Genomic DNA, 44,813 nt, shown 5'->3' with positions numbered 1-44,813 from the left:
GAGACGAAGGCTCGAGTCATCATCTAATCCTGGCGAGTGAGAAGATGTAACTCTAGTGGAAGTCATGTTCGATGTTTGAACGACATTTCGCTCACGATTGCGCCAGGCCACCGCGGTGTTGTCTCGTCAGGAATGGAGGAAGGCTCTCAGAAGTCGGCGAGGGAGAGCTACCAGGCCATTGATCGCAGAACTGGTTACGTCAGTCTGCCGACTGACGTTCTTGGCGCACAACATTTCTAGTTAATGTCTTGCATATACGCGATGTCGAGTTCGCCGGCGAGCTGGGCAAGGCGCTTGTCCAGGGTCCAGAGTGACGCCCCTGGAGTCATCAAGGTTGACGCAAGCAGCGTAAGGTCGCTGCTGCCACAACCTCGACCGTAAAGCTGTCTTGCCTCGATCAACTCCATTACCTCGGCCCATGTCGCGTGCGTCGCATGTTGTAGCAACCCGATGTCGCGGAGCGTCCGTGCGCGGGGCGCAGGCGGCGTGCCGCAGGCGAGTTCAACAAGCACCACTGGATGCGTGAGCGCCTGATCGCTGGTAACCAGTTGTACAAGTCTCGTATTAACGCGGCGGAAGTGATCAATCCAGACGGATGTATCGATAAGGACGCTCATTGAGCCGACGGCTCCGATCGGCGCCGCGGAATTTCCGACATATCCGGCTCGATGCCACCCAAGGCTGCCAGCCGTTTACCGGCCTGAACGCGAACAAACGTCTGCATCGCAACCCGAAACAGTTCGGCCTTATCCATATCAGGATCGGCAAGCTCAAGGGCACGCTCGTAAAGACTGTCGTCGATCGTAACGGTGGTTCTCATTTCGACTCCGATTTGATGCGATATTGCATCAGTTATAGCATCATGCGTGGATGCGCGCCGACGCTGACTATCGAGCCTGACAACGGAAAGCAACCCGCAGGCATTATAAATCATCTACATACAGAAATGTTGATAAATTAAATTATGTAAAATCGAACCGCTAGATCGCCAGCGTAACCTTGACTTGCCGTAGAAATTCTCATAGCTTAGCCTTAACGAATTCCGTACAGGATCCATGATGTCATTCCGCACCCATGATGTGGTACCCATTACCGAGGCCCGCGCACGCCTCACCGAACTCGCCGAGGACGTCGTGGCAGGAGCCGAGAAGGTCTTGACGAAGAACGGCTCTGCATATGTGGCCCTCGTTGACGCACGGAAGCTGGATTACTACCACGCGCTCGAAGCCGAGCACGGTCGTCTGGTCATGCTGGATGATGCGGAGAAGGGCCTCACAGATGCGCTCGCTGGTCGGATCAAGCCGCTGCAGGAACTACGCGACACGATGCGCCGCCGCGCTGAGTCCAAGAAAAAATGACGCAAGTTGGTTTCGCAGAGACCCTTGAGGAGCGATTGGAGACCATTCAGGAATTCATGTTGCAGCAAGACCTAGCGTCGGCACCAGGCCGAATCGAACAATTGTGGAGCGAGATATATCGTTTTGGCGATCTCGTAGCTCTCCATCCCAAAATCGGTCGTCCCGCCGGCGCGCTCACCACCACTTCGATCGAGGGCCAAGTGCGGTTGGCGCGTGTGTTGCGGTTGGCCGTCGAAGCTGGGCTGCCTGAATTGCGCGAGTACGTGCTGCGATCCTATCTGATCTTGTATGCGCACTCGGATACCAATGTTTTGTTGTTGTCCATCCGTCACCAGCGGGAGCTGGGGTACGTTCGAGAGTAGCCGGATCTCCCGGTAGCGAAGACGCCGGGGGCGCCCTGCCCGCGGCGCGCACGGCCGACCGCAGGCCGTCTCTCAACGGGCGCGGCGCCTTACGCGAAGGAGCGCACAGGTGTCGAGTCCACGGGGACTGGAGCCTCTGGCTTATGCTGGTGCTGGTGCCGCCTGCTGCTCCACTCGCCCCTGAGAACGCCGGGTTCCGCCATGCGATGAGGAACGAATTGGCCACGTCCCATTTCCTCGACGATTTCGCTAACTCGTCTGCCTTTCATCTACGCTTCAGGCCTCCGTTCCAGTTTCCGCGTCGGACGATGACTCCCTAGACCTGGATCGTGGCCCGGCGGATCCAGGCGAGATGGTGTGACTTTGATTTGTGAGCAATTTTCCAGTTAGGGGCATCTAGGCGCGGCGCGGCTCTGCCTTGCGGCCCTGTTTAAATCCCCTTTGAATCAAACACGTGCTGACTACCTGGTTAAATCTCGGCAGCAGTCAGGCTGGCAGCCCACCTTCAGGCCCTGGAAGTGACAGCGACGTTACCGCTACTTCGAACGAACCTCCGGCCGAATTGATCGCGACAACGCCCGTTTGCGAGCAACAGACTGCTTGCCTGTGTCTGGAGGTATTCGCGCTTGCCGTCGGCCATCAGGAAGCCGTCTAAAATTTCCCTCGATACACGCAGCGGTGAGCCGGTCTCCGGTGGAACGAGATGGCAACGGGTAGACCGGGAGCTTGAGTCCATGTCTGCGCGGTGCATGTTGGGCGGCAGATCAACAGGTCGTTCGCGAGGTCACATCGCCGGGAGCACCACCGGATAGTCAAGGTGGCTGACGACCTGTTTGACGCCCGGGACGCCTTGCGCCGCGATGCACGCGGCTTTGCGCTCCTCCTCGCTAAGGATCACACCCCAGAGGTGTACCTCGCCTTCGTTGACGATCACCTGCCCTCGCGATAGCGCCCAACGTTGGCCAGACATCGCATTCAAGATGGCCTCGCGTATCTCTGCGTCGGCTCGTACGACCGGCGTCTGTTTGTTGTCGTGCGTGCTGCTTGCGAGCGCACGCACGAGGTCGGCGCGACTCACCAGACCTGTCATCTTGCCGTCTTTCAACACCGGAACGCGCTTGATGCGATGCCGCTCCAGCAGAGATGCAACTTCCGAGAGAGGCGTGTCCTCGTTTACGGTGATGACGTCGACAGTCATCAGATCTTTCACTATCTGAGCATGCTCTTTCACGTACTCGCCAGCCAGTTCACGGCTAGATGCGAGAAACTCCAACCACCAGGAGCGGCGCCGGCCGCCCGTGCCTATTTCGCCACGGTGCACCAGATCCCCCTCGCTGACGATGCCAATGAGCTTACCGTCGGCAGTCTTTACCGGCACCGCGCTGATCGAGTGTTCGACGAGGAGCCTTGCGGCCTCCCGTACGCTCATCTCGGGGGTAGCGAAAATGACCGACGTTGTCATCACGTCACGCGCCCACATGAATTCTCTCCTTCAACGCTTTAACCTCTGGCGGACTGTATTCGGGAGAAACACAGTCGTGGCACCCGCGCTCACCGGAAACAGGCTGGGTCAAGATGTATGGTCCACGTAGCAACGCATGATTCGCTTGATCCAGATCAAGTGGGAGTGTGTCGCGCAGCGAAGCGTGGTACCGCGTCGGTCATGGGGCGTCGTGGTGAGTGGGTATCTCCAGTGGAGAAATTTCGCTCAACACTCTTTCTCCACAACAAGCGGCGATCGCGTCGCGGGTGGCGTCGCGCAAATCTGCCGCAGCCTTCATGTCTTCTCCCGACGGTGCCAGAGCTGGAAGCACGGTAACTGTGATACCGGCTCGCATTGGCAACCACTGTCCATCCGGCAGCACAACGCGCGTGCCGGCGATTGCGACAGGAATCACGGGCCGGTGCGAAACGCATGCGGTAATAAAAGCGCCGAGCCGAAATTGCCGCAGACCCGCGGATCTGACGAAGGTTGCTTCGGGAAAGAAGAGCAGCGAAGTTCCGGCGATTGCGTGCTTTACCAGTTCACGCTCGTCGTCGGCCATGCGCCGATAGTCTGCGCGTTCGACGAAACGTACGCCTATTGCGCGAAGGAAGCGGCCGAGGAGCGGTGCGCTGGTCAGCTCACGTTTTGCAACAATACCGAGTGGGATGCGGAGGGCCGCGAGTAGCACCAGCCCGTCCAGATAACTCGCGTGATTGGCAACGAAAATCGCTGGCTGTGCGCTGTCAATGAGATCGGCGCCGCGTACGGTCACGCGAATTCCTGTCAGCCGCAGGGCTAGTCGTGCGGCGCGCGATGCAATCCTCCAGTTTCGCTTCGCGTCCGGGTGCCACACAGTCATCAACCATGCGGGTATCGCTACAAGCATGATGCTGATCCAGCACCATGCACCGTAAGCGAAGCGTCCGCCGGCAGTTCGGAGCCGTCGGCCGATCGGCAGTATCGTGTTCACGCCGATGTCGAGCCACTGGCGCCATGGCGGGCGTGGCAGGAGGTCCCCGCGACTGCGTAGATACAGATCAAGAGTGGCAGCGTGGCGGATCTTGCCGCTGGATGTCTTTAGAATGCTGTGCGGTGGAACCAGAGCGACTTCTTCTGGCGGAGCGCCTAGCAGGGCTACAGAGGCTTCGTTGATGCCAGTGCGTATCGACGCGAGCGTGGCCGGGGCAGTTGCGCGAGTCTCTGCGATGACGAGCAGTCGATCGGTACCTGTCTCAATGTCGGGCGTTCCACACACCGCCACGCAACCGGTTCGTACGCCAGGCAGACGCCCAACGGCCGCTTCCAGCTCATACGGAAAAAAGTGACGCCCGGCCCGAATCACCAGATCCTTCACGCGGCCCGTGATAAACAGCTCGTCATCGGCCATGTATCCCAGGTCGCCGGTATCGAGCCAACTATCGTGAATCAGCTTTGCAGTCAGAACGGGGTTCTGAAAATACCCACGTGTCGCGGAGGGACTGCGGAATTCAATCCTGCCGACCGATCTTTCGGATACCTCATTGCTGTCGGCATCGACAATACGAATCTGGTTGCCGGGCAACGCGCGTCCACACGACACCAGTTCGAGCACGTCATCAGGAGATTCTGCTTGTGCTGCACGCTGCGAGTCAGCCAGTCGGACGCGACTGATACAGTCTGTCCGCACGCCTCGGCCAGGCTCCGAAAACGCCAGTCCAAGCGTGTTTTCTGCGAGGCCGTAGACAGGGGTCAGGGCACTCTGCCTGAACCCATGGCTGGCAAAGCGCGCACTGAATGCGCGCATGGTGGACGCATTGACGGGCTCCGCGCCGCAGAATGCAAGGCGCAACGAGGACAAATCGACGCCTTCGAGATCGGCGTCCTCGATCCTGCGTGTGCAGCGCTCATAGGCGAAGTTGGGCGCTGCCGTAATGGTGGCATGGTAATGACTGATTGTCTGCAGCCAGCGCGCCGGACGTGCAAGAAACGTCAGCGGGGACATCAGAACCAATGGGATCCCAAAGTAGAGCGGGCCGAACCATGCTCCAATCAGACCCATGTCGTGATACAGGGGAAGCCAACTTGCGAAGATGTCGTGCTCCTCGATTCGGGCAGTCTGACCCATCGCCCGGATATTGGCGAGCAGATTCGCGTGCGTGAGCACGACGCCTTTTGGCGTGCCAGTGCTGCCGGACGTGTACTGAAGCAGGGCGACGTCTTCAGCGTGCGGGACATACCGTTCGGTATCCACCTCGCCCATTAGTTGAGGTGCCGCAACGATCTCATGTAATGTCGGTATCCTGGCCTTGGCCAGAAGGCCGGCTCCAAACGCGTGTGAAGGCACAATCATGACGCGTGCACGCGCATCAGAAAGAATCGCCGCGTGCCGCGCCAGGTGATCGTCGACCCGTGCGGATTGTGCGGGCGGATATACGGGCACCACGATGGCGCCGATGAGCAGTATGCCAGCGAAGCATGCGAAATAGTCGCTGCCTGTTGGCAGCATCAGTGCGACGGTATCTCCGGGATTGACGCCGAGCTGGCGCAACCCGCGCGATACCTGAAGGGCGGCCTGATGCAGCGCTGCGTAGGTCATCGTATGTGACGACGGCTCCTCGTCGAGAAACACGATGTGAGTGCGTTCGGGGCGTCGCGATGCATGCCATTGCAGTGCGTCGACCAGCGTTCTTGCATCAGTGGGCGGGTCCAGTGCACCGTCCGGCGCGCCAAGCTCGATGGCACCGATCGGGGATGTGGACCGCCCGGATGTTTCCCCCTCGAGGAAACGCAGTAAATCACGTGGCGTTACCGCCTGCCCAAACAGATCAAGTGGAAAGCGCACGCCGAGCGCTTTCTCAATGCGGCTGAGCAGTTCGGTCCGAGCGAGGCTGTCCAGCCCGAGATCACGTTCGAACTGGCTGTCCAGCGTGGCACGCGGCAGCTTGTGTCCACCCGGACTTATTTCTGCCGCGAAGGCATCGACTATCTCGAGCAACCGCGGGGCGCAGGCCGATGATTGGCAGGCAGCATCGTCGTTCATGTCTCGTAACCGCTTCGGCGTCGGGATGTCGGTATTGGCGTAGTGACAGGAGAGCGCATGAGCGTGGTCAATCGCGGAGTTCCACTCTTCGGTGAATTCGATCTTCGTTTTCCCTGCGGTTGTATCTCGCGCTCATCCAGTCAATGCGCCGCGCAGTACCTTGCCGAGTTGGTTCAGAGGCAAGGTATCGCGGAACTCAACGAATCTGGGAACCTTGTAGGCGCTCAAGCTAGCGCGGCAATGCGCCCGCACTTCAGCCGCGGTGAGGCCAGTCGAAGACGGGGCGACGAATAGTTTCACGGCCTGTCCCGTCCGCTCATCCGGCACGCCGATTGCCGCCGCGGCGGTTATGCCGGGGAGCGCGGACACCACGTCTTCCACTTCGGATGGATACACCTTGAAACCCGACACGATGATCACGTCTTTCTTGCGATCCACGAGCACGAGCATTTGCGTAGCAGTGAAGTAACCAACGTCCCCTGTGCGAAGCCAGCCATCGTGCGAGATGGCCTTGGCCGTTTCGTCAGGCTTCATCCAGTAACCGCGCATGACCTGCGGTCCCCGGACCCACACTTCGCCGATGCTCCCCGCGGCGACCAGGGCGCCGTCGTCATCGCGAATGCTGACTTCGGTTGAAGGCAATGGATATCCCACCGATCCGGAAAATTGCTTTGCATTCGCCGGATTTACACATACGACCGGTGATGCCTCGGTCAGCCCGTACCCTTCCACGATCGGCACTCCCGTTTCTGTCTGCCATCGTGCGGCAACGGACGGCTGAATCGCTGCGCCGCCACCGATGACCAGGCGCAGCCACGACCAGTCGATAGCGCGGAAATGTGGTGCATTCATAAGGACGCGGAACAGCGTGCTTACGCCCAACATGGCGGTGGGCCGGGTGCGGCGCAAGGTTCTTACGAGCCCAGCGATATCGCGCGGATCCATTACGAGCACATTATGTCCTCCAAGCTCGACGAACGTCAGCAGACTCGCAGTCAGCGCGAAGATATGAAAAAGCGGCAGCGGCGTGAGAACGGTCTGAGGCGTAGAACAAAACGCCTCACCCAGCCATGCGCGGATCTGAGCAACGTTGGAGCTCAGGTTACGGTGTGTGAGCATTGCACACTTCGGGGTGCCTGTCGTGCCTCCAGTGAACTGCAACAGCGCCACATCGTCGAGGGAGGCAGAGGGTCGATTTCGCGCTTTGGGGTACTGGCGCGACAAGGCGGCACTGAATGTCCAGTACCTACGCTTTGTTGGGCGAATCGAGTCTCGAACAACGCGCTGCACAAAGTCGATGGCGGCACGCTTTCGCAGCGGAAGCAGATCGCCCACCGCGACGGATACGACTGCTTTCGCCTGATTCTCATCAAGAATATCGTCGAGCTTCCAGGCGAAATTCTCGAGTACCACGATCGCTGAAACTGCCGCCGTAGATAGCTGGATCTGAATCTCACGGGGTGTTGCAAGAGGGTTGACGTTTGCGACGATAAGTCCAGCGTCGAGTACGCCAAAGAAAGCCACTACATAGGGCAAGCCGTTCGGCAAGATGAGCGCCACGCGCTCGGACGGCTCAAGTCTGAATTCGGTGATGAGAAACCCCGAGAAACGGCGCACATATTGCGCAACGTCCCGATATTCAATCGTATGATTGAATGAACTGAACGCCGGGCGTCTGGCGTAACGCGTGCAGGCCAGATCGAACATTGCGGGCAGCGTTCGAACGCTTTTGGAATCGATAGCTGCAACAGGCGGCTCTGCCCTATGGGGGTCTATCGTGTCTGCGTGAGTCATGGTTGGCGGGATGTGCTCGATGTGGCAGGCGCCGACGCAACAACGACTGTGCAACTGACGCACCACTTGTGCTTTTCACGTTCCGGTTTTCCTGGCGCGGTGCGCCCGATGCAACGGGAGTTTTGTACAGATTCCAAGATACGCATCCCGCGCCCGTGTTAATGGAGCGGATAGACCGCTGAGGCTGGCGATCTGCCTGCGAAGGCGTGGATGAATGCAGGCCACTCCGAGGACGAAGAAGGCTCCGGGCAGTATCAAAAGGCCAACGATCGCTGCGCTTTTCAACACGACTCCTCCAGAAACCGCATTTGTGTCGCCATGGACCTAGCATAGGTTTCATGTGTCCGGATGGATTGACGTGTGTCAAGACCCTCATAAACTCCGGGCTTATGCCCACGCAAAGTGTTCCTCGCATCCAATTCTCGCCGTCTGGCGGAGTCGGTCGTCGGAAGTCTAAATGGCGTGCCAGCGGAGCGTTGTGATTGATCTACCAACGCCAAACCATCAGGCTACTGGTGACGCGGCAGCTTTCTAAAGAATCTTCGGAGAAGGGCGGCGCCACCGACGATGACACCGGTCGCGAACAACCCTAGCAAAAACACGTAGCCGATTCGCTTGCGAAACTCGGCGACGCGTTCGTGGAGAACGAAACTTGTGTAAGAGGTTACGTCACTGGCGGCGTTGTGGTCTGTCGCCCGATATAGAAAGTACGAGCGGCAGATATCGTCGTCGGGTGGGGACGCGAAAAGCACGGAGCCCGGCACTATGCGTCCCACTTTTCGGCACTCAGGCGACATCATTCCCGTCACGATTGCGGTGTTGATTGGATGATCGACGATCGCACTCAGCCAGGTTGCGGCGATCGCCAACAACGTGCTTACAGCAATCGCAAAGGCCCATCTGGTTCGTCGACCCCGGCGGCGATTGTTTTCGACTTTCAAGGCGCTACTCCGTGACTACCCTTCTACGCTTCTTCGCCAGCAAGGAGGACATGAACGTACCAGGTCTGCGCTATGTAGCACATCGGGTGATCGACCAGGCTCGACCGACGTGCGGACCGCGCGTGTACCAGGCATAGTTACAAGCTGGCATCTTCCTCCCAGTTTGATCTGAATCAATAACTCGTGTAACTCCCGTGATAGCTTAAACTTGGCCGATGTAATCCGCGTGGTGATCGCCCCGGATCCAGTCGGGGCCCGTCTCCAAGGTGACGACATGGGCAGGTGGCTTCTTATCGGATGTGCCTTCATTGCATTGATCGCCATCGCGGCGTTTGCGGTGCTGCAGTACGTTATTTGGCAGAACGCGGATTGACACGCTAGCGGTCACTGCGGCAAAAATCGCGGGCTTCAGATATGTTGCGTCTATTCCCCAGTCTGCTTGCCACGTGCGGGCAGGCGGATGACATCAATATGGCCGGGAAGATTGCCGGCCAGTTCACTTTCTGTGTAAATAAAATAAAGCGCTACCATCCGCTCTGAATCGAGGACGCGGATCACGTGCAGAGCTTTGAAGATCGGGTCTTGCGACTCTTCAAACACTGTGGCCTGTTTTGGCACCTGCCTCGTTACGCTCACTTTCGCAACCTGATGACAGGAAGCATCGGCCTGGGATATCGATCCCGTTTGGGGATTACCGAACTGGTTATCTTCGTGGGTCCTTGAAAGGTAGCAGGTTACGCCCTTCAGGAGGGGATCATCATATGCCGATATTTCTACTTCGCCGCCATACCGTTGCGAATGAGTTGAAATTCTGGCAAGTTCTTCGCCGTGCGCTGCCAGGCTCGCGCATATCGCTACCGCTATCGGCAGAGTGCGTTGCAGCACAAGATATCGTTGCATGACATTCTCCTCAACACGGTTGGGTGCCGACGTCAAACCCGAACTTCTTTCACAGACCTTTAGAACGACACTACGTCGCGCCATCCATTGGAGCTTGACGCACGTCAAACGATGATTCGTCCCGGGCGCCATGCTGGTGTGGTGAACAATTTTTTACCAGGTCGGAGCCGCCGTGCGGGTATGCGTGACAAGTGCCACACGCTCGAGAAGCCGGGCCGGGAGGTAACCATGTCTATTTTTCGTGCGAGAGTATTTTCAACGTCACTTCTCGTTGGGGCAATACTGTGTGCCAGCGTGTCGGCGCAGCCGCTGCCGGCGCCAGCAGTGCAAAACGGGATCCGATATCTAACAGGCGGCATCGGAGAAGATGAAGTCAAGGCCTTCCATTCGGTCGCACCCAAATACAACCTGCGGGTCACGCTGTCGGCGAAGTCTGGTCATTACCTCTCCGATGTCGATGTAAGGATCTACGCTGGAACCCGATCTCTTCTGGCTGTAAGGACGGCAGGCCCATTCCTCTTCGCACATTTGCCTGCAGGCCAGTACCAGATCTCTGCGCGTGACAGACACGTAACAGAAACAAGGAAGGTCGTGGTTCCGGTGCGAGGCGGCATCGATGTTCATTTTTCCTGGGAGGATCCAGACAGGCACGACGTCATGCAGTTATGTACCGGGTGCCGCACACCTTGATCATCATGCGTGGCGTTGCCGCGCAGGCATTTCGCGGAGATTTGCACAGATTTACACAGTAACTCCGTGTCCGGTGGATCTGCGTCGGTTCCGCCAGCCTGAGCTCACTGACAAGGGGAAGCAGTGACGCAAATCAAACGGTGACGCGCGAGGAGCAGGGTTGCAATTCTAGATCTTGACTGGATCACGGAAGTGGTGACCAGTTGCCCGCCCTGACAGACCTTGCTGCTTTAATGTTGAGCGAATAATGGAGACCGTCTTCTCCGTCAATGCAGTCAGCAAGGTCTACCCGATGGGGAGCGTAAGCGTGCACGCGCTCAACGACGTGACGCTGGAACTGGAAGCTGGAGAGTTTGTGGTTCTGCTGGGCGCGTCGGGCAGCGGCAAATCCACGTTGTTGAACCTGATGGGCGGACTCGATACGCCGACGGCCGGCACTATCAATTACCGCGACCATCGCCTCGACTCTGTGCCCGACCGGGACCTTACCCGATTCCGTCGCGAACACGTCGGCTTCGTGTTCCAGTTCTATAACCTCATACCAGGTCTCACCGCACGTGAAAACGTGGCGCTCGTGACGGAGATTGCAGATCAGCCGCTTGATCCCGACGTCGCCCTGGATATGGTCAGCATCGGCACACTTGCCGATCATTTTCCTTCCCAGATGTCGGGCGGTGAACAGCAGCGGGTCGCGATCGCCCGTGCAATAGCGAAACGCCCCGATGTCCTGTTGTGCGACGAGCCAACGGGCGCGCTGGATTTCCAGACGGGGCGGGTTGTGCTCGAAGTACTCGAACGCGTCAACCGTGAGTTCGGGACCTTGACAATTGTCGTTACTCACAACGCTGTCATCGCTGACATGGCGAATCGGGTCGTGCGCATGAGCAGCGGCACAATCGTCGAAGATCGTCGAAACGCGAGGCGTTCGCGAGCCCGGGATCTGTCATGGTAAGTGTCCTGACACGTCTTCTATGGCGGGATCTTCGGCACATGCGGGCGCAAGCATGTGCTGCAGTGCTGATCGTGGCTTGCGGCGTGGCCACATTCGTCGCCATGCGCACGACGTATTTGAGTCTGCTGACGGCGCAGCAGGACTATTACATGTCTTACCGCTTCGCCGACCTGTTCGTAACGCTCAAGCGCGCCCCAGTCGCAGTCGCATCGCGTATCGCGTCGCTGCCCGGTGTCGCTCGCGTCGATCCGCGCGTCGTGTCTGATGTCACGCTCGACGTGCCCGGTCTCGATGAGCCAGCGACCGGGCATCTCGTCTCGATTCCCGAGTTTTCCTGGCCGGTGCTCAACCTGCTGCATCTGCGAAGTGGCCGATATGTGTCGCCGGGTCGTGACGATGAGGTGCTGATGAGTGCTGCTTTCGCGGAAGCAAACAATCTTGATGTGGGGCAGCACGTCGGGGCTGTATTGAACGGTCGCTGGAAAGAGCTCAAGATCGTCGGTATCGCGCTTTCGCCAGAGTATGTCTATGAAGCAGGAGCCGGGTCCATTTTTCCGGACAATCGGCACTACGGTGTCATCTGGATGGGGCGTGACGCCGCGTCGGCTGCATTCAACATGGATGGGGCGTTCAACGACCTGGCAATCGCACTCGACAACAGCAGCCGGGTATCGGACGTGATCGCCCGGGTCGACCGCGAACTGGCACGCTATGGCGGGCTCGGTGCAATCACGCGTGAAGATCAGCTATCGCATCGCTTCATCTCGGACGAAATCGCACAGAACCGCACCACATCTACGTATGTGCCTGCGATCTTTTTCTGCGTGGCCATGTTTCTGTTACAGAGTTTGCTGAGCAGGCTGATCGATACCCAACGCACACAGATCGGTTTGATGAAGGCATTCGGATACGGAAACGCGCGGGTCGCACTGCACTATCTCCATATGGCCTCGCTGATCGCGGCGGTGGGAACCGCGATCGGCGTGGCAGCCGGGCTCGGGCTCGGATCCTATCTCACGGACATGTACGCGAGATACTATCGCTTTGCCCGTCTCGAGTACCAGGCTGACGGATCAGTCATGATCTCTGTCATTGCCGTGAGTTTCGTCACCGCAGCTGCGGGCACGGCGGCAAGCGTGGCGAAGGCTGCGAGATTGATGCCCGTCGAAGCACTACGTCCCGTATTGCCACCCGCATTCGCCGCAGGCTGGGCGGAGCGGACTGGAATGTCCCGGCACCTCAGCGTGACCGGGCGAATGGTTGTGCGCAATATCGCGCGGCAGCCCGTCAAATCTGCGCTTTCCTGTCTTGCGATTGCCAGTGCGAGCGCGATCCTCGTGATAGGGGGATTCTTTTTCGATGCTATCGATTATCTCTTCGATGTGCAGTTTCAACGCGTTGAACGTCAGGACGTGACCATCACTTTTGCACAGCCACTGTCGCATCGGGCATTGTTCGCGCTCCAAAGCTTGCCCGGCGTGTTGACGGTCGAGCCGTTTCGCGATGTGCCGGTCAGACTTTCCTATGGATACCGCTCTCGCCGGATCAACCTCAGCGGAATCTCGACGACGGCAGCTATGCATCGCCTCGTCGATGAACAGGGTCGGCCGTTGCGCGTGCCCCCGGACGGGATGCTGATCTCGTCACAACTCGCGGACGCGCTGGGACTGCGCGCAGGTGACAGGATCACTGTGGAGTTGCTCGAGGGCAAGCGCCAGTCGCGACAGGTGATGGTGACGGGTAAGGTCGGAGAGCTGGTGGGCATTCGGGCGTACATGGATCAGCATTCCCTTGCGCGGCTGCTTGACGAGAGCGGCAACTGGTCAGGGGCGTGGCTGCAGACTGATGCGCGCGCGCTGGAGCCTCTGTACGGCACGCTCAAGCGTATGCCGGCCGTCAATACGGTGGCCGTCCGGCAAACGGTAATAGACAGTTTCCGCAAGATCATGGACGAAAGCGTGCGTCTTTCGACCACAATCAATTTTGTGTTCGCCTGCATCATCGCCTTCGGGGTTGCTTTCAACGGGATGCGTATCGCCTATTCGGAACGCGCACAGCAACTGGCATCGTTGCGCATACTTGGCTTCACCCGCGCAGAAGTCGCCCGGATCCTCCTTGGCGAACAAATCGTGCTTGCTACGGCATCAGCGCCTATCGGTCTGTTGCTCGGATATGGCATCTGCGCGTTGCTGGTCCGAGGCCTGGCCACCGATCTGTACCGTCTGCCGCTTGTCATCGAAGCTCCGACGTTCGCGTACGCGCTACTCGTCACCGGCGGCTCGGTGGCTTGCTCCGGATTGGTCGTGGCGTGGAAGATCAGGCGCCTCGATATCGTCGCGGTCCTCAAGGCGCGCGAATCATGAAGCGCAACGGGATCCGGTCGGCGTCACTGATCGCTGTCGCGACGCTTGCAGCTGCCGCGGTCCTGGCGGGCGCGTTCTGGCCGAAACCGGTCGTTGTCGATACGGCACAGGTGAGCCGGGGAGCGCTTCGCGTCACGATCGACGAGGACGGGGAAATCCGGGCACATGACCGCTATGTCGTCACGGCGCCGATTACCGGCCGCCTGCTGCGCGTCACCATGCGCGAAGGCGATCATGTGCGTGCGGGACAGGTGATCGCGGTGCTGGTGCCCGTCCCTATGACGCCCGGTGAAAGTGCGGAGCAGCGTGCCCATGTGGAGTCGGCGGAAGCCGCTTATGGGGAGGCTCAGGCGCACGTCGATCATGTTCGTGCCGATCTCGAACAGGCGCACAGGGAGTATCAGAGAGGCAAGGCATTGATCGAATATGGCGGCATCTCGAAGCAGGGGCTGGAACAACTCCGCGTCACCGAAGCATCGGGCATGAGCGATCTCGATGCGGCCCGCGCGCGCGCGACATCTGCGGCAGCAGAAGTGCGAGCCGCGAAGGCGAATCTGAGAGCACTGGAAGCCGGACAGCCCGTGGAAGTCCGCGCTCCTGTCGATTCCGTGCTCCTGCGGGTTGACGAACGGAGCGAACGGGTCGTGTCGGCCGGCGCTGCCGTGATGGTGCTCGCTGATCCATCGCGCTATGAAGTCGTCGTTGATGTGCTCTCAACGGACGCCGTCAAGATCAGTCCCGGGATGCGCATGTCAGTCGAGGACTGGGGCGGACCTGTGCCAATCGATGCAAAAGTGCGGGTGGTCGAGCCGGGCGCTTTTACAAAGGTTTCGGCGCTGGGGGTTGAAGAGCAGCGGGTGCATGTCATCGCGGACCTGTCGGGTCCCCCGGGCCGGCTGAACGACGGGTATCGGGTTCAGGGCAGGATTGTGGTCTGGGAACGATCTGACGTGATAAAACTTCCCATCGGCGCGCTATTCCGTTGTGGGGAGCAATGGTGCGTTTTCACCGTCGAGCGCAAGCGAGCTATACAGCATGTTGTGCAAATCGGACAGCGCAATTCCGAAGAAGCGGAGATGCTCGACGGTCCTGACGGCAATCAGATCGTGATCGTATATCCACCCGGCACTCTGACAAATAATGCCCGAGTTCTGCCACGCTAGAAAAGTCTTACGTGCTGCATGCTCCCTGCGGCTCGAGTGTTGTGTGGGCGGGTCGGTTCGATTATCCGCGCAATCAGTTTCAAGCTCGTCACATCGACGTTCAATGTTTCGCGGTGAGCCTGCAGTCTGATCTTCCCGGAAATATCGATTCGACGCAGGCCGGGTACCGCACGGATGCATTCATACCTTATGCTGAAAGCAGCGATTTCAAATCGGCTCCAGCTTTTTTTGTTTGAAACTCGAACCCCTTGTGATCTTTCCGCCATGCCACGTCCGTTTCACTCAGTCGAGCTTGTCCTGCTGGCCGTCTCGGCCGGAAGCCTCGTAACGGGCATCGTGCTTGCCGCGCTCGGACACGCCGCGCTCGCGCAGGTACTGTGGGCCGTTGGAACCTTGCCTGTCCTGCTGGCGCTGCTGGTGTCGACCGTCAAGACGCTGCGACGGCATGAAGCGGGCGTCGATGTGCTCGCACTTCTTGCCATCGGTTTCGCACTGGGCCTCAGCGAGTTTCTCACCGCCGCCGTGATCTCGCTGATGCTGGCGAGCGGACGGGCGCTCGAAGCGTACGCACAGGCGCGGGCACACCGCGAAATGACTGCCTTACTAAGTCGCGCTCCGCGTCACGCCAACCGCTTTGAGGGCGGTGAGTGGCGCCGTGTCGAACTGGATGCGGTACATCCCGGCGATCGTCTGCTGGTCCGAAGCGGTGATCTCGTTCCTGTCGATGGCTCGCTAATCGGCCACGCTCAACTGGATGAGTCCACGCTCACCGGGGAGTCCCTCATCCAGCAACGCTCACCCGGCGAACCGGTCAATAGCGGCGTCGTAAGTGTCGGCGCGGCGTTCGAGATGGTCGCTGCCGCGAGCGCGGCAGACAGTACGTTCGCCGGAATCGTGCGAATGGTGCAGTCAGCGCAGCGCGAGCGCAGTCCGGCAAGCCGTCTTGCCGATCGCTACGCGCTGTGGTTCGTGTTTGCCGCCCTTGCACTTGCCGCGGGTAGCTGGCTGATCTCCGGAGAAATCACCAGGGCGCTTGCGGTGCTTGTCGTTGCAACCCCGTGCCCGCTGATTCTTGCGGTTCCTGTGGCCATTGTTTCCGGCATGTCGCGTTGCGCGAAGCGCGGCGTGCTCGTCAAAGGTGGGGCTGCATTGGAAAGGCTCGCGCAAGCGAGCGTGCTGTTCTTCGATAAAACAGGAACGCTGACGGGAGGGCACGCACGCCTCGTCGCAATTGAAGCCGCTACCGGCACGTCTCCCGAGACGGTCCTGCGCCTTGCTGCATCTCTTGGCCAGGCATCTGCGCACGTCATATCCGAAGCGGTGACTGCGGCTGCACGCGAGCGCAATCTCGTCTTGTCACTACCCAGCCGGGTCGAGGAGCAGCCGGGTGCCGGGGTAAAGGGCGAAGTGGATGGCCATTTCGTCGCGATCGGCTCTTATGTCTTTGTGGCGTCGCTCGCGACGCCAGCACCCTGGAGCGAAGTTTTCCTTCAACGCCTGACGTACGAGGGCGCTTCCGCCGTATTCGTCGGGGTGGACGGCAGCATGGTCGGGGCGCTGCAGATGGCTGATCAGATCCGGCTTGAAACCCCACGCGCGCTGCGGCTGCTCAGGCACGAGGGCATCAAACGGCTTGTCATGCTCACGGGCGACAGACGCGATGTGGCCGAAACGGTGGGGGCAATGCTGGGCGTCACGGAGGTGCGATCCGAGCTGTCTGCGGCGGACAAGCTTGCAGCGATCCAGACGGCACGCCGTGAAGGGCCAGTCGTCATGGTTGGCGATGGCATCAACGACGCGCCCGCGCTTGCAGCTGCGGACGTCGGTGTTGCGATGGGCGCACGAGGCGCGGCGGCGTCCTCCGAGGCGGCGGACGTGGTGCTGCTGGTCGACCGGCTGGACCGGCTTGTCGAGGGATTTCGGGTGGCGAAACACACGCGGCGAATTGCCGTCCAGAGCGTGATGGCGGGCATTGCACTGTCGGTGGCGGCAATGATCGTCGCCGCGTTCGGGTTTCTGCCGCCCCTGCCGGGCGCGTTGCTTCAGGAGATCATTGATGTGGCCGTCATCGCGAACGCGCTACGCGCGTTGCGGATCCGTTCGACGGCAATGGTGGGCCGCCTTGCCCGTGATGACGAAGATCGCTTGAAGACCGAGCATGTTGAACTTGGCCCAGTAATCGAACAGATCAGGGAACTCGCGGACAAACTGCCCGGTTTGCCGGGACCATCCGTGGCGGGCGCCCTGGCCAGCATGAACGATTTGCTCGCACACAAGCTCGTTCCGCATGAACAGCACGACGACCTGGAAGTCTATCCGGGCCTTGCAACCCTTCTCGGTGGAGAAGACCCGATGGCGGCGATGAGCGCCATGCACCGAGAAATCTTCCGGATCTCCCGTTTACTTCGGCAGATGACGGACACAGTGCCGGCCGCGGGACCCGATCCCGATAGCATCCGCGAAATCCAGCGCCTGCTGTATGGACTCGATGCGATCGTACGCCTGCATTGTGCCCAGGAAGAGGAACTGTTCCATACGCTCGGGGAAGGAGCGTAAAGACCGATTTCCTGTATGTGTGCGCTGGTATCGTTGTGGGCAGCGAAATACATCAGGGTCGATTACCCGGCATCCTGACCGCGAATATAGGAATTCCGTCTGAATTCAACGGCACTGGCGCGGCAGTGCCGGTTTGGTCCGACGATAATTGAAATCACAATTGGTTTATGTGCGCTGCGGCTCAGGCGTCCTGTGTGCCGACGAGCAGTAGTGGCGATTGCGCAAGATGCGCGACTCGCCCCACAACGCTACCAAACAGCCAACGTGATATACCACGCCTGCCATGCGTGCCCATCACAATCAATTGCGCGTGACAGTTGCTGGCTTCGATGGTATGGGCCACATCGTCGCTGGTACGACGCGTCTTCACAAGTGCGGTACTCGACCGTATCGACACATGCGAAAGAACCGGCTCCGCGGCCGCGAGTGCATGCTTGCCTTCATCGAAGAAAGCGTCCTCCAGTGCGTCGATGGGAACGAAGTCGCTCAGCCACACCGCGCGATCGATCACATAGATGGCTCGCAAAGAAGCGTCGGGTGCCGCAAACCGCACTCCAAAGCGCAGCGCGGTTGCCGCATGTGGACTTCCGTCGACCGCGAACAGGATGCGCTCCGGCAGTGTTCGTTCTCGACGTGATAGCTTCGGGTACTACAAGCAGCGGGCAGTGCAGAAGTTTTGACAACGCCTCGGAGACGGTCCCCTCAATCCAGCGCGTCAGCCCATGGTGGTGGCGCGCGCCTACGACCATCAGCTCGGCTTGCCATGCATTGGCTGCATTCACCAACGCTTGAACAACGACCCCGCCGCGCTTCGAGAGGTCAACCACTTCCGTCTCGATGTGTACGTCACATGACGCCAGTAAAGCTTGCGCCTGTTCGAGCGCCGCGGCCGCATCCTTCAGCAGTTCTTCGCGCACTGAATCCAGCGTGTGGCTGACATGCCGACCGCTCGGAAAGAGTGTATGCGGATTCTCGGCCACGCTCACGAGCCGGACTTCGCCACCGTGCGGCAGGAGGTGACTCGCGTACGCGAGCGCGTTCCGCGATGCTTTCGATGAATCAACGGCGATGAGTACTCGGCGTGGCAATGCAGGATTGATGTCGTCGGGTCCGTTCGAATTCATGGTTTACCCAGTAAGGTTATCGACCGCCATCCGTCAAGCCGGACGCTTTTGCCGCGGCTCGCTCAAGCCGGCATAGCCGGGAGACATACCAACTTCAGAAGCGATGGTCGTAGTTGAACCGGATCTTTGTCGGCTTCGGCTGATCCTTCTGCGTAACAGTCAGATCAACGTGATAAATGCCACTCCACGGCATCTGAAAGTCGTTGTCGTAAGTGACGGCGCCGCCCACCTTGACGGCATCCAGACGCTTCTCGACAGGCTTCGTGTGAAGATGTGTATCGTGGGCGCGGGGGCCTTTGACGCTGGCAAGTACGGTGGCGTCGCTCACGCGTCTGCCCGTGGCCGCCTCAAAGATTGCGACGGTTAGATGGTACTGGTTGGGACTCGGAGCGGTGATGTTGCTTGCTGCGTTCGATCCGGATTCTCCCAGCTTGCTGGACGGAATCACGCCGTAGTGAACAGTGAGACCGTGTGCAGTGACACTGTGCGAGAGATCGTCTGCGTAAGCGACAGCGCATACGCCAAGAAGAAACGTCGTAAAAATCGCGCTGATCAGCTGTAGCCTGATTCGCATGTGCACCTCCCACCTGTTTGATCGTGCAGACTATGGATACCCTTGATCCAAGACTCCTCAATGGTATGGTCACGCCTTGTGGGTATGGCGCCTTGATTCAGATCAAGCATTGCCAGCATGCCACTTTACCTCGACTTCGAGACCCCCGAGGGACTTCGAGCGACGCACGTCGACGGTTGCCGCGTGAAGGTCGACAATTCGCTGGACGATCGACCAGCCAAGACCACTTCCGCTTTCGTTGGTACCCGGAACCCTGAAGAAGCGCTCACCCAACCGAGAGCGATCCGCATCGGCGAGTCCTGGACCGCTGTCTCCAACCGACAGGGAAGCGTTGGCGCCATCTGTCGTCGTTCTGATCAACACGGATGCGCCAGACGGGCTGTAACGGATGGCATTGTCCACGAGGTTGCGCACCAGGGCCGCGAGCAACATTTCGTCGCCTGTGACGTGGCAGGGTCTTTCGCCTTCGAATTCCAGTGACAGCTGCTTCGCGATCGCCGTTGGCGCCAGTTCTGCGACGACGCGCTGTGCAAGCGCACTCAGATCCACCTTCGTGAGTGCGAGGGTTGCCCCGGACTCGAGTCTTGAAAGCACCAGCAGCTGGTTCACGAGACGCGTCGCGCGATCACACCCTTCGAGAGTGGCGCGTAACGCGTGCTGACGAAGGGCGTCATCCGTTTCGGCCAGCGCAACCTGAGCCTGCGTCCGAATCGCCGCAATAGGCGTGCGCAATTCATGTGCGGCGTCCGCAGTGAACCGGCGTTCTGCTTCCCATACCGTCTGGATACGCTCGAAGAGCTGATTGAGCGCGTCGAGCACCGGGGACAGCTCGGCAGGGGGGTGGGGCATCACGACGGGAGCAAGATCATCCGGGCCACGCTGGGCAATGCTTCGGCCCAGTTTCTTGAGCGGCGTCACCCCTTGCCGCACGGCCCACCAGGTGGCAAGTCCAAGAAGGGGCAGAGCGGCAGCCATGGGCCACAGCGTACCGCGTAATACCGCTAGCAGTATTGCGGTGCGCGAATCGATACGCTCACCGACATAGACGCGCCGTCCCGCGCGCAGAAAATACGCGCCACGCGTCACCGCCTATCTGCACGGTCGCGAAACCCTGCCCGAACTCACCATTGGCGGGAATCATGGGCTCGGTCGGTGCATTGGCCGAACGCACGACTGCCTGCCCCTCATGAAAGATCTGGAAGGCGACACCAGCAGACCCAATCGATTGACGACGATGACGAGATCGATACACGGGTGCCTCATCCGTATGCACCCAAGGGACGATCAGCAACGCTGCTGCCTGTGCGAGGTGACTGTCGAGCAGTTCGTCGAGCTCGCTGCGGGCGTCACGCCAAATGACCTGCCTCGCTCATTGCAGGGACGTCTGCTCGTCCTGGTCATCGGTGGCGTGATCGGCGTATGGCTGATTACCGCGGTGTTCAGGATCATCACGTAACGCAGCCCTCTCGCATCAGTACGTACCCGACGCCACGAACTGTCCTGATCAGCTCGCTGCCGAGCTTGGCGCGCAGGCGATGGATGTGCACTTCAACTGCGTTGCTCTCCACTTCTTGACCCCAGCCGTACATGGCCTGTTCCAGCTGTTCGCGCGACATCACACGGCCCGCATTGAGCATCAGCACATACAGCAGATCAAACTCGCGCGTGGAGACGGTGACTGGTTCTCCATTCCGGTAGACAAGCCTTGCTGCCGGTTCGAGTGTGACGTCCTGCACCTCCAGTCTTTCCGCCGGCTGACCGTGTGCGCGGCGCACGAGCGCTCGCAGGCGGGCTGCGAGCTCCAGGAGATCGACGGGCTTGACGACGTAATCGTCGGCACCGATGTCGAGTCCACGGACGCGATCGGGGACCGTGTCGCGTGCGGTCAGCACCAGTACGGGCATGGTCACGCCCGCGCGACGGGCCGACGACAGCACGTCGATACCATCCTTGAGCGGAAGTCCGAGATCGAGCACTGCTGCAGCATAGGACTGGGTACGCAGTTCCGTTTCGGCCGCCTGGCCGTCGCGAACCCAGTCGACCTGGAACCCCGCTTGCCGGAGGCCCGCGCGAATTCCATCGCCAAGCAACGGATCGTCTTCGACGAGCAGGATACGCATTATGTCCTTGACCTTTGAGGGGCATCAATCGGCATCATCGCGGTCGGTCTGGTGTGAAGTCGCTGCGTTGCTACCGGGCGCTATTGGCGCAGGTGCGACTTGCCACTGCCACCACCAGAACGCAAGCACACTGGCGAGCACAATCGCCGCGACGGTTCGCCACACGCGCTTGATGCCTTCGTCGGGGTGCCCGGACTTATGTCCGCTCAGCATCGCGCCGACCAGGTTCTCCCGATGAAGCCAGCTGCTCACGACGACGCCGGCCACATGTACGCCAACCAGCGCAAGCATGATGCTGGCCAAAGCCTCGTGCACTTCACCTGGCCAGTTTCCTCCGACATCGTTATAGGTCGCCCAGCCCGTCATGGTCAATGCGCATGCCAAAGCTAGCATGGCGACGATGACGACGGCGCCGGCCGGGTTGTGCCCGACATGGCGTTGTGGATGGCCACGCAATATCCCAAGAAGATAGCGCCACACGGAGGCGGGGCCGCGAACGAAGCTCGAAAAACGGGCGTATTTCGTTCCGACAAGCCCCCATGCCAGTCGAAAGATCACGAGACCTCCTGCCGTGTAGCCTAGCGCGACATGGACGAGCCGCCAATGCTCGCTTTCCGCGGTGAGCCATGCACCGGCAAAGCAGGCCGCGAACAGCCAGTGGAAAAGCCGTACGGGCGCGTCCCAGACCAAAATGCGACGTTGCGTCGTATCGCCTGCGCTGCTGCTATTGCGGTATGCGGATGAAGTGTTCATTGAAGTTCCCTTGTTCGGCGCGGGTATGGCAGGCCGCGCAATTTGACGCGCTCTTGATCATGGGCCGCTTCCATACCGCGGCAGGCACTTCTGCATGCTCTTGCCGGAACCAGTGAGAGCGGGTAATGCGATCTTCGGGCGGAGCGGCGTGCGCGGCCGCGTCTGCTGCCGAATTTGCGGCGAGCCACGTCGAAATCTGCCTGACGGAGTCTGCGTCGAGTGACGCATCAGTGCCGAAATGGTGCTGCAGGTTGTCCAGAATGCGCTGCCATGACGCGGCAGGCAGCATGCCCGGCGGATAGGCAAGATGGCAGGTTGCGCACTCCTGCCGATACCTGGGCAGCACATTGACCTGACTAAACGTCCGTTCAGATTCGGCCGCAGCGATCGAGGCCGTCAGGGCAGCCACAAGCGCGACGGCACAAACATGAACAGGACGGGGCACAAGGTAAAAAAAGCACGGGAAGCGCTCCGGCGGAAAGTACTTTCGATAGTGGAGAAAGGCGCCTACGGCTTCAGCGTCAAAAGCCACGCAAGCAGATCCGCCTTCTCGGCTGCACTGCACTCACGTCCGACGACGTCGTTGCAATTGCGACGGAACCATTTCTCGGTCTTGGAGGCGTCCGTAAAGCGCTCCGGGTTGAACGCAGGGGCTAGAGGTCCGATCGACTTGCCTGTGACAGCATGCCTGCCAGCCTGCGTGGGCACTGCGCCGTGGCACGAAGCGCAACGCCACTCATGGCCATGTGACGCATTGAAGAACTGTTGCCCACGCGACGGGTCCGCTTCCGCATTGCCCGACTGGGTACGGTAAGAGCCGAGAAGATCCGATGGCGTGGCAGCGTTGGCTATCGACATTGAAGTCATGGCAGGGACCAGCAGAAGTGCCCCGTACAAACCCTGCGGCGAGAGAGGCGATTTGCTCACGAGAATCTCCGGTAGATGCTGATCATCCTGGGTGAACTTCCTTACCAGAGTCTTAACGCTCAATCTCGCTGTTTGCTCACGATGCGTTTGCTGTAACAGCGCATCGGCTCCGGCTTCAGCTTTCCGAAGTCCGTCAGCGGCACGCGCATAACGGCGGAAATCACGCCTCCTCCCACTTTTTTGCGGGAGTGCAGACCGTGCACGCAGCGCGTCAATCCTTTGATGCGCGTCAAGGGGTGGCGCCGATCGGCGGGTAATGTTGAATAAGGACAGCTTCAACCCCGCTTGCCGCCACCGCGGAGACTTCCATGAAAAAGCTTCTGTTCCCTGTCGCAATCTGCATTGCGTTGAGTTCGCCGATGCTCCATGCGGCGTCAAAGGACGCAACTGCCGCACAAGGCACGTCAAAGGCCCAGAGCACGGATATGGCGGCATTCGACAAGAATCTGGCTCAATTCCAGGAGCAGATGAAGACGATGCAGGCGCAGATGAACCAGATCCGACAGACGCAGGATCCGAAGGAACGCCAGAAGCTTCTGCAGCAACACTGGGCGACAATGCAAAGTGCGATGACCACGATGCACGGGATGTGGGGCTCCGGCATGATGGGGCACGGCATGATGGGGCACGGAATGATGGGGCAGGGAATGATGGGGCAGGGAATGATGGGGCAGGGGATGATGAGCGGCGGCTGGGGCCATATGGGAGGGTACTACTCCAGGCTCAGTCCCGAGCAACTGCGGCAGCGTCAGTATATGACCGACCAATACCTGCAGATGCAACAGGAAATGATGAACAACATGATGTGGCAACAGCAGTATTCAACGCAGCCTCCCGCCTCGCCGCAGTGAAGTGCACGACGGCCGGTGATCGGATTACCTGCAGGACTGGCAACTACCGCCGATAAGCGCGGTTGTTCCCGGACTCCGCAGATCAAGAGGTTTGCTGTTTGAAGAGCGCACCGGGCGTAGTTCGGGTTGTCACACACCCTGTTGTATAGCGGCTCCGTCGACCTCGTTCAACTTGCGCGGATCCACATGGGTCATGACATTCAGCACGCGATGGCGCGCCAGCACGTGCTGGCGCGCAGCGACCGCAATTTCGTGTCCCGCCTCAACGGAGATCGCAGCGTCGACCTCGATGTGCACGTCGACCACAATCATATCGCCCATTTTTCGCGTGCGAAGATCATGTACGCCGATTACGCCGGGCGTGGCGAGCAGCGTCTGGCGGACGGCGATTACCTCATGCTCGTCGGCCGAACGGTCCATCAGATCATGCAGGGCATCCCAGCCGAAGTCCCATCCCATCTTAACGACAAGCAATCCGACGATCAGTGCCGCGATCGGATCCAGTATCGGGTAACCAGCCAGATTTCCGACAATGCCAACTCCCACAACGAGTGACGAGGCAGCGTCCGACCTGGCGTGCCATGCGTTGGCGACGAGCATGCTTGACTTCACACGCGTCGCCGCCGCCAGCATGTAACGGAACAAGAGCTCTTTCGCAATCAATGCGCCAATCGCTACCCAGAGAGCGGCAATATGAACGCGCTGTACGGTTGCGGGATCTTCGAGCTTGTGAACCGCGGACCAGAGCATGCCCACGCCCACGGCAGCCAGCAGGCCGCCGAGCGCCAAGGACGCGCCGGTCTCGAAACGCTGGTGGCCGTAGGGATGCTCATCGTCGGCGCTCTTCCCGCTGTGACGGCTGGCGAAGAGCACCACGAAGTCGGAGACGAGATCGGACAACGAGTGAACGCCGTCGGCGATCAGGCCTTGAGATTGGGAAAAGACGCCGGCGATGACCTGAGCAAGCGTAAGACACAGGTTGACGCCGACGCTCACCCATGTGCTGCGGGCAGCAACAGCGGATCGCTCGGCTGGCGAATGTTCCGGATTCTCAGAGTCGTCGAAAAGTGCTTCGGGTTTCATAAAGTAGGCCTTCCGGTGCGGTGAATGCTGGCCATCTCTAGCTGGGTGCCAGCGGTCACGGGGCAGCAGTTGTAGCGCCCGCGCTCTGGCACCGGGGAAGAACCGGCAGGACGCCGCCAGCAAGGTTCAAAGGTACAGCCTTCAATTTTGCTCAACGCTTCAGTTGCGTCAATGGCGAAACCCCGTTCCAAGGCAACGGCGCCGGTGATCTGAATCAACCAGATGCCCCCGCTTCGACCGTATGGTCGTTCTGGTATGTCGTTCGTGCTCAATTCGTCACCGACGCCATTCAACCCGCCTTCCCGGTCGGAACGCATCTCAAATGGAAGCTCTTAACCCAACGGTATATCCCGACCTGGGAGGCATCGTGATTAATCGACTCCATCAGGCGCTCATCGCATTGTTTGTCGGTCATGCCGCGCTGACGCTCTCACACGCGCAGACATTGGACAAGATTGCCCGAAGCAACCAGATCGTCGTCTCCTACCGGGAGTCTGCGATACCGTTCAACTATCTGCTAACGCCGCATAAGGCCGTTGGTTTTTCGGTGGATCTGACCGAAGCGATTGTTGACGATGTACGTAAGGCACTTCGAAGGCCGGATCTCTATACCGTTTATATGCCTGTTACCGGGCAGAACCGGATCCGGATCCCGTTGCTCATCGACGGCTCAATTGATCTGGAGTGTGGGTCGACGACCAATACATCGGCGCGCGGCAAAAAAGTGACATTTTCAACCAACTATTTCTATGCCGGCACGCGATTGATGGCGAAGCGTGAATCGCATATCGGTGACTACTCCGACCTCGCACACAAGGTTGTCGTCACCGTCGGGGGAAGCACCAACGAGAAGGCGCTACGTCGGCAACTCGACGCACAGCACGTCGACGCGGGCATAGTGCTGACAAAAGATTACGCAGATGCGCTGCGAGAGGTTGCGAACGACAGGGCAGCAGCGCTGGCACTCGACGACGTTCTGCTCTAAGGGCTGCGTGCGAGCGCGAGCGATCCACATACGTGGGAGGTCGTCGGTAAGACGGCGTAGATCGAACCGTATGCGTGCATGGTCCGAAAAGATGATCCGACGTTCAAGCAGCTCGTCGATGGCACGCTCGCAAGGCTGATGAAGAGCGGCGAATTCACGCGTCTCTACGCAATGTGGTTCGAATCGCCGATCCCATCGCGCGGCGTGAATCTCAAGATGCCGATGAGCGTCGAGTTAAAGGAGAACCTGACTGAACGCAGCGACCGCCCCACACAATGAGTAGAGGCGATCACCCGGACATGAGCGTGTCGTCGATCACTCGTTGCCCCGCGCTAAACCCTGCCATGAGTGCTGCCGCTTCTGTTCCAAACGGTTTCTGATTTTCATTCATCAGGCGAATAGGAGGCAGCAGCGCAGCAGGCAAGCCCTTTACTCCGATCGATACGATCGCGAAGTTGTGTACGTCACCCATTGAAAGGCCGATGTCAAGGGCGCGCAGACGGCCAGGCGCAGAGTCGCACGGTGCGCCTTTGGATTCAGTGCGCAGGGCCGACCACGCGGGCGGTTCCTCGTCTAGCTGGCTGCAGCGCTGAGCCGCGCCAGTCACCCATCGGGATCTAAGCGAACGCCGATGAATTGGCGCTTCGCTCTTGGCTCTTTCGAGTCCCAGAGAACCATCGGTGCCAGACCTCTGTCCAGGGTCGAGATTCGTGGTTGCCCCGAATGGGGCACCAGGCTTGCATGGCTCAGGGTCTGTGCGTCTCAGCGATCGCTGCGCTACCGAGTGGCGGGAGGGAGCGGCGCAATCAAGTTTGTGGCTTCACACCAACGCACACATCGAGCTCATTCCCTCCAGCCAGTTCTATCCAAAGCATCGTCGGATCTCGAATGCCGTGCCATCTCGCATCATGTAGTACGCCGCGCGGGCGAGCTTGTGGGCAAGAGCCTTCATGGCCAGCGCGGGTAGGCGCTTGGCCTTTTTTCGCTCATAAAATCGCCTGGCTTGCGGACAACTGCGAAGTGCAGCTGCTGCGGCTTCAATGAAAGCCCAGTTCAGGTATCGGTTGCCGTTGCGGGCGTTGCCCTGGCCCTTCCTTTTACCGTTCGAAATACGTTTGCTTTCGACGCATCGGCAATAGGAACTGAATTGGCCAACATTGGCGAATCGCCCGATAGTACCGGTCTCGAGCATGATTGTGGTCGCCAGAACATTACCAATTCCAGGGGCTGTCTTCAGGACCTCGAACTGGGGACGAAGTTTCGCCTCGCGATAAAGGATGTGCTCGAGCGCGGAGATTTCGGTCGTAAGTACCCGCATGACGGAAAGACTCGCGACTAACGCCTGCTCGACATGAGGCGACAAGCCGAGGGCACTCGTAGCGTAACGGTCCAGATTCTGCACTTGCTCGCTCTTCATGCGGAGATTCGCCTGTTCGGGCAAGAAGGCTTTCGATACTGAGTATCTGCAGTGTCCGTTGCTGGACCAGTTGCAAGCGCTTGCGGGCAAGGTCGCGTAGCCCTCGTTCCTCACTCGGATAGATATAACCTTCTGGAAGCAGGCCAAGGCGAAAGATATGGGCCAAAAAGACGGCGTCGCGTTCGTCGCCCGCGTACTTGAGGCCTTCATACTGCTTGATGGCAGGCGTGTGGGCGAGATGAACCTCAAAGCCAGCCGCCATCAGTCCATCCACCAGCCAGTACCAGTTGAAAGTCGATTCCACGACTACCCCTTGCAATTCGTCGCGATAAGGTGTCAGGGTTGCCACGATCGTTTGTAGATCATTGGGCAATCGCTTGCAGTAGAGCACCCGGTCTTCGTCGTCGGTCACGGCGACCACGGCGTTGTTCGAGTGCAAATCAATGCCGCTATACTTCATGTCAGCCTCCCAGGGTCTCAGTTGACGAGTGCAGTTCAACTGTAGAGCCCTGCTGAAGCCTTGTCTGCGCTAGTCACAGGTAAGGCTCCAGCAGGAGGCCTTTCAGATGATTATCAAGTTGTGCAGAAACCGGTTGACGATGGTTTCAGTTGATCTTTCTGCCGTGTCCGCTGCGCAGGGCGTAGCCCGCAACAGCGGACATGGCGCGCCGCTCATGCAGGAGCGCGTAGAAACTCCTTCTTCTGCTCGGCCAGCAGAGCCATGTTCAGATAACGGCTGTCTTCCAGCCACGTTTCGTGCGTTTCGCTGCACAGGGCCCGGACGAGTCGCAGGCACGCCGCCTCGTTCGGAAAGATTCTCACAATACGCGTGCGTCGCCTGATTTCCTCGTTCAGGCGCTCAAGCATGTTGGTCGACTTGAGGTGTTTGTGATGCGCGCGAGGCAAGCGGTAGAACGTCAGCGTCTCGGCAATGTTGCCTTCCACCCAGTCCACGAGCTTCGGATACTTGCCCTGCCACTTGCTGATCCATGCAGCCAGATCCCGTTGTGCTTCCTGCAGGTCGCGACGGTCGTACATCCAGCGCAGTTCCTGCAGGCAGTCATCGTCGGCCTTACGCGGCAAATAGTCCAGCGCGTTGCGCAGGAAGTGCACATAGCAGCGCTGCCAGGCGGCCTCAGGCAGTACCTCGCCGATCGCCTTCCTGAGCCCGGCATGGTCGTCCGAGGCGACGAACTCGACGCCCGACAGGCCGCGCTTCTTCAGCCCCAGAAGGAATTCCTTCCAGCTCGACAGGCTTTCGCGGTTGGCCAATTCCACGGCCAGCACCTGGCGATGGCCTTCCCAGTTGATGCCGATGGCGATCAGCACCGCCTGCGATCGGATCACACCTGATTCACGCACCTTCTCGTAGCGCGCGTCGACGATCAGGTACGGATACGCTTCCTCCAGCGGCCGGTGCGCGAATTTCGCCAGCGTTGCGTCCAGTCCCTTGTTGATGGCGGAGATCGCCGAGGCCGAGAAACTGTGACCGCATAGTTCCTCGGTGATCGCCTTGACCTTGCGGGTCGATACACCCTGCACGTACATCTCGGCAAGCGCGGCCATCAGTGCCTTCTCGCTGCGCGCATAACGCTCGAACAATGCCGTCGAGAACTCTCCGTGACGGTCGCGCGGCACGCGAAGTTCCAGCTTGCCGATGCGTGTCACGAGCCCTCGTCCGTAATAGCCTGCCCGATAGCCGCTACGTGTTTCGGTACGCTCGTTGGGTGACGCGCCCAACAGCTGCGTCATCTCCGCTTCGAGCACTTCCTGTAGCGCATCCTTCATGAGCGCCTTCATCAGGTCCCGATCGCCGGCAACCAGCGCTTCCGCTGAGGGCCGGTTCGTACTACGCCTGGTCGTGGCCATGGCGTAAGCCCTCCCCAGGGCAGGTTGACGAACTGGACATTCATCAACTTACACCACGGCCACCCCATCCTTGGGCACTGTTCCTGCCTTCAGACTTTCTGCACATCTCTCGGCACATTACCGGCCCCCGCGAAAACCGGACACTGGGTAACGCTTAAATTATGAGGTAGTCTTCCGCCTATGTTTAAGCCCAGTCACAACGTGGAACCCGTCGAAGTTCTAACCCAGCCGGAGCAGCGCCGCCGGCGCTCTGTCGAAGAAAAGCTCGCAATAGTGCGCGAGACGTTTGAGCCTGGTGCCACTGTTTCGGGCGTTGCGCGTCGCCATCAGGTGAACGCCAACCAGGTCTTTGGCTGGCGCAAGCTCTATCAGGATGGAAGCCTGTCGGCGGTCAGTGCCGGCGGACAGGTGGTACCGGCATCGGACCTGGCTGAAGCGATGAAGCAGATTCGCGAACTCCAGCGATTGCTGGGAAAAAATGGTATGGACGCCTCCTCATCGCATAATTGAGGACCTCGTCCTACCGGAGAGCGCAAATGGAACCGACAGTCGTGGGCGTAGACATCGCGAAGCGGGTGTTCCAACTGCACTGGATAGTTGGAGACACCGGCGAAGTGTTCGACAGACAGTTGCGTCGTGCCGAGTTTCTGGAGCACTTTGCTAATCGCGAACGATGCCTTATCGGGATGGAGGCTTGCGGAGGTTCACAGCACTGGGCACGACGTCTCATTGAGCTCGGGCACGAGGTCAAGCTGATGCCCGGCAAGCTCGTCAAGGCGTTCGTGACAGGAAACAAGAACGACGTGGCTGATGCGCGTGCCATCTGGGCAGCTGCAAAACACCCGGGCGTGAGGGCCGTGCCGGTTAAGACTGAAGCCCAGCAGGCCGTTCTCGCGTTGCACCGTATACGGCAGCAGCTTGTTATATTCCGACGCTCCCAGTCCAACTGCCTGAGGGGTTTGCTGGGAGAGTACGGAGAAGTAATGGGCGTGGGGCGTGCAGCAATGAACCGGGCCATGCCAGACGTCCTGCTGCGCCTCGATTCACGCCTGCCACGGGTGTTAATAGATTCTCTTCGAGAGCAATGGCAACGACTAGTCGATATCGACAAGCAGATTGCTGCCATCGAGTAACGACTCCGTGCATGGTTACGTGAGAACGCGGCCTGCAGGACAATCGCAGAAATCCCGGGCGTGGGGTTTCTCACTGCCACCGCCGCCGTTGCCTCCATGGGCGACCCGAAAGCTTTCCGGTCCGGGCGGGAATTCGCGGCGTGGCTGGGGCTTGTCCCCGCGCAGTTCGGAACCGGTGGCAGGGTCCGCCTGCTCGGCATCAGCAAGAGAGGAGACCGGTATCTGCGCACTCTCATGATTCACGGTGCCCGCTCCGTGATGAAACACGCGAAAGATCCGGAATCGTGGGCTGTGCAGTTGAGCATGCGGCGTCCGCTCAATGTCGTGGTCGTTGCTATGGCAAACAAGATAGCCCGAACTATATGGGCCCTTCTGGCCCACGGTCGCTCATACAGCGCCAGCTACCCACCGCCCGCGCCGGCCGCTTGATGTCCCACTTCACCACGTCGTTCTGATTCTCAACTCTATAGTTCAAGGACGTTCTCGCGAAAAATTGGTCTGAAGCCGGTCACGACGCCAGTGAGAAGTCCGCAGAGCAATGGGATGGCCGAGAGCTTCGTCAAGACGATGAAGCGCGATTACGTTTCGTGGATGCCCAAACCTGACGCGAGGACGGCGCTGCAAAACCTGGCCATTGCGTTCGACCACTACAACGAGTCACATCCACACAGCGCCCTGAAATACCGCTCGCCACGCGAGTTTCGCCAGCAAACAAATTCTCCAACCTAAGCGTGACCGCGTGTCCGGTCATTCAGGGGCAAGTCCAGTCATTTAAACCTGAAGGCGACGTTAAGATACGCAGAATGCGCTTACGGAAACGTGACCCGGACTACGCGCCGCGTTGCGAACTGATTCCAGAAATGCCGAATCAAAGAGTTGATTTTCAAGCACCGATCTAGCGTGTGCAGAATCTGTCTCATATTGTCACTCAGCTTTCATCATTGAGCGCCTTACACGCTCCGAGTGGCGTTCGTGAAGCGGGAGTACATAAACGTGTCTTCCGACTTTCGCCTGCGCGCGACTTCCTGGCGCTACCTATGACTGCTCCCGGTCGAGCCCGCACGAATCTGGGCCAATTCATTGCGACGCTGAGTCGTGGTTTCGGGATATCGAAGATTCAATTTCTCCAGCATGTTGAGAATGATCTGGGAAACTATTAGCCGAGCGTTTTCCTTGTCATCGGCAGGCACGAGATACCACGGGGCGTTTTTTGTGCTGGTCGCACTGAGACACTGCTCATAGGCTTTCATATACTCCGACCAGAACTTGCGTTCTTCGACATCGGCGGTGCTGAACTTCCAGTTCTTGTCAGGTTCGTCGATACGCGCGAGGAAGCGCTTTCTCTGCTCCTCCCTTGAAAGGTGCAGAAAGAACTTGACGATCCGCGTGTCGTTGCGATGAAGATGACTCTCAAGATCATTGATGGAGCGATCACGGCCCTGCCAGAGGGCCGCCTCCGCGCCTAGAGAGCCAGATAAACCCTCTGCGCGAAGAATCTCCGGATGGACACGCAGGATCAAGACCTCTTCGTAGTATGACCTGTTGAAAATCCCGATCTGTCCACGCTCAGGAAGGTCGCGCGTAGTACGCCAAAGAAAATCATGTTGAAGCTCAGTCGCGCTCGGATGTTTGAAGCTGAAAACCTTGCAACCCTGCGGGTTGACGCCCGACATGACGTGGTTGATCACTCCATCTTTTCCCGCTGCATCCATTGCCTGGAGTATGAACAGTACCGCGTAGCGATTATCGGCATAAAGGACGCTTTGCAGTGCACGTAACTGTTTGATGTGTTCTGTCAGCATGCCATGGTACTGCTCTTTCGAGCCGTATACGGGCGCCACGCGCGATGGTGACTTGGCCAGGTCAACCGCGGCACCTTCGTGAATGCGGAATGACTCTGAATCGATCTTCATGTCCATCCTCCCGACCAAAGCCGCTTGAGCGCAGAATCGATCGCCTGGCTGCCGGACACCAATGTAGCGGTGGCGAGGGTTGAAGTCGGCTACGGCTTCCCGTTAATTGCTGACAGGTATGGCGCCATCTTCTCGATCTTGTCGGAAGGAAATGGTACAGCATAGACCATCCGCATCTTGTTCCCCTCGGTCTGCCACTCTTCGAACGACAAGGGCGGTTGTCGCGACACCATTCCAGGAGAGTGACAGATGATGCAGTGGGCATTGGCTGCGAGCGCGATGATGCTCCTGTTCCATGCTCGAATGCGTATTCCTGCCTCCTTCGCTTCGATGCATCCATGTTCGATGGGCCGACAGGTCAAGCCTATGCGGTGCGGGGACGTCTGTTTTGATACACATCAACGCAGGGCGCTGCGCGTTGCGTTGATGGAAAGGCAGCCCGGAACTGGGATTCCTCAATAAAAAACCGTTGGACCATGGGCCGTGCGAATTGAGACGCGTCAGCCAACGTGTGGCAGATTCGAGTGATGCCGCCAAGCGGAGTCCTGAAGGACTCCTGAACTTATAATCGGGAAACTCAAACGGCCATGGCGACCTTGGCGACCATGCCGACAGCAATGAGTCCAACGACGAGCGCGAAGCCTTGTTGCAGCCTGTTAGCGCTCAACTGGCTGGCGACGAGCTGCCCGGCCAGCATGCCGCCTAATGCGCCCGCAGCGAACGGCGCGCCCACTGGCCAGTTCATGTGACCTGAAATCGCCGTCGAGATGACGCCAGACGCGGACACAAGCGTGATGACAGCGAGCGATGTCGCCATGATTGTCGGCACCGGCGCATTGGTCGCTTTCCTCAGCGCAGGGACAATGATGAAACCTCCGCCCACGCCGAGCAGGCCGGACAGGAAACCCGCACCGATACCCGCAAGGGCGAGTGCGCGCGCGCAGGCGGCCGTCCATACGAAGCGGCCTGTGCCGCCATTGAGCTGACAGGGTTGTAAAGCCGCACCGCTGCGAACCTTGTGAGGCGTGCCGTCGGTAGCCTGTCGGAACATCCGGAGCGCGACGTACGCCAGCACGCCGGCAAAGACGAGTGTAAGCGGTCCGTTCGGCAGCCGATGGGCAAGCCACAGGCCGACGGGCGAGAACACCGTACCGGTGACGGCCATCAACACTGCGGCGCGGTACCGGACGATGCGGGCCTGCAGCCCCATCAATGCGCCAAGCGCGGCGGAGACGCCTACAGCCAGCAGGGCGATGGGCGCGGCGTCGGCAATGCTCAGATGCAGCACAAACAGCAGCAAGGGCACTGCGAGGATGGCGCCACCTGCACCCGTGAGCGCGAGGATGAGGCCGACGACAAGACCGAGTGCGGCGCTGCTGGCAATTACGTGTTCCATCGGACAATCTCTGTATTGTTCACCTGCGAGCCTTTCGCGGATAGCGCAGATTGCCGCTCACGCGCGCTGCGTCGTGGCTTTCGCTCGCTCGATCAGTTCGAAAACGGCCATGCCGGCAACCATTGCCGCCACGAAACCGACAGCCTTCGGATAGCCCGCGCCCAGCGCGACAAGCGCGGGACCCGGGCAGAACCCGGCCAGCCCCCAGCCGATGCCGAAGACGACGCTCCCCAGTACCAGTCTCGGCGTGATGGCCGTGCTAACGGGAAGTTGCATCGGCAGGCCAAGGTATGACCTGTCACGGCGTCTTGCTGCGAAAAATGCAAGTGAGCCAACCGCAATGGCGCCGGCCATCACAAAGGCGAGTGATGGGTCCCACCGGCCGGCCAGATCGAGGAAACCCTGCACCTTCGCGGGATTTGCCATGCCTGACACCATCAGGCCAACCCCGAAAAGAAGGCCGGCGAGCAATGCCGTAACCGGCGCGATAGGCGTTGTCTTGAGGGCTGCCATGTCAGCCTCCGATCAGGTGACGTTGTACAAAGACAGTGAGAAATCCCGCGGTCATGAAGGTTGCGGTAGCGACCAGCGAGCGCACGGACCCTCTGGAAAGACCGCATACGCCGTGGCCGCTGGTGCAGCCGCTGGCATAGCGAGTGCCTATGCCGACAAGAAACCCAGCCGCAAGGATCACGCCCCAGCTCGCCTCGATCTCCGCCTGTGCAGGCTTACCCAGCAGTCCCGCGATGACGGGTGCGCCCACGAGCCCTGCCAGAAACGCAAGACGCCAGTTGGCGTCATCGCGCGGCCAGCTCAACAGGGCGCCGAGGATGCCGCTGATCCCGGCGACGCGTCCGTTGACCAGTATCAGCACGGCAGCCGCGGCACCGATCACGAGCCCGCCTGTCAACGAGAGGCCAGGTGTGAAATGTCCAAGGTCGACCAGCATGATGCGTCTCCTCACTGCTTTGGGCAGAACTGTTCATAAAGTACCGCCATCACGGCGAGCGCCTCTGGACTCGCCACCGAATAAAAGATGTTCTTGCCTTCCCTGCGAGTGGCGACGAGGTCGTTTTCCCGCAAAACGCCCAGTTGCTGCGACAGCGTGGGCTGACGGATGCCAAGTTGTTCCTCAAGCTCACCAACCGACATCTCGCCTTGCGAAAGCTGGCACATCAGCAGCAGGCGGTCGGGATTGGCGAGCACCTTCAGCAGGGCGCATGCATTCGCAGCGCCGGCCTGCATTGTGGCAAGGTCAATGGTTAGACGAGATTTTTTCATGGTCGATGTTCAATCTATATCAACATAGTATATTGAAAAATAGATTGTATGTGAATAGAATGTTTTCATTCATGGAGATTAGACATGCAACCGATCATTCATCCCTTCTTTGACCCCGCCACCTGGACCGTGACTTACGTGGTGTTTGCAGAGGGCCATGCCGGGTGCGCCATCATCGACCCCGTGCTGGACTACGATCCAAAGGCTGGAAGGACCTCCACGGCCAGTGCCGACAAGGTGATCGCTTTCGTGCGTGAGCGTGCGTTGCGTGTCGAATGGATACTGGAGACGCATGCACATGCCGACCATCTTTCTGCAGCCGCCTATCTCAAGCGCGAACTGGGTGGTCGCATTGCGATCGGCCAGCACATCCGGCGCGTGCAGGGTGTGTTCAAGGCGCTCTTCAACCTCGAGCCATCGTTCCGTCTGGACGGATCGCAATTCGATCACCTTTTCGAGGATGGCGAGAAGTTTGCCATCGGAAATCTGACGGGCTTAGCGATGCATGTGCCAGGGCACACGCCGGCCGATATGGCGTATCAGATCGGGGACGCCGTGTTTGTCGGGGACACGCTTTTCATGCCCGATGTCGGCACCGCGCGGTGCGACTTTCCAGGCGGTGATGCGCATGAACTCTATCGCTCTATGCGCAAGCTCCTGGCCCTGCCGGCCGACGTGCGGCTGTTCATGTGCCATGACTACCCGCCCGAGGGACGCGGCCCTGCATGGGAAACGACGGTACGCGCGCAGCGTGAACGTAATATCCACGTGCACGACGGCGTAAGCGAAGAGCAGTTTGTCGCCATGCGTCAGGCACGCGATGCGACTCTGGCGATGCCGACACTGATCCTGCCCGCGGTGCAGGTCAATGTCCGCGCCGGTGAGTTTCCGCCGCCAGAGGCGAACGGCGTGCGGTATCTCAAGATCCCCTTGAATGCTGTCTGATGTAACACGGGTCACGTGCGCGTCCGGCAGGTGAGGGCGCATCGCGGTCCAATGTCCGCTGTTTAACTGTTTCAGGAAGCAGGCCATGATTGTGCGTTCCCTCACTTCAGATCTCTCTGTCTCGCCCCAGATTACCGTCGCTGACGTAGCGACCCTGCTCACGCTGGGTTTCAGATCAATCGTGTGTCATCGGCCTGACGGTGAGGCACCGGATCAGCCAAACTTCGAGGAAATCGCGCAGGCGGCAAAAGCCGCCGGCCTGATGGCAGTGCATCAGCCCGTGGTGCCGGGGCAAGCATCGGACGAACAGGCAGCCGCATTCACCGCGCTTTGCGCGGAACTACCTAAGCCGGTGCTGGCATATTGCCGCACGGGCACGCGGTCCGCGACGTTGTGGGCACTGTCACAAGCGGGCAAACTGAGCGTTGCGGAAATCGAGCGCACCACGGCGGCCGCGGGATACGACCTCGAAGCGGTGGTGCGGCGTATTGCCAATGCGGGAAAAGCACCGTTAGACGTGGTCGAGGCCGAACATTCGGTGGTCATTGTTGGTGGCGGCGCGGCCGGTATTGCTGTGGCGTCGAGCCTGCGCGCCCGCGATGCTTCACTGGACATCGCGATCATCGATCCTGCCGACGTGCACTACTATCAACCGGGCTGGACGCTCGTGGGAGCGGGAATATTCGACGCGGCGGACACCGCGCGCACGATGGCATCGCGTGTGCCACGCGGCGTGCGCTGGCTCAAGGCCGCCGTGGTGGCGTTCGAACCGGACAGTCATGCGGTGGTGCTTGAGGGGTGCCGGAGAGTGCGCTATCAGCGGCTCGTCGTTTGCCCGGGCATCAAGGTTGACTGGCACGGTGTCGAAGGCCTCGTCGAGACACTGGGGCGCAACGGTGTGACGTCGAACTATCGTTTCGACCTCGCGCCGTATACGGCGGAACTGGTCAAGGCGCTGCACGGTGGCAAGGCGCTGTTTACGCAGCCGCCGATGCCGATCAAGTGTGCTGGCGCCCCGCAGAAGGCCATGTATCTCTCGTGCGATACGTGGCGCAGAAACGGTACCTTGCACGATACGCAGGTGCAGTTCTTCAACGCGGGCGCGGCGCTGTTCGGCGTGCCTGACTACGTGCCGGCACTGATGAAGTATGTGGAAGCGTACGGCATTGACCTGCGTTTTGGCCATACATTGAAGAGCATCGACGGCCCTCGCCGGCGCGCCGTGTTCGAACATGCATTGCCTGACGGCAGCAGGGAAACCGTCGAAACCGACTTTGACATGATTCATGTGGTGCCGCCGCAGACGGCTCCGGACTTTGTTCGCGCGAGTCCGCTTGCCGACGTTGCCGGCTGGATCGATGTCGACCCCGGCACGTTGCGCCACAAGCGGTATGAGCACATCTATGCGCTGGGCGATGCCACCAGCACAGCGAACGCCAAGACGGCGGCAGCTGCGCGCAAACAGGCACCCGTCGTTGCCCATAACGTGCTGGCGAGTCTTGGTCGCGCCAGGGGATTGGCGACCTACGATGGCTACGGTTCGTGCCCGCTCACGGTCGAGCGGGGTAAGGTGGTACTGGCCGAGTTTCTTTACGGCGGCAAGGTCGCGCCCAGTTTTCCCGCGTGGCTGCTCGACGGCACACGGCCGTCGCGTCTTGCCTGGTTTCTCAAGGAGCGGATCCTGCCGTCGCTCTACTGGGACGGCATGCTCAAGGGGCGCGAGTGGCTGGCGCGACCCGCACTTGGTGATCGATAGCGTGACGGAAAGAAACCGTCCGATGGGAAGAATCGCGGCAGCATCGCGCAATGCCGAATCGGGCCTGGCCTACTGCCGCAAGTAGCTGTGTGAACAATCAAGGAAGGTGCCGTGGTCAGCCTGACCGAGATTTTTGACGAAAACAAGCTCTATCGGGTCTCTAAGGTGAGCCGACGGTCGAAAGCTGTTTGCGCACTGTCAAAATTGTCGTCAGCGTTGCCCTTACTCCGTTTAACTGAATTTGCTTTCCTCGTGCTTTGAATTATCAGAGGAGTTCGTCGAAGACCGCTGCTCGTGACCGCGGGTACTCGTACCATGCCAAGAGCGAAAATGACCTTCGAAAGAGCAGCGAGCAGTCGTTGCTATTTTCTGAATGCAGAGCGTGCCAGCGGCTTGTCCAGTCGCATTTAATCTGATTACCGCGCGGACGACTCAACCTCGATCACTTGTTGGCATCTTCTGCTCGACACGCCTGGGCAAAGGCAGGATCCGGGTAAGAATGTTTTCCGACCTGAGTACCCGGTGCGCCAGCGCCCCCAACACGTGCAACCCGACAAGTGCAGCCAGCCCGTAGGCCGTCAGCGCATGCAACTCCCCCAACCAGTGCGACAGATCGCGGCTTTTCGATACCAGCGTTGGCAGCGAGAAGAGTCCGAAGCAACTTGCCACGTGTCCTGCAGCATTGGTCTTCAGCCAACCGAGCAGCGGAATAGCGAGCATCAACACGTAGAGGAGGTGATGAACGGCCTTCTCGGCCAGGTAAGCGGGCGTACCGGGCCGGTTGGTCGACGGCGGCAGCCGTCGCCGCATCCGCAACCGGTTCGCGACGCGAACCGAGACCAGAAAGAGGATGACGATGCCGATCGACTTGTGGAGTGTTAGCAGATCCTCGTTGTCGTCGAGCATCCAGCCGATGATCAGATTGCCAAACAGCGCGACCGTCAGCAGCCAGTGCAGCAAGCTGATCGAGAAGGGGTAGCGGGACGTGTGTTTCATGTAGGGATTCCTGTGCAAACGCGTTTCAGGTTTGTCAGCCCAGCAGGTCGTGATAATGCTTTCTCGTACCGTTAATCCGGCGCAATGCGCGCTTGGCGGCGTCCATGTCGTCTGCCTGGATTGCACGGTCGACCTCGGCCAGTTCCTGCTGCAGCGCCTGCATGCCCTCATCGTAGGTGGATGGGTCGCTGCGATAAGGCTGATGGCTTGCCCGCTGCGCGTCGCTTTCGAGCCTGGTCACGTAGCCGCGCAGCTCGGGTATCGTGGTGCTGGACATCGCGCCCTGCATGGCCAATTTCATGTCCTTCATCAGTGTTTTGATCTCGCCTGCATGGGCCAACGGCGCGGCCACAAGCAGCGAGACGCACAGCAACGTGCGGAAATGAGGGGAGGGCGGCAGCTTAGCCATGGGCATTGATCCTGTAAGGACGGTGAATGCCCGCGAGAATAAGCAGGTCAGGTTAACGGAATCTTAACGAACCGCCATGGCGGCGCACGGGCTTGATACACGCCCGTCTAAGCGGTTATCGTTGCCGCCAGGAACGAACAGGAGCACCACGATGCGCGTATTACTGGTCGAGGACGACAGGCTGATTGGCAGCGGCGTGGAAGACGGCCTGATCGAGGCTGGCATGACGGTCGACTGGGCGTGCGACGGCAAGCACGCACAACTAGCGCTGGAAACCACGCCATACGACCTGGTCGTACTCGATCTTGGCCTGCCCCGCGTGTCGGGAACCGAACTGCTCGACTGGATTCGCAAGCGCCGTGATCATACTCCCGTGCTTGTCATGACCGCGCGCGACACCGTTGCCGACCGGGTGAGTGGCCTGAGCGCCGGCGCCGATGACTATCTCGGCAAACCGTTTGACCTGACGGAACTGGTCGCGCGTTGTCGCGCGCTCGTGCGGCGTTCGCAGGGCCGAAGCACGGATACGATTGAATACGGCGACCTGCTGGTTGATCCAGAGCGCCTGACGGTCAAGCGCGGAAGCGAGCGCATCGCGCTCAGTTCGCGCGAGTGCGCACTGCTGGTCGAACTGCTGGCGAATCAGGGCCGTCCTCTTTCTCGCGCGCGTCTCCAGGACAGCCTTTACGGCTGGAACGAGGAGATCGAAAGCAATGCGATCGAGGTGCATATCTCGAACCTGCGCAAGAAGCTTGGCGCCCAGTTGATCCGGACGATCCGCGGCGTCGGCTATGTGGTGGAGAAGGAAACGTGATGCGGTCGATCCGGCGACGTCTGACCTTACTGGTGTTGTCTGCCATCGTACTGGTGTGGTTGTACTCGCTTTATTCGAGCTATCACCAGGCAATCCATGAAGTCGAGGAATGGGACGAAACACGCATCGAACAGGTCGCCCGTGCGCTGCTCGTGCTCGACGTGCGCGATCTGCCGGCTTTTGCGGGCGCGAGCCTCGCGCCTCGCGACGACGACGGAGACAACGATTCGTCAATGCGGCTGCTGTATGAGGTGACTGCTGCAGATGGACGGTTGCTGGCCGCGAGTCCCGGTCTATCGTCGCTTGGCCTGCCGGCACGGCCGGCCCACGCATCCGGCCTGCTACGGGTCGACGATGCGAAGTGGCGTGTCTACGTGCTCGGCGATACCGCGCGCGGCCGTACCGTGCGAATCTTCCAGCAGCGCATGCATCGCTCGGAGCTCTCCTCGATGGTCGCGCTGCGCATCGCCCGTCCACTCGCTTTGGTGTTGCCTGTGCTGGCCATGCTTGTCTGGTTTGCGATCGGTCGCAGCCTGACACCCTTGCGCACACTGTCGGAAGCGATCGAGGCACGATCACCCGACAGTCTCGACGCCGTCGCGGACAAAGGCGTTCCAGACGAGGTCTTTCCGCTCGTCGCTGCGCTCAATACGCTGTTGCAACGTCTGCGCCAGTCGCTGGATCGCGAGCGCGCTTTTACCGGTGACGCGGCACACGAACTCAAGACCCCGCTTGCCGCCATCAAGGTCCAGGCACAAGTCGCGCTCACCGCGCGCGATCCGGAACGTCAGCGTCGCGCCATGCAGCGCGTGGTGGAAGCGGTGGACCGGAGCACGCACCTGGCCGATCAGTTGCTCGCGCTGGCGCGGCTCGAGGAAAGCGCGCCGCTTCCAAGTGCGCAAGTCGATCTCGCGGACATGGCCAAGGCATGCATCGTCGACCAGCATGCCTTTGCGGATCATAAGCAGATTTCGCTGACGCTGCAGGCCGATGGAGCGACCATCGTGCGTGCACCGCCCGCGCTGGTGCGCATACTGCTAGACAATCTCGTCGACAATGCAATCAAGTACGGGCACGCGCAGGGGCGCGTGGAAATTGCTATCTGGAGAGATCCCGACGCGGTGTTTCTCGAGGTGCGCGACGACGGCCCCGGTGTCGCGCAGGAGAACCTGCCACGTCTGCACGATCGCTTCTTTCGTGCAGCGAATCACGTCGAGAAAGGAAGCGGGCTGGGCCTGTCGATCGTCGCACGCATCGCGGCCAAATTGCGCGGGAAACTGGCGTACACGTCCGGAATTGATGGGAAGGGGTTCGGCGTGAGCGTCGCCCTGCCTTTGCATATGCCCTAGTCGACAGAGAGGCAGGACCAGACGGTTCGTGACATTATCGTTGACGAACTCTTCATCGACGCCCCGACAGAGCCGATTGGTCATCCGCGTATCGAATATCTCGTGAACAGCTGCAGCACACGTCGGCGAGTCTCCTACGGCCGTCATTGCCGCCTGAAGTACGGTCATCATCGCGTCCGCCCGCGCCGGCATGAGACTGATCTGTTTCCACAGTCCTGCGATTTCCCGCTCGAGATCTTTCAACTCAGCTTCCTTGCTCTGTTGCAGATGCTGTGGCCCGACATCGTCGTCGTGTCAGTTCGCCCATCGGCGTCGGCACAGGCATTGACACACGTCAAAATGAATCGAACTCCCGCAGGCATGATGAAAGGCCATCCGATGCAAGACCAAGACACGTAATCGTGATGAGGCCCGGCCATGTACCGATTCGATGCAATGAGGCGCTCCCGGTCAACGGACACATATGCTATGTCGAGATGCATCTCATGAAGTCCGCCAGGACCGCCCCCACGTCTCGAATCAATCGACGAAGATTGTTGTCGACACTGACGAGACCTATCGGTAAGGGAATCGCCGCACCTGAACGTAGAGAAAGATCGGGTGGTATTCGATACATCCGCTCCCACATTGCCGGGCACGGTCCGCCGTGCCACGTCGTTCACGCGTCATTCCTGTCAGGAGCAAAGTCATAAGCAACGTCGAAGTCGTCTTGTGCAGCCCGGTGCGCACCGCGATAGGCACCTGTGGAGGAGCACTCAAGGACCTGCCCGCGCCAGCGCTGGGAGCTCCGTTATCCGCGAATGCCTCAAGCGCGCCGGATTGCCGGCCGACAAATGCAGGCGCTGGTCATGGGAAATGTCATTCAAGCAGGCGTGAAGATGAATCCGACGCGACAGGCCGGTATCTCCGGCGGAATGCTGATCGAGGTCCCGGCGCTCACGATTAACCGCGTCTACGGATCGGGCGCGCAGGCGATCGCCAATGCTGCTACCGAAATCGAGGCCGGCATGATTGATTGCGCGATCGTGGGCGGCATGGAAAACATGGAACGTAGCCCTTACTTACTGCCGCCGGGGCGCTGGGGAGCACGAATGGGCGATGTGACGCTGTTCGACAGCATGCTGCTCGATGGGCTCAACGCGGAAGGCGGGGCTGTCATCCGATCGGCGCGAGCTGTGCGGTACTGACCACACGGTTGCTGCAACCAGATGCAGCGCGGCGGAGGCCGACGCGGAATCGTGACGCTGTGCTTCGGCGGAGGGCAGGGCATAGTGCTGGCGCTTGAGACGCTGTGATACGCGTACTGATTCTTCCTCGGAGCGCCCCGGCCATAGCGGTATTGTTGCGGTGAATCTCAGACGGTGACAACCGAATGCAAGATGATTAAAGGTCAATCAGAACGGGAAACCACATGCCATCACGACTCGCGTTACTGGAAGCACCGACCAGATACATGTTCTTCACCGGAAAAGGTGGAGTGGGAAAGACTTCGGTTTCCACCGCCGTGGCTATCGCGCTGGCCGACGCCGGCAAAAAGATCTTGTTGGTTAGCACAGATGCCGCGTCCAATCTTGGCGAAATGCTCGGTATTGAACTGATCAATACTCCGGTCGCGGTACCGGGCGTGGTCGGACTGCGCGTACTGAACATCGACCCAGACGTCGCCGCGGAGAACTATCGCGTTCGCGTTGTCGAACAGATGGACCCCGAGGCGAGTGCCGACGAAATTGCGACCGTGCGAGAACAGCTATCAGGTGCCTGCACCACCGAGATTGCCACGTTTGATGAGTTTTCCAGCTTGCTTTCTCACGGCGCCTCTGACTTTGATCATGTGGTATTCGACACAGCCCCCACCGGGCACACGCTGCGGTTGTTGAGCCTGCCCAAAGCGTGGAGCGGGTTCCTTAAGGGTAGTGACCGAGGGGCGTCCTGCCTGGGGCCGCATTCCGGCTTGAAAATGCAGGAGAAACTCTTCAATCAGGCGTTGGCGGCACTTAACGACGCGAGTATGACAACCATCGTGCTGGTAGCCCGGCCCGAAACTGGCGCATTGGAAGAGGCCGCGCGTACGTCATCCGAGCTACGAGATCTGGGGCTGGCAAATCAGCGCCTTGTCCTGAACGCGGTTTTCCAGGCAAGCCAATCCCATGACCGCATTGGCGACGCTCTTGATGCCTTGGGAAAGAAGGCTCTCGCAGCCATGCCGGAAGCGCTGCGCCGGCTTCCTACGGATTATGTGCCGCTGCGCGCAGTGGACTCAGTGGGCTTACCTGCGCTCCGAGCCCTCTTGGCCCCGGAATTGACATGGGTAAGCAATGTTCCTCGCGGCGTGCCCACGCACCTTGCACACCACCCGATGTCGGAATTGGTTAAGGAATTGGCCCACGCCGATCGGGGGCTGATCATGGTCATGGGCAAAGGTGGCGTCGGCAAGACAACTATCGCGTCCGCTATCGCCTTGGGGCTGGTTCGCAGCGGGAAGTCGGTGCATCTGACCACTACTGATCCAGCTGCGCATCTGGCGATGACCCTTCAGGGAAATGTCCCGGGACTCACTGTGGGGCGCATTGACCCCGAAGTGGAAACCAAGAAGTATGTGGACAAGATCGTGGCTGCACGTGCGCCCCGAATGACAGAGGACGAGAAGGCACTGCTCATTGAGGACCTACGATCCCCCTGTACTGAAGAGGTCTCTGTGTTTCATGCCTTCTCGCATGTCGTGTCTCAGGCTGGCAGCTCATTCGTAGTACTGGATACCGCTCCGACCGGTCACTCTCTGTTGCTGATGGACGCCGCGGGCGCCTACCATCGTCAGATGGTACGCGCGTTTGACGACAAGGCTCCCGGCCGCATCGTGACACCGTTGATGCGATTGCAGGATACTAACTACACGAGGATCATCTTGGTTACGTTGCCAGAAACGACGCCGGTGTCACAGGCAGCGGCATTACAGGAAGATCTACGCAGGGCCGATATCGAACCGTTTGCATGGGTGGTCAACCGGTCATTGCTGGCCACGGATACTAATGACTCAGTGCTGCTGGCGCGTTTAAACAGTGAAAGAAAGCAAATGGAGCGGGTGGCAACGCTATCGAAACATGGGGTCTATGTGGTTCCATGGCGAGCCGATCCACCGGTGGGAATCCTTGGGCTTGAAAAGCTACTTGAAGGCGACTGACGGCCGAGGCTGCCTTTGAAGCATATACACGCGCCTTGGCTCGGGTGACAGTCGCGAAAGGGTTCGCACTGTTCGCCGTCACATTCGTGCCAGCGACATCGGTCGGCCACTCATCGCAGCTGCCGGAAACGTGGACCGACTAGTCGGTCATATGTCAGAGATCGTGTGATGAAGAAGCATAGGGCGTGGCACACCCAAACGAATCTTGAATAGGACTCTACGTATTTGACATAAGCCTAATTATCAATTTTTCGCAATGTAGTGGCTAAGTTGTAATGTCCGCTTTTAGCCAAGTTCAGATGTCCGCTTTTCGGACCATCGTAAGCTGACCGGCCGCCGGCTAACCGGCACCGGGA

The 44,813-nt window shown here is 59.6% G+C and carries 36 protein-coding genes and 8 pseudogenes; 18 read left to right on the top strand and 26 right to left on the bottom strand.

The features are described 5' to 3' along the window. Window positions 1–236: 236 nt before the first annotated feature. Together H3V53_RS30215 and H3V53_RS30210 are read right to left on the bottom strand one after the other, a co-directional pair. Window positions 237–617 carry a type II toxin-antitoxin system VapC family toxin gene (locus tag H3V53_RS30215; protein ID WP_336601001.1) on the bottom strand — a complete coding sequence of 127 codons (381 nt, stop codon included), beginning with the start codon at window positions 615–617 and terminating at the stop codon, window positions 237–239. Continuing rightward, complete coding sequence (locus tag H3V53_RS30210; RefSeq protein WP_336601000.1) at window positions 614–820, bottom strand: type II toxin-antitoxin system VapB family antitoxin; 207 nt, start codon at window positions 818–820, stop codon at window positions 614–616. The genes H3V53_RS30215 and H3V53_RS30210 overlap by 4 nt, the downstream gene beginning before the upstream one ends. 238 nt (window positions 821–1,058) lie before the next feature. Here H3V53_RS30210 and H3V53_RS30205 point away from each other — a divergent pair, with 238 nt between their 5' ends. Continuing rightward, window positions 1,059–1,358, top strand: coding sequence for a type II toxin-antitoxin system prevent-host-death family antitoxin (locus tag H3V53_RS30205; RefSeq protein ID WP_336600999.1), 300 nt, complete (start codon window positions 1,059–1,061; stop codon window positions 1,356–1,358). A 35-nt stretch (window positions 1,359–1,393) separates the two neighbouring features. Next, a complete protein-coding gene (locus tag H3V53_RS30200) occupies window positions 1,394–1,720 on the top strand; it encodes a hypothetical protein (RefSeq protein WP_336600998.1) in 327 nt (108 codons plus the stop codon). Between the two features lie 784 nt (window positions 1,721–2,504). Here the strand turns inward: H3V53_RS30200 and H3V53_RS30195 are convergent. From H3V53_RS30195 to H3V53_RS30175, 5 genes are all read right to left on the bottom strand, one after another. Continuing rightward, window positions 2,505–3,200 (bottom strand): CBS domain-containing protein, encoded by a 696-nt coding sequence (locus tag H3V53_RS30195; RefSeq protein ID WP_336600997.1) that lies wholly within the window; start codon window positions 3,198–3,200, stop codon window positions 2,505–2,507. Window positions 3,201–3,381: 181 nt separating this feature from the next. After that, a complete protein-coding gene (locus H3V53_RS30190; protein WP_336600996.1) occupies window positions 3,382–6,225 on the bottom strand; it encodes an AMP-binding protein in 2,844 nt (947 codons plus the stop codon). A 132-nt stretch (window positions 6,226–6,357) separates the two neighbouring features. Further along, the gene (locus tag H3V53_RS30185; RefSeq protein WP_336600995.1) at window positions 6,358–7,932 is read right to left on the bottom strand and encodes an AMP-binding protein; all 1,575 of its coding nucleotides are present in this window, start codon (window positions 7,930–7,932) and stop codon (window positions 6,358–6,360) included. 596 nt (window positions 7,933–8,528) lie between these two features. Beyond that, window positions 8,529–8,960, bottom strand: coding sequence for a hypothetical protein (locus H3V53_RS30180; protein WP_336600994.1), 432 nt, complete (start codon window positions 8,958–8,960; stop codon window positions 8,529–8,531). Window positions 8,961–9,383: 423 nt separating this feature from the next. Then, window positions 9,384–9,860, bottom strand: a complete 477-nt coding sequence (locus H3V53_RS30175) for a CreA family protein (RefSeq protein ID WP_336600993.1) — start codon at window positions 9,858–9,860, stop codon at window positions 9,384–9,386. A 228-nt stretch (window positions 9,861–10,088) separates the two neighbouring features. On the opposite strand from H3V53_RS30175, the gene H3V53_RS30170 reads away from it, so the two are divergent. The 5 genes from H3V53_RS30170 (at window position 10,089) to H3V53_RS30150 (ending at window position 17,584) form a co-directional block, all read left to right on the top strand. Further along, entirely contained in the window at window positions 10,089–10,550 is a 462-nt protein-coding gene (locus H3V53_RS30170) for a carboxypeptidase regulatory-like domain-containing protein (RefSeq protein ID WP_336600992.1), read from the top strand. 247 nt (window positions 10,551–10,797) lie between these two features. After that, window positions 10,798–11,502, top strand: a complete 705-nt coding sequence (locus H3V53_RS30165; RefSeq protein WP_060608121.1) for an ABC transporter ATP-binding protein — start codon at window positions 10,798–10,800, stop codon at window positions 11,500–11,502. A 62-nt stretch (window positions 11,503–11,564) separates the two neighbouring features. Next, window positions 11,565–13,865: an ABC transporter permease gene (locus H3V53_RS30160; protein ID WP_336600991.1), complete on the top strand. Its 2,301-nt coding sequence runs from the start codon at window positions 11,565–11,567 to the stop codon at window positions 13,863–13,865. Further along, window positions 13,862–15,028 carry an efflux RND transporter periplasmic adaptor subunit gene (locus H3V53_RS30155; RefSeq protein WP_336600990.1) on the top strand — a complete coding sequence of 389 codons (1,167 nt, stop codon included), beginning with the start codon at window positions 13,862–13,864 and terminating at the stop codon, window positions 15,026–15,028. Before H3V53_RS30160 ends, H3V53_RS30155 begins: the two co-directional genes overlap by 4 nt. Window positions 15,029–15,292: 264 nt before the next feature. Next, a complete protein-coding gene (locus tag H3V53_RS30150; protein ID WP_336601004.1) occupies window positions 15,293–17,584 on the top strand; it encodes a heavy metal translocating P-type ATPase in 2,292 nt (763 codons plus the stop codon). Between the two features lie 181 nt (window positions 17,585–17,765). Here H3V53_RS30150 and H3V53_RS30145 read toward each other — a convergent pair. The 8 genes and pseudogenes from H3V53_RS30145 to H3V53_RS30105 form a co-directional block, all read right to left on the bottom strand. After that, window positions 17,766–18,708, bottom strand: a pseudogene (locus H3V53_RS30145) (universal stress protein). Between the two features lie 94 nt (window positions 18,709–18,802). Continuing rightward, a complete protein-coding gene (locus tag H3V53_RS30140) occupies window positions 18,803–19,282 on the bottom strand; it encodes a hypothetical protein (RefSeq protein WP_336600989.1) in 480 nt (159 codons plus the stop codon). 102 nt (window positions 19,283–19,384) lie between these two features. After that, a pseudogene (locus H3V53_RS30135) lies at window positions 19,385–20,639 on the bottom strand (ATP-binding protein); the annotation flags it as partial. 91 nt (window positions 20,640–20,730) lie between these two features. Next, complete coding sequence (locus tag H3V53_RS30125) at window positions 20,731–21,402, bottom strand: winged helix-turn-helix domain-containing protein (protein ID WP_336600986.1); 672 nt, start codon at window positions 21,400–21,402, stop codon at window positions 20,731–20,733. A 24-nt stretch (window positions 21,403–21,426) separates the two neighbouring features. Further along, the gene (locus H3V53_RS30120) at window positions 21,427–22,155 is read right to left on the bottom strand and encodes a cytochrome b/b6 domain-containing protein (RefSeq protein WP_336600985.1); all 729 of its coding nucleotides are present in this window, start codon (window positions 22,153–22,155) and stop codon (window positions 21,427–21,429) included. Next, entirely contained in the window at window positions 22,127–22,600 is a 474-nt protein-coding gene (locus H3V53_RS30115; protein WP_419539594.1) for a diheme cytochrome c, read from the bottom strand. The genes H3V53_RS30120 and H3V53_RS30115 overlap by 29 nt, the downstream gene beginning before the upstream one ends. Before the next feature lie 62 nt (window positions 22,601–22,662). Further along, window positions 22,663–23,082: a DUF1924 domain-containing protein gene (locus tag H3V53_RS30110; protein ID WP_416365660.1), complete on the bottom strand. Its 420-nt coding sequence runs from the start codon at window positions 23,080–23,082 to the stop codon at window positions 22,663–22,665. Between the two features lie 59 nt (window positions 23,083–23,141). Beyond that, a complete protein-coding gene (locus H3V53_RS30105; RefSeq protein ID WP_229517691.1) occupies window positions 23,142–23,315 on the bottom strand; it encodes a hypothetical protein in 174 nt (57 codons plus the stop codon). A gap of 75 nt (window positions 23,316–23,390) precedes the next feature. Here H3V53_RS30105 and H3V53_RS30100 point away from each other — a divergent pair, with 75 nt between their 5' ends. Next, the gene (locus tag H3V53_RS30100; protein WP_336600984.1) at window positions 23,391–23,933 is read left to right on the top strand and encodes a hypothetical protein; all 543 of its coding nucleotides are present in this window, start codon (window positions 23,391–23,393) and stop codon (window positions 23,931–23,933) included. A 129-nt stretch (window positions 23,934–24,062) separates the two neighbouring features. On the opposite strand, the gene H3V53_RS30095 is transcribed toward H3V53_RS30100, so the two are convergent. Further along, entirely contained in the window at window positions 24,063–25,016 is a 954-nt protein-coding gene (locus tag H3V53_RS30095; RefSeq protein ID WP_336600983.1) for a cation diffusion facilitator family transporter, read from the bottom strand. A 367-nt stretch (window positions 25,017–25,383) separates the two neighbouring features. Between H3V53_RS30095 and H3V53_RS30090 the strand changes: the two are divergent. Continuing rightward, window positions 25,384–26,280, top strand: a pseudogene (locus H3V53_RS30090) (transporter substrate-binding domain-containing protein). Window positions 26,281–26,290: 10 nt separating this feature from the next. Here the strand turns inward: H3V53_RS30090 and H3V53_RS30085 are convergent. From H3V53_RS30085 to H3V53_RS30070, 3 genes and pseudogenes are all read right to left on the bottom strand, one after another. After that, the gene (locus H3V53_RS30085) at window positions 26,291–26,473 is read right to left on the bottom strand and encodes a hypothetical protein (protein WP_336600982.1); all 183 of its coding nucleotides are present in this window, start codon (window positions 26,471–26,473) and stop codon (window positions 26,291–26,293) included. Between the two features lie 390 nt (window positions 26,474–26,863). Then, window positions 26,864–27,878: pseudogene (locus H3V53_RS30075) on the bottom strand (IS110 family RNA-guided transposase). A 212-nt stretch (window positions 27,879–28,090) separates the two neighbouring features. Further along, window positions 28,091–29,287, bottom strand: a complete 1,197-nt coding sequence (locus H3V53_RS30070; protein ID WP_336600979.1) for an IS256 family transposase — start codon at window positions 29,285–29,287, stop codon at window positions 28,091–28,093. Window positions 29,288–29,467: 180 nt separating this feature from the next. On the opposite strand from H3V53_RS30070, the pseudogene H3V53_RS30065 reads away from it, so the two are divergent. The 3 pseudogenes from H3V53_RS30065 to H3V53_RS30055 all read left to right on the top strand — a co-directional run. Continuing rightward, a pseudogene (locus H3V53_RS30065) lies at window positions 29,468–29,776 on the top strand (transposase); the annotation flags it as partial. 47 nt (window positions 29,777–29,823) lie between these two features. Beyond that, window positions 29,824–30,849: pseudogene (locus tag H3V53_RS30060) on the top strand (IS110 family RNA-guided transposase). Between the two features lie 51 nt (window positions 30,850–30,900). Beyond that, window positions 30,901–31,149: pseudogene (locus H3V53_RS30055) on the top strand (integrase core domain-containing protein); the annotation flags it as partial. Between the two features lie 302 nt (window positions 31,150–31,451). Here the strand turns inward: H3V53_RS30055 and H3V53_RS30050 are convergent. The 5 genes from H3V53_RS30050 to H3V53_RS30030 form a co-directional block, all read right to left on the bottom strand. Then, entirely contained in the window at window positions 31,452–32,333 is an 882-nt protein-coding gene (locus tag H3V53_RS30050; RefSeq protein WP_336600978.1) for an ADP-polyphosphate phosphotransferase, read from the bottom strand. A 577-nt stretch (window positions 32,334–32,910) separates the two neighbouring features. Further along, window positions 32,911–33,729 (bottom strand): sulfite exporter TauE/SafE family protein, encoded by an 819-nt coding sequence (locus H3V53_RS30045; RefSeq protein ID WP_336600977.1) that lies wholly within the window; start codon window positions 33,727–33,729, stop codon window positions 32,911–32,913. 57 nt (window positions 33,730–33,786) lie between these two features. After that, window positions 33,787–34,242, bottom strand: coding sequence for a YeeE/YedE family protein (locus H3V53_RS30040; RefSeq protein ID WP_336600976.1), 456 nt, complete (start codon window positions 34,240–34,242; stop codon window positions 33,787–33,789). Between the two features lies 1 nt (window position 34,243). After that, entirely contained in the window at window positions 34,244–34,678 is a 435-nt protein-coding gene (locus tag H3V53_RS30035; protein WP_336600975.1) for a YeeE/YedE family protein, read from the bottom strand. A gap of 11 nt (window positions 34,679–34,689) precedes the next feature. Beyond that, complete coding sequence (locus H3V53_RS30030) at window positions 34,690–35,010, bottom strand: metalloregulator ArsR/SmtB family transcription factor (protein WP_336600974.1); 321 nt, start codon at window positions 35,008–35,010, stop codon at window positions 34,690–34,692. Between the two features lie 84 nt (window positions 35,011–35,094). Here H3V53_RS30030 and H3V53_RS30025 point away from each other — a divergent pair, with 84 nt between their 5' ends. Further along, complete coding sequence (locus H3V53_RS30025; RefSeq protein ID WP_336600973.1) at window positions 35,095–35,955, top strand: MBL fold metallo-hydrolase; 861 nt, start codon at window positions 35,095–35,097, stop codon at window positions 35,953–35,955. A gap of 85 nt (window positions 35,956–36,040) precedes the next feature. Then, a complete protein-coding gene (locus tag H3V53_RS30020; protein WP_336600972.1) occupies window positions 36,041–37,711 on the top strand; it encodes a bifunctional protein tyrosine phosphatase family protein/NAD(P)/FAD-dependent oxidoreductase in 1,671 nt (556 codons plus the stop codon). Between the two features lie 432 nt (window positions 37,712–38,143). Here H3V53_RS30020 and H3V53_RS30015 read toward each other — a convergent pair whose 3' ends face one another. Together H3V53_RS30015 and H3V53_RS30010 are read right to left on the bottom strand one after the other, a co-directional pair. After that, on the bottom strand, window positions 38,144–38,707 hold the full coding sequence (locus H3V53_RS30015) for a cytochrome b (RefSeq protein WP_336600971.1): 564 nt from the start codon (window positions 38,705–38,707) through the stop codon (window positions 38,144–38,146). 34 nt (window positions 38,708–38,741) lie between these two features. Then, the gene (locus H3V53_RS30010; RefSeq protein ID WP_336600970.1) at window positions 38,742–39,116 is read right to left on the bottom strand and encodes a cytochrome b562; all 375 of its coding nucleotides are present in this window, start codon (window positions 39,114–39,116) and stop codon (window positions 38,742–38,744) included. 151 nt (window positions 39,117–39,267) lie between these two features. On the opposite strand from H3V53_RS30010, the gene H3V53_RS30005 reads away from it, so the two are divergent. The 4 genes and pseudogenes from H3V53_RS30005 (at window position 39,268) to arsA (ending at window position 44,457) form a co-directional block, all read left to right on the top strand. Beyond that, window positions 39,268–39,930: a response regulator transcription factor gene (locus H3V53_RS30005; protein ID WP_336600969.1), complete on the top strand. Its 663-nt coding sequence runs from the start codon at window positions 39,268–39,270 to the stop codon at window positions 39,928–39,930. After that, on the top strand, window positions 39,930–41,279 hold the full coding sequence (locus H3V53_RS30000) for an ATP-binding protein (protein WP_336601002.1): 1,350 nt from the start codon (window positions 39,930–39,932) through the stop codon (window positions 41,277–41,279). Before H3V53_RS30005 ends, H3V53_RS30000 begins: the two co-directional genes overlap by 1 nt. A gap of 688 nt (window positions 41,280–41,967) precedes the next feature. Beyond that, a pseudogene (locus H3V53_RS29995) lies at window positions 41,968–42,418 on the top strand (thiolase family protein); the annotation flags it as partial. A gap of 272 nt (window positions 42,419–42,690) precedes the next feature. Then, window positions 42,691–44,457 carry an arsenical pump-driving ATPase gene (gene arsA / locus H3V53_RS29990; protein WP_336600968.1) on the top strand — a complete coding sequence of 589 codons (1,767 nt, stop codon included), beginning with the start codon at window positions 42,691–42,693 and terminating at the stop codon, window positions 44,455–44,457. Window positions 44,458–44,813 lie beyond the last annotated feature (356 nt).

Origin of the sequence: Paraburkholderia bengalensis, from assembly GCF_037126505.1 — a bacterium.
GTDB lineage: Bacteria > Pseudomonadota > Gammaproteobacteria > Burkholderiales > Burkholderiaceae > Paraburkholderia > Paraburkholderia bengalensis.
The sequence above is the reverse complement of the archived record's forward strand: the minus strand, read 5'-3'. Positions and strand labels throughout refer to the sequence as shown.

Excerpts from the sequence above, each read along its gene's own strand:
- H3V53_RS30215 (WP_336601001.1), bottom strand. The coding sequence starts at position 617 with ATGAGCGTCCTTATCGATACATCCGTCTGGATTGATCACTTCCGCCGC.
- H3V53_RS30210 (WP_336601000.1), bottom strand. The coding sequence starts at position 820 with ATGAGAACCACCGTTACGATCGACGACAGTCTTTACGAGCGTGCCCTT.
- H3V53_RS30205 (WP_336600999.1), top strand. The coding sequence starts at position 1,059 with ATGTCATTCCGCACCCATGATGTGGTACCCATTACCGAGGCCCGCGCA.
- H3V53_RS30195 (WP_336600997.1), bottom strand. The coding sequence starts at position 3,200 with ATGTGGGCGCGTGACGTGATGACAACGTCGGTCATTTTCGCTACCCCC.
- H3V53_RS30190 (WP_336600996.1), bottom strand. The coding sequence starts at position 6,225 with ATGAACGACGATGCTGCCTGCCAATCATCGGCCTGCGCCCCGCGGTTG.
- H3V53_RS30185 (WP_336600995.1), bottom strand. The coding sequence starts at position 7,932 with ATGTTCGATCTGGCCTGCACGCGTTACGCCAGACGCCCGGCGTTCAGT.
- H3V53_RS30175 (WP_336600993.1), bottom strand. The coding sequence starts at position 9,860 with ATGCAACGATATCTTGTGCTGCAACGCACTCTGCCGATAGCGGTAGCG.
- H3V53_RS30170 (WP_336600992.1), top strand. The coding sequence starts at position 10,089 with ATGTCTATTTTTCGTGCGAGAGTATTTTCAACGTCACTTCTCGTTGGG.
- H3V53_RS30165 (WP_060608121.1), top strand. The coding sequence starts at position 10,798 with ATGGAGACCGTCTTCTCCGTCAATGCAGTCAGCAAGGTCTACCCGATG.
- H3V53_RS30155 (WP_336600990.1), top strand. The coding sequence starts at position 13,862 with ATGAAGCGCAACGGGATCCGGTCGGCGTCACTGATCGCTGTCGCGACG.
- H3V53_RS30150 (WP_336601004.1), top strand. The coding sequence starts at position 15,293 with ATGCCACGTCCGTTTCACTCAGTCGAGCTTGTCCTGCTGGCCGTCTCG.
- H3V53_RS30140 (WP_336600989.1), bottom strand. The coding sequence starts at position 19,282 with ATGCGAATCAGGCTACAGCTGATCAGCGCGATTTTTACGACGTTTCTT.
- H3V53_RS30125 (WP_336600986.1), bottom strand. The coding sequence starts at position 21,402 with ATGCGTATCCTGCTCGTCGAAGACGATCCGTTGCTTGGCGATGGAATT.
- H3V53_RS30120 (WP_336600985.1), bottom strand. The coding sequence starts at position 22,155 with ATGAACACTTCATCCGCATACCGCAATAGCAGCAGCGCAGGCGATACG.
- H3V53_RS30100 (WP_336600984.1), top strand. The coding sequence starts at position 23,391 with ATGAAAAAGCTTCTGTTCCCTGTCGCAATCTGCATTGCGTTGAGTTCG.
- H3V53_RS30095 (WP_336600983.1), bottom strand. The coding sequence starts at position 25,016 with ATGAAACCCGAAGCACTTTTCGACGACTCTGAGAATCCGGAACATTCG.
- H3V53_RS30085 (WP_336600982.1), bottom strand. The coding sequence starts at position 26,473 with ATGGGTGACGTACACAACTTCGCGATCGTATCGATCGGAGTAAAGGGC.
- H3V53_RS30070 (WP_336600979.1), bottom strand. The coding sequence starts at position 29,287 with ATGGCCACGACCAGGCGTAGTACGAACCGGCCCTCAGCGGAAGCGCTG.
- H3V53_RS30050 (WP_336600978.1), bottom strand. The coding sequence starts at position 32,333 with ATGAAGATCGATTCAGAGTCATTCCGCATTCACGAAGGTGCCGCGGTT.
- H3V53_RS30045 (WP_336600977.1), bottom strand. The coding sequence starts at position 33,729 with ATGGAACACGTAATTGCCAGCAGCGCCGCACTCGGTCTTGTCGTCGGC.
- H3V53_RS30040 (WP_336600976.1), bottom strand. The coding sequence starts at position 34,242 with ATGGCAGCCCTCAAGACAACGCCTATCGCGCCGGTTACGGCATTGCTC.
- H3V53_RS30035 (WP_336600975.1), bottom strand. The coding sequence starts at position 34,678 with ATGCTGGTCGACCTTGGACATTTCACACCTGGCCTCTCGTTGACAGGC.
- H3V53_RS30030 (WP_336600974.1), bottom strand. The coding sequence starts at position 35,010 with ATGAAAAAATCTCGTCTAACCATTGACCTTGCCACAATGCAGGCCGGC.
- H3V53_RS30025 (WP_336600973.1), top strand. The coding sequence starts at position 35,095 with ATGCAACCGATCATTCATCCCTTCTTTGACCCCGCCACCTGGACCGTG.
- H3V53_RS30020 (WP_336600972.1), top strand. The coding sequence starts at position 36,041 with ATGATTGTGCGTTCCCTCACTTCAGATCTCTCTGTCTCGCCCCAGATT.
- H3V53_RS30015 (WP_336600971.1), bottom strand. The coding sequence starts at position 38,707 with ATGAAACACACGTCCCGCTACCCCTTCTCGATCAGCTTGCTGCACTGG.
- H3V53_RS30010 (WP_336600970.1), bottom strand. The coding sequence starts at position 39,116 with ATGGCTAAGCTGCCGCCCTCCCCTCATTTCCGCACGTTGCTGTGCGTC.
- H3V53_RS30005 (WP_336600969.1), top strand. The coding sequence starts at position 39,268 with ATGCGCGTATTACTGGTCGAGGACGACAGGCTGATTGGCAGCGGCGTG.
- H3V53_RS30000 (WP_336601002.1), top strand. The coding sequence starts at position 39,930 with ATGCGGTCGATCCGGCGACGTCTGACCTTACTGGTGTTGTCTGCCATC.
- arsA (WP_336600968.1), top strand. The coding sequence starts at position 42,691 with ATGCCATCACGACTCGCGTTACTGGAAGCACCGACCAGATACATGTTC.